The sequence below is a fragment of the Kitasatospora sp. NPDC001119 genome (genome assembly GCF_053598475.1).
Genome location: NZ_JBSFKI010000009.1, coordinates 1 through 56539, shown reverse-complemented (window position 1 = coordinate 56539; position 56539 = coordinate 1). Strand labels below are relative to the sequence as shown.

Here is a 56539-nt window from a genome sequence, read left to right as displayed (position 1 = left end):
GCATGGTGACGGCGGTGGTGGTTCAGCACGCCGTGCTGATGCGCCGTTGGTGGGTGTGACGCCGGTCGGGGCTGCTGGTCGTGGCCCGGCTGCGCTGCCGCGGGGCGGGTTGGGTGGTGTTTCCGCCGGCTCGGTGGCCAGGCTGGCCGGGTTGGTGGGTGACCTGACCGTGGTGGCTGGCCCTGGGGCCGAGCGGTTGGTCGTGGGTCGGACAGTCGGTTCGTCGCTGGCGGCGAGTGAGGTCTGCGCTGGGGCGTGGGTGGTTCTGTGGCTGGGCCGGGCGGGGTGGACCTGGTGCTGCCGGTGGGCACGGTGGCGGCGGCGGGTCGTACGCGGGGCCGCCGTTTTGCGCGACGACCGACCGGCCGGGGGTCCGGCGTCTCCGGGACGGGGCCCGGGGCTGGGCGGCCCGGCTGAGGAGCCGCCAGGAACGCAGGCTCGTCCAGGACAGGCGTGTTGGGGCGGGCTGCCCCGGGCGGAGGTCTGCTGTGGGCACCTCGGCACGCCAGTGGGGAAGAGCTGGGTGTGTGTGGCTGGGGTGAGTTCCGGGGTCTTGGGGGCGGGGTCCTGGGTGGGCGGGTCGAGTGTGGGGCCGTCTGGAACAGGCGTGTTGGGATGGGCTGACCGGGCAGGTGGCCCCTGTGCGGACGGCCCGGGCGTGTGAGGTCTGGGGAAGCGGCCGATGGCGGGGGCCCGGAGTGGGCGCTTCGTGACGGTGACTGCGGTGGGTTCCGGAGTTGACACCACGGGGGGTATGCGGCCACGCGGTAGGGGGCGGTGGCTCGCAGCGGGCTGCTCGGTGGTGGTGGTTCGGAGTGAGCGGCGCGTGGTAGGCGGCGGGGTTCGGGTGGGGATTGCTCCGGTGTGGCCGGTTCGGGGGAGTGGGTGGGACCGGGCGGCCAAAGAAAAAGGCGAGGAGAGTGAATCCCCTTGCCACTTTCAAGCTATACCGTGCCCCCGGGCTTGCGGCAAGGCCCCCGGCATGGCGCAGAATCCCGGCCGTAAGGCCATGACCTGCGGAAACGGGAGTCGTGAAATGCGTGTGTTGATGACGACCTGGGGGTCACGCGGGGATGTCGAGCCGCTGGCGGGGCTGGCGGTGGCGCTGCGGGGGTTCGGTGCGGAGGTGCGGGTGTGCGCGCCGCCGGACGAGGAGTTCGCGGCGGTGCTGGGGCGGGCGGGGGTGCCGCTGGTGCCGCTCGGTCCGTCGGTGCGGTCGGTGGTGGCCGGCCCGAAGCCGCCGACGGCGGAGGACGCGTTCCGGCTCGCCCGTGAGCTGGTCGCCGTGCGGTTCGAGACGCTGACCGCCGCGGCCGAGGGCTGTGACGTGGTGCTGGCGACCGGCCTGATGCCGGCCGGTGCGCGGGACGTCGCCGAGAAGCTCGGCCTGCCCTACGTGTTGGCCTGCTTCCACATCCTCGGACTGCCCTCGCGGCACTCCCGGCCCGGCCGGCGGCCGGGCACGCCGTCCCCGGACGACGAGACCGACTACCGGAAGCTCTGGGAGCAGGACGCCCAGCGGGTGAACGCGCTGTACGGGGAGGCGCTCAACAGCCACCGGGCGGCGATCGGCCTGCCGCCGGTGGAGAACGTCCGCGACCACGTCCTCACCGGACGGCCGTGGCTGGCGGCGGACCCGACGCTGTGTCCGTCGGAGGGCAGGACGGAACTCGACGTGGTGCAGACCGGCGCGTGGATCCTGCCCGACGACCGGCCGCTCCCGGCCGACCTGGAGGCGTTCCTGGCCGCCGGTGAACCGCCCGTGTACGTCGGCTTCGGCAGCATGGCCGCGCACGCCCCGGAGGACATCGCGAGGGTGGCCGTCGAAGCGGGCCGCGCGCACGGACGCCGGGTGCTCCTGGCCCACGGCTGGGCCGGGCTCGCCGCGGTCGACGAGCACGAGGACTGCCACGTCGTCGGTGAGGTGAACCAGCAGGCCCTGTTCCGCCGGGTGGCCGCCGTCGTCCACCACGGTGGTGCGGGCACCACGACGACCGCGGCCATGGCGGGCGTGCCCCAGGTGGTCGTGCCCCGGATCGCCGACCAGCCGTACTGGGCCGGCCGGGTGGCCGAGTTGGGCATCGGCGCGGCCCATCTCGACCGCACGCCGACCGTCGACTCGCTCTCCGCCGCGCTCGCCACGGCTCTGGCGCCCGAGACCCGGGTGCGGGCGGAGGCCGTGGCCGGCGGTATCCGCACCGACGGGGCGACGGTGGCCGCGAAGCTGCTGTTCGAGGCGGTGGGCAAGAAGGTACCGGCCGCGTCCCGGTGAGTGGCGGGGGCGGGGCGTGTGCCGCCTCTTCCGGGTGAACGGCGAAGGGTGCCAGGTGAGTTCGGCTTCGGATCGGTCTCCTTCCGATCGATCAGGGGTGGTTGGCGATCCGGGCGCGGCTGGTTCGGGCGGCGATCCGGCGACCGGCGGCCGGGTGTCGGCCGGGTCGGTTAGGGTGCCCACGGGCGCGCCCGGTCACCGCAGGCCGCGCGCGAGGGGAGGGCGGCATGACCGACGGCACGCACGGGGGAGTGGGGCAGGACGGCGACGGTATCCAGTGGCTCCTGGAGATCGGTCGGCCGAGCACCGGCCGACCGGGCACCAGCCGGTCGTCAATGGGTGGGCCCGGCACGGACGGTGAGGTCGGCGGCGTCGTCTTCGCCCGGGGGATCACGCCCGCGGAGCTCGCCCACCGGATGGGTGCCGACCCGGCCACCGCGACCGAGCCGATCAGTGACACCGAGATCCGGGACCTGGACATCGACGTCTACCGCCCCGGCGACGACGGCGACGGCGTGATCCGGGTCGGCGCGTGCGCCGGCTGGTCGTTCGCGATCGAGTACGGCGACTCCACCGGCGGTGAGCTGCTCACCGAGATAGCGCGCGACGGAGCCGAGGTGGTGCACTTCCGCCCGATGCCGGAGCGGCGGCCGGCCCTGCTGGACTACGCCCGGGACGGTGCCGTGCTGTGCGGCTTCGGCCTCGGCGAGGAGCGCTGGCGCTGGGGCCAGGAGCCGGACCTGCTGGTGCCGGACCTCGTCGCCGCCGGAGTCCTGGAGGCCGACGGCGTGACCTCCTGCGACCCCGGGCGGGAGCCCGACGGGGCCGCCCGCCGCCGCACCCTCGGCGCCGTCGAGCGGCGCTTCGGACTGAGCCTGCCCCGGGACGCCTTCGGTGGGCTGCGCCTGCCGGCGTACGCGGTGCGGGGAACCCCGGGCATGGCGTTGTACTGAGGCGGTGCGCCGGCGAAACAGCAGGAAGAGGAAGAGGAAGAGGAAGAGGAAGAGGAAGCGGAAGAGGAAGGGCAGGAACGGGAGCAGCGGGAACGGGAACAGCGGGGACAGGGACGACAGAGTCAGGGCGGTCACGGGAGGCTCCTTCCCGGGCCCCATCGGCGGGGCTCCGATGGCCGTCATCCTTGCGTGCCGCCGGTCCGTCGCACATGTGCCGATCGGGAGGTTCCTGCTGCGCCGTTCCTGTCTCGACCCTGCCGATCGGCAGGGTCGAGACAGGGCGGCGACAGGGCCCGGGGGCGGAGAGCGACGTGCCCCGCCGCCGCGGAGAGGCCCCGCAGCCGGGCCGAGCCCGTCAGTCCGAGCCCGTCGGCCCGTCAGCCGGAGCCCGTCGGCCCACCGGCCCGGCACCCGTTCGGCCGGTGGCAGTCGGTTCGGCGCACGCCCCCCGTCCGGGGGTCTCCGCAGGGCATCGGCGGCCCCCGGCCCCTAGGGTCTGTGGTGCGTCGGCGAACCGAGTGCCGCGCGCACGCAGGCCCGCCAGGCGTAGGCCGTCCCGCCGTGAGCCCTCCCGCCGTGCGCCGGGGTGTCCGGCAGGCCCGAGACCGCGCGCCGGGGTGCCCGGCCGACCGAGAGGTGGACCCGCCCCATGCACACCGTCGTCCGCGGCGCCGGAGCGCTCGGCCTGACCGTCCTGCTGCTCACCGCGGCCATCGGCTGCCAGGGCGACGGCTCCTCCGCCGCCGAGCCCGCGCCGACCTCCCCGACCTCCCCGACCACCGGGACGGCGGCAGCGACCGGCACCGCCACCGCGGCCGCCACCGGACTGGCCGCCCAACAGCTGGACTGGCACGCCTGCCCCGCCCCCACCGGCGCCCAGGGCGACGGCACCGCGCCCGCCGCCGACTGGCAGTGCGCCACCCTCAAGACCCCGCTGGACCACGGCAAACCGGACGGCACGACGATCGGTCTCGCGCTGATCCGCAGCCGGGCCAAGGACGAGCAGCACCGGATCGGCTCGCTGCTGTTCAACTTCGGCGGCCCCGGTGCCTCCGGCGTGGCCACCCTGCCGGCCCTGGCCGCGACCTACTCCTCCCTCAACTCCCGCTACGACCTGGTGAGTTTCGACCCGCGCGGGGTCGGCGCCAGCGACGGGGTGACGTGCCTGGACGACCGGGCGATGGACGCCGCCACCGCCGCCGACAGCACCCCCGACACCCCCGACGCGGTGAAGGCCCTGGACGACGGCAACGCCCGCTTCGTCGCCGCCTGCGAGCACAACTCCGGCGCGGTGCTGCCGTACGTGGACACCGAGAGCGCCGCGCGCGACATGGACCTGATGCGGCAGGTGCTGGGCGACCCGAAGCTCTCCTACTTCGGCATCAGCTACGGCACCCAGCTCGGCGGCGTCTACGCGCACTTGTTCCCGCAGCAGGTCGGCCGGATGGTGCTGGACTCGGTGGTCGACCCCACCAAGGACCCGCAGCAGGCCGCGCTCGGCCAGGCCCAGGGCTTCCAACTCGCCCTCGACGACTTCATGAAGGCCTGCGCCGCCCAGGTCGGGGCCGCCTGCCCGACCGGCGCGGGCGGCGACGAGGGCACCGCGAAGGTCACCGCCCTGGTGCAGAAGCTGGCGCAGTCGCCGCTGCCGACCACCCAAGGGCGGCAGCTCACCGAGAGCCTGGCGATCACCGGCATCGCGGGCGCCCTGTACAGTCAGGAGACCTGGCCCGTGCTGGCCGCCGGGCTCACCCAGGCGATGGACCAGGGGACCGGCGACACGCTGCTCCAGCTCTCCGACGCGCTGAACGGGCGCGACGCGCAGGGGCACTACAGCAACCTGAACGCCGCGAACCGGGCGATCAGTTGCGTGGACGCCCGGCAGCGCTACTCGGACCAGGACGTGCAGCAGCAGCTGCCGCAGTTCCAGGCCGCCTCCCCGGTGTTCGGGTCCTACACCGCCTGGGGACTGACCGCCTGCACCGGTTGGCCCGTCCCCGGCAAGGCCGCCCATCCGGAGGTGTCCGCGCCGGGGGCCGCCCCGATCCTGGTGGTCGGCACCACCGGCGATCCGGCCACCCCGGTGGAGGGCGCCCGTACGATGGCGCAGCAGCTCGGCGCGGGCGTCGGCGTCACCGTCACGCTGCAGGGCGAGGGGCACGGCGGCTACAACACCGGCAACCCGTGCCTGAAGCAGACCGTGGACGCCTACCTGCTGGACGGGACGGTGCCGGCGGACGGGACGACCTGCGGCTGAGCGGTCGGCGGGGCGTGCGGGGCATGCAGGGTGTGCGGGCCGTGCCGGGCGCGTAGGGCGTGCGGGGACGGACGGCCGGGAGTGAAAGTGGCCCACTGGAATGGCCATCGATTGGCCCTGGAGAGTGGGCCACTCTGTCACTAGTCTTCTCAGCGTGACCAACGACGTGACGAACACCGCGCCCGCCCAGCACCACCTCGACCAGCTCACCGCCCAGCTTCCCGACCGGCACCCCGGCAACGGCCACCGGGTCGGCGACGACACCGTCAGGAACGACACCGTCAAGGTCGACTTCTACTTCGACCCCGTCTGCCCCTTCGCCTGGATAACCTCCCGGTGGATCCTGGAGGTCGAGAAGCAGCGCGAACTCGACCTGAACTTCCGGGTGATGAGCCTGTCCGTCCTCAACGAGGGCCGCACCGACCTGCCCGAGCGCTACCAGCGCCTGATGACCACCGGCTGGGGCCCCGTGCGGGTCTGCATCGCCGCCGCCGAGCAGCACGGCCCGCAGGTGCTGCGCGAGCTGTACACCGAGCTCGGCACCCGGCTGCATGACCAGGACCGGGCCGCCGACGACGCCGTCATCCGGGAGGCGCTGGCGGCGGCGGGCCTGCCGGAGGAGCTGGCCGAGGCGGCGAACAGCACGGAGTACGACGAGGCCCTGCGCAAGAGCCACCACGAGGGCATGGACCCGGTCGGCGAGGAGGTCGGGACGCCGACCATCCACGTGGACGGCGTCGCCTTCTTCGGCCCGGTGCTGAGCGCCATCCCGCGCGGCGAGGACGCCGTACGGGTCTTCGACGGTGTGCGGCTGCTGGCCGGGTACCCGAAGTTCTTCGAGCTCAAGCGGACTCGGACGGACGCGCTCGACTTCTCCTGACCCGCCCCGGCGGAGGCCGCGCCGAGCCCGCACTGAGCCCTCGCCGAGCCCGCATCGGGCGTGCCCGCACGGAGGACTGCCGCGGGCCCGGCCTGCGGCCTGTCAGCCCCGGCGGCGCTGCTTGATCCTGATCGGCCCCGACCGGGGGTGGCCGACCACGGTCAGCACCGGGGCGCCCGGCTCCGCCTGCTCGGCCGCCTTGTTGACGATGTTTCCGGTGTTGGTGCTCGACGGGTCGATCCGTACGCCCCAGCCCCGCGGGACGATCAGCCGGATGTGGCCCATGCCGGTCGATGCCTCGACCGTGATCTCCCGGTGGGGGCACACGGCCTCGGTGAAGTCGACCGTGAGCAGCGAGATCTTGGTCTCCGCGACGATCCGACGGGGCACGGACCAGCGGCCGCTCTGCACCATGTTGTTCATCCGGGGCCGGAGCGTGAGGACCTCCTCCGCCGCGGACGCCTCCCGGGCCTCCAGCCGGCCGCCGAGGTCGGCCACCAGGATGTCGAGTTCGCCGTACGTCCGCGCGGCGTAGGTGCGGTCGAGCCGCTCCTCCAGTTCCCCGAGGTCGATGCGGCCGTCGCCGGCGGCGACCCGCAACTGCTCGGCCACCGCTTCCCGGTCGCTGTCCCCGGCCCGGGGTTCCACGGCGGCCTCGGGCGTCTTGTGCGGCGCTGGCAGTTCCTCGTTGACCATGCGGCTACTCTAGGTCGCGAATCGTCCTGGCGGGCGGCTCGATCGCCAACTCCGTACGGCCCGAGGACCCTTGAGCGCGCCCGGAAGAGCGGTCGGAGGGGCAGCCGACGGGGGACGGCCGAGGACGCGGGCCGAACGGCCGTCGAGGATGCGGCCGCCTCGGCCGGAGCGGCCGGGCAAAGGCTCCGCCGGGTGCGCTGGAAGCGCCCGGCAGGCTTCCGCAAACCGTTCGCGACGGCGCGACCCCACGTACCGGACCGGCCTTCGGCCTGCCCGCGTCCGCCTCCCGTGTCCGACGCCGTGCCCGACGCCCGTATCCGATCCGGCGCCGCGGGCCGTGGCGCCGAGCGGGTCGTTCTCCCCCGAGTGGACCGCTGCCACCCCCTTCAGGCTCCCGTCCGGGCGCGGAGAGTCCGACCATGGAGGGACGGAGGCTGTCCGGCCCCCCGAGAGGCGGTGAGCGTGGATGATCGCACGAATCCGGCTGCGCGTCGCCCGTCACCCCACGACCCCGCCGGGCTCCGGCCCCGACCCCGGCCCGAGGCAGGGCTGGGGCCAACCACGGGGCCCGGGCCAGGGCCCCGGCCCCGGCGGCCCGGCCAAGCCCCCGCCGCCCTCGTGGCGCCGCTGGCTGCTGCCCGTCGCCGTACTGGTGACGCTGCTCCTGCTGGTGCTCTTCTCCAACCCCGGCAAGCCCGGCACCCGCTACGGCTACACCGACTTCGTGAACCGGGTCGACGCCGGCCAGGTGCAGACCGTGGACGTCAGCGACACCGGCGCGGTGAGCGGCACGCTCAAGGACGGCACCCGCTTCAGCAGCCAGATCCCGACCGCCCTGGACACCTCCCAGCTCAGCAGCGCGCTCTCCGACCACCACGTGACCGTCACCGGCAGCCGGAGCAGCGGCGGCGGCTCGATCTGGTCCTCCCTGCTGCTGTTCCTGCCGCTGCTGATCTTCGGCGGGCTCTTCCTCTGGTCCGGCCGGATGGCCGCCCGTTCGCTGGGCGGCGGTCTGAGCGCCATCGGACGGTCCCGGGCCAAGATCATCGAGGCGGAGCGGCCGGACACCGGGTTCGCCGACGTGGCGGGGTACGAGGGGGTGAAGCAGGAGGTCAGCGAGGTGGTCGACTTCCTGCGCAGCCCGGAGCGGTACGCCGCCGCCGGGGCCAAGGGGCCGCGCGGGGTGATCATGGTCGGGCCGCCCGGCACCGGCAAGACCCTGCTCGCCCGGGCGGTCGCCGGCGAGGCCTCGGTGCCCTTCCTCTCGGTGACCGGCTCCGGCTTCGTGGAGATGTTCGTCGGTGTCGGCGCCTCCCGGGTCCGCGACCTCTTCGACGAGGCCCGCAAGCGCGCGCCGTCGATCATCTTCATCGACGAGATCGACGCCGTCGGCGGCCGCCGGGCGGGCGGCACCCGGCTCGGCGGCAACGACGAGCGCGAGCAGACCCTGAACCAGCTGCTCGCCGAGATGGACGGCTTCGACCAGAGCACCGGCATCGTCGTCATCGCCGCCACCAACCGCCCGGACGCCCTCGACCCGGCCCTGCTGCGCCCCGGCCGCTTCGACCGGCAGGTCACCGTCCCGCTGCCCAACCAGGCCGAGCGGGCCGCCATCCTCGCCGTGCACGCCCGCGGCAAGACCCTGGCCCCGGACGTCGACCTCGGGCGGCTCGCCCGCGGCACCCCCGGCTTCTCCGGCGCTGACCTCGCCAACCTGGTCAACGAGGCCGCCATCAACGCCGTGCGCGCCGACCGGGCCACCCTCACCGCCGACGACCTCGACACCGCCCGCGACCGGGTGCTGCTCGGCCGCCGGGAGTCCTCCAACGCGCTGCTGCCCGACGAGCGGCACGCCGTCGCGGTGCACGAGTCCGGACACGCGCTGGTCGCCGCGCTGTGCGAGCACGCCGACCCGGTCGCCAAGGTGACGATCCTCCCGGCCGGCGTCGCCCTGGGCGCCACCGAGCAGCTGCCCGAGGCCGAACGGCACTTGTACAGCGAGGCCTACCTGGTCGACCTGATCACCGTCCAGCTCGGCGGCCGGGCGGCGGAGCTGGTGGTCTTCGGCGAGGGCTCCACCGGCGCCGCGAACGACCTCGCCAACGCCACCTCGGTCGCCACCCGGATGGTCCGCGAGTTCGGCCTCTCCTCGGAACTCGGCCCGGTCGGCTACTCCAGCGGCACCCCGCACTACCTCGGCGACAACCCCGAGGACCTGCTGCGCCGCCCGTACTCCGAGCAGACCCAGCGCGCCGTGGACGAGGCGGTGGCCCGCCTGCTGCGCGGCGCCGAGCGGCGGGCCGTCGCCCTGCTCACCGACCACCGGCACCACCTGGACGAGCTGGCGGCGCTGCTGGTCGCCCAGGAGACGGTGGACGGCCGGGTGGTGCTCGACATCCTGTCGCACCCGGCGCCGGGGCCGGAGCGGCCGGTCTCGCTGCGGAAGCCGGACGGGCCCGAAGGAGCGGCGGAGGCGGGTGCGCAGGCGGCACCGGCGGACACGGACGCGCAGGCGGAACCGGGGGACACGGACGCGCAGGCGGAACCGGGGGAGGCCCCCCGCCCGTGACGGCCGCGTCGTGGGTGGTCGTATCCTCGTGATCGCGTCACGTACCCACCGTCCCGAGGAGTCGGAATGACCGAGCCCCTGCCCGCCGACGTCCAGCGGGAGATCGCCCGTGCCCTCGGGGTCGTCCCCGTGCCGGACCCCGCGAAGGAGGCCGAGCGGCGGGTGGAGTTCCTGGTCGGCCAGGTGCGGGCCACCGGCGCGCGCAGCCTGGTGCTCGGCATCAGCGGCGGCGTCGACTCCACCACCGCCGGGCGCCTGTGCCAGCTCGCCGTCGAGCGGCTGCGGGCCGAGGGGCACCAGGTGACCTTCACCGCCATGCGGCTGCCGTACGGCGTCCAGGCGGACGAGGCGGACGCCCAGCTCGCGCTCGGCTTCATCCGCGCCGACGAGGTGCTGACCGTCGACGTCAAGCCCGCCGCCGACGGCGCGCTCGCCGCCCTGAAGGCGGCCGGCCTGACCTACGGCGACCACGGCCACGAGGACTTCGTCGGCGGCAACGTCAAGGCCCGCCAGCGGATGGTGGTCCAGTACGCGGCGGCGGGCGCCAAGGGCGGGCTGGTCGTCGGCACCGACCACGCGGCCGAGGCCGCGGTCGGCTTCTTCACCAAGTTCGGGGACGGCGCGGCCGACGTGATGCCGCTGTCCGGCCTCACCAAGCGCCAGGTGCGGGCGGTCGCCGAGGCGCTGGGCGCGCCCGCCGAGCTGGTCAAGAAGGTCCCGACCGCAGACCTGGAGGACCTCGCCCCCGGCCGCCCCGACGAGGACGCCCTCGGTGTCAGCTACGACGCCCTGGACGACTTCCTGGAGGGCATGCCGGTCAGCGAGGAGGTCTTCCGCACCGTCCTCGGCCACTACCGCCGCACCGAGCACAAGCGCAACCTGCCGGTCGTCCCGCCGGTGGTCTGACCGGTCCGGACGAGCGCGCCGCCGGCGCCGGGCTCCGGAGCGGTCCGCCGGGGCCGAGGGGGCCGAGGGGGCGAAGGCCCTCGGCGGTCTGATCAGGACGTGGACGACCAGGCCCCCGGTGCCGGCAGGTGACCGGGGAGCCTGCCGAGCAGCGCCCGGCGCGTACGGGCCGAAGCCCGAGGGGGGCGGAGTGACGACGGTGGAGCGGCTCGCGGTGGTGTCCGGGGGCGGGACCGGGATCGGCCGGGCGATCGCGGCGCGGCTGGTCGGGGACGGGCACCGGGTGGTGGTCGTCGGCCGCCGGGCGGCGGTGCTGGAGCAGGCCCGGGAGGAGATCGAGCGGACCGCCGGGCCGGGGCGCGTCGTGCCGGTGGCGGCCGATCTGACCGACCCGGCGGCGGTCGAGGCGGCGGCGGCCCGGATCGCCGGGCTCGGGCCGGTGGACGTGCTGGTGAACAACGCGGGCGCGATCGTCACCCCGCCCGCCGATGACGGTCTGGCCGCGCTGGCCGCCGCCTGGCGGCGGGACCTGGACGGCAATCTGCTCACCGCCGTGCTGCTGACCACCGCGCTCCAGGACGCGCTGCGGCGGCCCGGCGGCCGGCTGGTGGTGATCAGTTCGGCCGCGGCCCAGCGCGGCGGCGCGGGCCCGCACTCGGCGGGCTCGTACGCCGCGGCCAAGGCCGCGCTGCACGGCTGGGCCTTCGGCCTGGCGCGGCAGTTGGGGCCGGACGGGATCACGGTGAACGTGCTCGCGCCCGGGTACGTCGAGTCCACCGAGATCTTCGGGGCGGGCTGGAGCGAGGAGTTCCACGCGCGGAAGGTGGCCGACACCCTGGTCGGCCGGGCGGGCACCCCGGCCGACGTGGCCGAGGCGGTCGCCTACCTGGCCTCGCCGGCCGCCGGGTACCTGACCGGTCAGGTGATCGGGCTCAACGGCGGTGCGGTGCTGGGCCGTTGAGCCCGGCCGGAGGGCCTGCGGCCTACTGCTCCGCGATCCAGTCCGTCACCAGCTCCTCCAGCACCCCCAGCGGCAGGCTGCCGTGCCCGATCAGCCGGTGGTGGAACTCCCGGACGTCGAACCGGGCGCCGAGCGCCGCCTCGGCCCGCTCGCGGTGCCGCACGATCTCCCGGCGGCCGATCAGGTAGGCGGTGGCCTGGCCCGGCCAGGCGATGTAGCGGTCGATCTCGTTGCGGACGTTGGCCTCGGGGGTCGCGGTGTTGGCCCGCATGTAGGCCTTCGCCCGCTCCCGGGACCAGCCGTAGTGGTGCATCCCGGTGTCCACCACCAGCCGGACCGCCCGCATCGCGTCCAGCGAGAGCATCCCGAACCGGGACAGCTCCGAGCCGTACAGCCCCATCTCGTCCGCGAGCCGCTCGGTGTACAGGCCCCAGCCCTCGACGTGGGCGGTCAGCTGGCCGCTCGGGTTCCGCCGGAACCGCGGCAGGTGGTGCAGGGTCTGCGCGACGGCGAGCTGGAGGTGGTGGCCGGGAACGCTCTCGTGGAAGGCGATCGCCTCGTACTCGTAGCTGAACCGGGTCTCCGGGCGCAGCGTGTTGATCCAGTGGGTGCCGGGCAGTCCGCCCGGGCCCGGCGGCTGGTAGTAGGCCAGCGGCGCGGTCTCCGCCTCGATCGGGTCGATCTCCCTGGTCACGCAGTCGGCGATCGGGTACGGGCGGAACCAGTCCGGGGCGGCGCGGCGGGCCCGGTCCAGCGCCCCGTCCGCCAGGGCGACGATCTCGGCCGCGCTGCCGAAGCGCAGCGAGCGGTCCTCGCGCAGCGCGGTCAGCACGGCGGCCGGGTCGGTGATGCCCAGCACCTTGCCGCCCAGCTCGGCGAACTCCTCGCGCAGCGCCGCGACGGCCTCCAGACCGATCCGGTGCACCTCCTCCGGGGTGAGCCCGGGCCGGGTGAAGCGGGCGACGGCGTCCGCGTAGCCCTCGGCGCCGCCCGGCACGTGGCAGACCCCGGCCTTGTCGTCCGGCCGGGCACCCGGGGCCAGCCGCTGGGCCAGCCCGGCCAGGAAGCGGGCCACCGCGGGGCGGACGGCGTCGCGCACGATCGCCAGGGCGCGCTCGGACTCCGGGCGGCCGGCCAGCGGCCGCAGCAGCTTGTCCTCGGCCGGGGCGGTCGCCAGGTGGGTCTCCAGCTGGGCGACGGCGGCGTCGACCCCGCTGCGCAGCGGGTGGCGGCCCTCGGCGGCGGCGTCCAGGGTGCGGCGCAGGACGGCGTCGAAGTAGTCGGGCAGCGCGGCGAGGCGTTCCAGGTAGGCGTCGGCGCCCTCCTGGTCGATCGAGGTCATGGCGAGCGCGGTGAAGGCCTCGTTCTGCGGGGCGACGATGGTCGCCGAGACGCTGAACTCGGCCAGCCCGTGGGTGATCTGGCCGATGCCGTTGGCGAGCAGCCGGGCGAGCACCCGGTGGGTGATCCGGTCCTCGCCGGCCAGCGAGTCCAGCGGGATCGCGGCCAGCCGGGCGGTGAAGCCCAGCAGGGCCTCGCGGTGGCGGTGCGCGGCCGCGCGGGACGGGTCGGGCACCAGGTGGGCGTAGCCCTCGACCCCGCTGAGGGTCGCGTCGAACGGGTTGTGGGTGTTCTCGGCGTCGAAGAACTCCTCCGCGAGTGCGGCGAGTCCGGTGTGCTGAGGCTGTTCGATCACGGTCGCTCCCCCGATGCGGTGTACCGCGGCGCGGCGTACCGCCGTGCCCGGTCCCGCCGATTATTCGGAGCGACCGGCGGCCCGGTCAATACGCGCTGGTGGGACGGGGGTTCCGTCCCCTCCCGCCGGCGCCCGCCACGCACGGACCCACCTGCGAAGCCGCGTACGGACCCACCTGCGAAGCCGCGTACGGACCCACCCGCGGACCCGCGTACGGACCCGCGCACACGACGGTGCCGGCGTCCGTCGGAACGGACGCCGGCACCGTCGTCGCGCGGGGGCCCGGCAACCGGCGCCGGAGCGCCGCCGTGCCGGGCGGGGGAGGACGGGTCAGCTGGCCTTGGCGGCCTTGCCCTCCTTGGCGGCCTGGGCGGCGGCCTCCTTCTCGTGCTTCTCCTTGATCCGGGCGGTCTCCTTGCGGACGTCCACCTGGTTGGCGCGCTCGTGCTGGAGCCAGAGCGGGTTCTCGGCCTTGACCGCCTCGATCTGCTCGGTGGTGAGCGCCTCGGTCACGCCGCCGCGGGCCAGGCCGGAGATGGAGATGCCGAGCTTGGCGGCGACCACCGGGCGCGGGTGCGGGCCGTTCTTGCGCAGGTCCTGGAGCCACTGCGGCGGCTCGGCCTGCAGCGCGCTGAGCTCCTCGCGGGAGACCACGCCCTCCTGGAAGCCGGTCGGCGCCGCGTCGAGGTAGATCCCCAGCTTCTTGGCCGCGGTGGCCGGCTTCATGGTCTGGCTGGTCTTCTGCTTGAGCGATGTCATGGTGACAAGGGTAAGGGAGTGCGCGGGCGCTCCCGGTCACGGTCGGTAGCCTTGCCTTGTGACAGACATGCAGGTGAACCCGTCCTTCCGGCTCGTGTACGTCCCGGGCGTGACCCCCGGCAAATGGGTCCGGGTCTGGAGCGAGCGGCTCCCGGACGTGCCGCTGGACCTCCTCGCGGTCCCGTTCGGCGACGGCGAGCGCACGCTGCGCGAGGGCGGCGCGGACGCCGGGCTGGTCCGGCTGCCGGTCGACAAGGACGTGCTGAGCGCGATCCCGCTCTACAGCGAGACCACCGTCGTGGTCTTCCCCAAGGACCACTGGCTCGCCGCCGCCGAGGAGGTCGCGCTGGACGACCTGGCCGAGGAGGTGGTCTTCCACCCGCTCGACGACACCCTCGGCTTCACCGCCGACACCCTGCCCGGGCGGCCCGCCATCGCGCGTCCGGACAGCACGGAGGACGCGATCGAGCTGGTCGCGGCGAACGTCGGCGTGCTCCTGGTGCCGCAGTCGCTGGCCCGGCTGCACCACCGCCGGGACCTCACCTACCGGCCGGTGGTGGAGGCGCCGCAGTCCCAGGTGGCGCTGGCCTGGCCGCAGGAGCGGACGACGGACCTGGTGGAGGAGTTCATCGGGATCGTCCGCGGCCGTACGGTCAACAGCTCGCGCGGGCGCGGGGCCGGGCAGGCGGCGCCCGAGGCGCAGCCGAAGAAGGCGGCGGCCGGCCGGGGCAAGCCGCAGCCGCAGAAGTCCGGCGGGCAGAAGGGCGGCGCGCAGAAGGCGGGTGGCCAGAAGGCGGGCGGGCAGAAGTCCGGTGGACAGCGCGCGGGGGCGCCGAAGGCCGGGGGCGCCAAGGCCGGCGGGCGGGGCGCGGCGGCCCGGCGCGGCAGGCCCAAGCGGTGACCGTGGCGTAGCGTCTGCCCCGTTCGCTTGCAGTCGAGGCGGGAGGAGCGGGGCAGTGTGGCACGACCTGATGGCCGTCCAGATTCCGATCGTGGAGAAGGTCCTCCGTACGGTCGCCGTCTACGTGCTGATCCTGGTGCTGTTCCGGCTGGCCGGGAAACGCGGGCTGGCGGGGCTGAACACCTTCGACATGGTGGTCGTCTTCCTGCTCTCCAACGTGGTGCAGAACGCCATCATCGGCAACGACAACAGCCTGCTCGGCGGCGCGATCGGGGCGGTCACGCTGGTCGCGGTGAACGCCGGCGTCACCCGCTGGCTCGCCCGCGACCCGAAGGCCGCCCGGCTCCTGGAGGGCAGGCCCACCACCGTGGTGAAGGACGGCAAGCTGGTCGAGGGCGCGCTGCACAGCCTGGCGCTGCGCCCGTCCGAGCTGGAGCACGCCATCCGGATCCAGAACGGCGACAAGGTCGGCGACGTCGCCCGCGCCCGGCTGGAGCCGGACGGGCAGCTGCTGGTGGCCCTCAAGCACGGCGAGCAGAGCGCCACCCGCGCCGACGTCGAGGACCTGCGGCGCCGGCTGGCGGAGATCGAGCGGCTGCTCACCGCGATCGCCGCCGACCGGCGCCCGCCGGGCTGACGCGGGCTCGCGCTCGGGCACGGGTCCAGGCTCAGAGCCGGGCCCGGGCGCGGGTTCAGGCCCGGCTGCCGGCCCAGACCAGGCGCCCGGTCGACGCCGTGATGCGGTAGTCGGCCTCCGCACCGGGCCGGGCGTAGGCCTCGACCCGGCGGCACACCACGAAGGCCGGGTCCCGCTCCGACTCCAGGACCAGGTAGTAGTGCCCCACGCCGGAGAGCTCGCCCGGGCCGCCGTCGGAGAACTCCCGGATGCTCCTGCGCTCCTCGGGGGTGGCGGAACGGATCGTCAGCGTGGGGTAGTGGGTGTGGAGCTTCATCGCCCGCACGGTCTCGAAGACGATGTCGAGGGTCTCGGGCTCCTGCCTGCCCGCCTGGCTGCGCAGCACCAGTTCCTTGTGGCCGATGCCGTAGTGCCAGAGCTGGAAGGAGCGGGGGCTGTGGAAGGGGGTCTTCGCACTCCTGGTCATCCGGGCATGATCACCGGTCGGCCGCCGCCGGGGCAAGGGTTTCGGCGCGCCGGCGGCGGGCGGCGGTGAGGGCCACGGCGGCGGCCAGGGCGAAGCCGAGGGCGGCCGAGAGCAGGTGGCCGACGGTGGTGAAGGGCGGGAGGGGGCCGGGCCATTCGCCGTCGCCGGAGAGCGGCCAGGCGAGGACGAAGGCGGCCCAGGGCAGCCGGGCCCAGCGGGGCAGGGCGAGGACGGCGAGGGCGAGGACGGTCTGGGCGCCGTAGCTGATGCCGTAGTCCGAGGCCTGGCGCACGCTCTCCGGGTACCAGCCGTGCCGCAGGGCGAACACGATCACCGCGGCGGTGAGCAGGGTGGCGCCGATGTGCCCGCCGAGGAGGACGGCGGCGGCGCGCGGGCTGCCGAAGCGGCGCTCGGTCCAGGCGAGGCAGCAGCCGATGCCGAGGCCGAGGGTGATCAGGGTGCCGCCGAAGCCGGTGGAGAGGACCTCGGTGAGGGTGCCGTCGAACAGCAGCGCGCTGCCGAACAGGGCGGTGACCGGGTGGTCGTGGAGGTTGTCGAGGTTGGTGCTGATGTGGTCGCGGAGCGCGTCCGCCCGGTCCTCGGCGAGCAGGTTCCCGACCCAGACGTTCCCGAGCAGGAGCAGGAGGACGTAGCCGAAGGTCAGCGGCGAGCGGCGCGGGTACGTCCGGACGGCGCGGAGCAGCCCGGTCAGGAGCCCCGATGGGGTGGGTGCGTTCATGGTCTGGTGGTGTCCCGGTCGAGCGGTGTGGTCCGCGGCCGGCGCCCGTGCGGCCGGCCCTGCCGGGACAGTACCGAAGCCCGGTGGGGATCCGGTCAGCGGACCCGGCGGGTCAGCGTCGCGGTGAAGGGCCGGGGCACGAGGGAGGAGCCGCGGACGGGGCGGACGGGCCGGCCGGGGGTGGGGGCGATGGTCCAGCGGGCGGCGATGGTGGCGATGGCGAGGACGGCCTCGGTGGTGCCGAAGGCGTCGCCGATGCAGCGGCGGGCGCCGAGGCCGAAGGGCGCGTAGGTGCCGGGGGCGGGGCGGGCGGTGGTGAGCCAGCGGTCGGGGTCGAAGCGGTCGGGGCGGGGGAACAGGTCGGGCCGGCGGTGCAGCAGGTACGGGCTGTACAGCAGGGTGGCGCCGGCCGGGACGCGGTGGCCGCCGAGCTCGGTGTCGGTGGTGGCGGTGCGGCTGAGGATCCACGGCGGCGGGTAGAGCCGCAGGGTCTCGCTGACGATCCGGGCGGTGAGCGGCAGGGAGGGCAGGTCCTCGTGGCGGGCGGGCCGGCCGTCCAGGACGGTGTCGAGCTCGGCGTGCAGGCGGGTCCGGACGGCCGGGTTGGCGGCGAGCAGTGTCCAGGCCCAGGAGAGGGTGGCGGCGGTGGTCTCCATGCCGGCCAGCAGGAAGGTGACCACCTGCTCGTGGACCTCGGTGTCGGACAGGCCCCGGCCGTCCTCGTCCGTGGCGGCGAGCAGCGTGGAGAGCAGGTCCTGCCGGTCGGTGCCGGTGGCGCGGTGTTCGGCGATCAGCCGCCGGGTGATCTCCCGCAGGTCCTGCTGGGCGCGGCGGAAGCGGCGGTTGCCGGGGGTGGGGAGGCGGTCGGCGCCGGGCAGCGGCAGCATCAGCCGCCGGCCGACGCCGCGGGTCACGATGTCCATGCTCCGGTGCACCGGCAGCGAGCCGGCCCGCTCGTGCGCGGCGAACAGGCAGCGGGCGGTGACGGCGGTGGAGAGGCGGTACATCGCGGCGGGGACGTCGATCACGTCGCCGTCGTGCCAGCGGGCGGTGGCGCCGGCGATCTCCTCGATCATCAGCGCGGCGTAGCCGGGCAGCCGGTCGCGGTGGAACGCGGGCTGGAGCATGCGCCGTTGGCGCCGGTGGGCGGCTGCGGGGCAGGTGGCGAGGCCGTTGCCGAAGACCTCCCGGGCCTTGTCGAGGAGGGGCCCGCCCTTGTCGAAGGTGTGGTCGTCGGTGAGCATCCGGCGGACCAGCTCGGGGTGGCAGACCACGTACGCGCGGAGCGGGCCGAGCCGCAGCCGGACGAGGTCGCCGTGGGCGGGCAGGCCGGCGACGAACTCGTGGGGGTGGTGGAGGAGGGCGGGGGCGTGGCCGAGCAGCGGGAGGCCGCCGGGGGCGGTGGCCGCGGTGAACCGGGTGGTCGGGAAGAACGGGGTCGGCACGGGCGTCACCTTGGTTGGGGCGGGAGGACCGGGACGAATCGCGAACGTGATCTTTCCCGGCGGTGTGCGGCGAAACGATCGTGGACCGGCGGACGGGGTGAACGCGGGGGCGCGGGGCGAACGATCGTGCGCCCTCGCTGTCTTGACGGTTCGTCCGCCCGTGAGCGGGCGCCCCGGGCCGCAGGGCGTCGCCGGGTGGGCCTACACTCGGAGCCCAGTGAGATTACCGGTCAGTAGAACCGGGCAGGTACGAGCAGCCGGTGCGATGGTCGGACGGCGGAACGTCCGGCGGGGAGTGGGGGGTTCGGATGACCGACGAGCGGGTCCACGCGTTCGCCGACGACGCCCTGGGCGCCCACGACGCGGTGGCGCTCGCCGCGCTGGTCCGGGCCGGTACGGTCAACCCCCGGGAGCTGGTCGGCGCGGCCGTCGACCGGGCCGCCCGGGTGGACGGCGCGCTGCTGCCCGTCGCCCACGCTTCGTACGACAGGCCGCGGATCAGCCGGGAGGGCATCGGCGGTCCGCTCTGGGGCGTGCCGACCTACCTCAAGGACAACGTGGACCTGCGCGGCCTGCCGACCGGGATGGGCAGCGAGGCCTTCCCCGCCCGCCCGGCCCGCCGCAACGCGCGCTTCACCGACCAGTTCCTCGCCACCGGCCTGGCCGTCCTCGGCAAGACCCGGCTGCCCGAGTTCGGCCTCAACGCCTCCACCGAGTTCGCCACCGCCCAGCCGGTGCGCAACCCGTGGAAGCCCTCGCACTCGGCCGGCGCCTCCTCGGGCGGCGCGGCCGCCCTGGTGGCCTCCGGCGTGGTGCCGATCGCCCACGCCAACGACGGCGGCGGCTCGATCCGCATCCCGGCGGCCTGCTGCGGGCTGGTCGGCCTCAAGCCCACCCGGGGCCGGCTGGTCACCAACGCCCAGAGCGGCAAACTGCCGATCGACCTGGTCACCGACGGCGTGCTGACCCGCTCGGTGCGCGACACCGCCGCCTTCCTCGCCGCCGCCGAGCGGCACCGGAGCAACCCCGCGCTGCCCCCGCTCGGCCTGGTCGAAGGGCCCGGCGAGCGGCGGCTGCGGATCGGCCTGGTGGTGGACTCGCCGACCGCCAGGACCGACGGGCCGACCCGGCGGGTGGTCGAGGAGACCGCCGCCCGGCTGGAGGCGATGGGCCACCTGGTCGAGCCCGCCGCACTGCCCTTCGGCGAGGAGTTCTCCCGCGACTTCGTCAGCTACTGGGGCTACATCGCCTGGGCCGTCGCGGCCACCGGCCGGCTGCTGATCGACCCGGGCTTCCGGGCCGGGAGGCTGGACGGCCTGACCACCGGGCTGCGCCGCCGGTTCCAGGCCGAGTTCCCGCGGACCCCCGGCGTGCTGCGGCGGCTGCGCCGGGCCGAGGGCGTGTACGCGAGGATCTTCCGCACCCACGACGTGATCCTCTCCCCGGTGCTCGCCCACACCACCCCGCCGATCGGGCACCTGAGCCCGAACGTGGACTTCGACGAGCTGATGGACCGGCTGACGCGCTACGTGGCCTTCACCCCGGTCAACAACGTGGCCGGCGGCCCGGGCATCGCCCTGCCGGCGGGCTCCGCGCCCGGCGGGCTGCCGGTCGGGGTGCACCTGTCGGCGGCGCACGGGCAGGAGCGGCTGCTGCTGGAGCTGGCCTTCGCGCTGGAGGCGGACCGGCCCTGGCGGCGGATCCAGGACTGAGCGGGCCGGTCCGGGACTGAGCGGGCCGGTCCGGGGCCCGGTCGGCCGTTCGGCGACGGCTGCGTTCGGAGTGGCGGCGCTCAGGGCCCCGGAGCTCAGGACCCCGGCGTTCCGGGCGGTGACACGTTCCGGGCGGTGACGCTCAGGGCAGCGGCGCCGCCACCGCCCGGGCCGCGCGCACCTCGTGGTGCAGCCGGGCGAGCGCGCAGTCCGGCGACAGCGCGTCCGGCCGCGCCTCCGGCAGCCGCTCGCCGGTGCGCAGCGCCTCGGCCAGGTCGGCCAGCTCCCGGGTGACGGCGGCGACCTCGGCGGTGGTCGGCACCGGCGCGCCGTGCTCGATCCGCACCCGGGTGGCGGTGGTGGTGTCCACGATCCGCTCGACCGCGATCACCACCGGCCACCACGCCCGCGCCCGGGCCCCGACCGGCGGCGGCTCGGTGAGGGCCCGCTGGAACTCGCTGCGCACGGCGGACAGGTCCCGGTAGAGCCGCCGCCGGTAGCGGGCGCGGGCGGCCGGTTCGTCCGGTCCGGGGCCGGTGGCGAAGGCCAGCGAGACGTACGAGGCGGTGTCCTGGACGGCGTCGGCGAGGCGGTCGCCGATCCGGGTGTGCCAGGACTCCGGCCACAGCAGGTAGCCGGCCAGCAGGGAGATCCCGCAGCCGATCAGCGAGTCGTAGAGCCGGGGCAGCACCAGGTGGAAGCCCTGGTGGTTGAGCAGGTCGGAGAGCAGCAGGATGACCGGGGTGATGGCCGCGGTCTGGAAGGCGTACCCCTTGGCGGAGAGCACCGGGATCAGCGTCGCCAGCACCGCCATCACGGGGACGTCCCACCAGCCGTGCGGCACCTCGGCCAGGACCGGGATGGCGATCAGCAGCCCGGCCGCGGTGCCGAACGCGCGCAGCACCGCGCGGGAGAACACCGAGCCGAAGTCGGGCTTCATCACGAAGGTCACGGTCAGCGCCACCCAGTACGAGCGGGGCACCGCGATCACCGAGACCAGCACCTGCGCCAGCCCGATGCACAGCGCCAGCCGCAGCCCGTACCGCCAGGACGCGCCGGACAGCAGCAGCGCCCTGGCCGCCCGCCGGGCCCGCACCGCGAGGCGGGCCGGCCGGCCGAGCCGGTCGTCGGCGGCGTACGGGTCGGGCGAGGCCTCGTACGCCACGGTGGCGGCGTGCTCGATCGCCTCGACCAGGGCGCGGGTGGACGGCCCGGCGGGGCTCGGCAGGGCGAGGGGCGGCGCCGGGCCGGCGCGGTCCCGCTCGACGGCGTCGGCGAGCGCGCGGACGGCGGCCGGGTAGTCGGCCGGCAGCGGGCCGAACTCGGGCGGGCGCAGCTGGGCTGCGGGGGCCGCCTCGACCACCGGGATCAGCGCGTTGAGCTGGGCGAGCAGCCGCGCCAGGGTGGGTGAGCGGCCGTGCCGGCGGGCGCGCCGGGCGAGCAGCAGGTCGTAGGACTGGTTGAGCGACTGGGTGAGCGCGTGGCGGCGGCCGTCGTACTCCGGTGTGCCGGCGGCCTCGAGCAGGTCGGCGGCCGCCCGGTAGGTGCCGGCCACCACCGCCCGCTCGGGGACGCCCAGCCGCAGCGGCCAGGCGAGCAGGGTCAGGGTGAGCACCACCAGGCCGCCGAGCAGCAGCAGGGCGGGCGGCAGCCACCACGGGGAGGGCAGCGGCAGGCCGGCCCCGACCACCGCGTTGAGCAGCAGGAGCAGTCCGGAGACGGAGGCGACCGCGCCGATCGAGGAGATCATGCCGGAGACCAGCGCGACGACGGTCACCGTCACGACGGCTGTCCAGCCGGTGCCGAACACCAGGGTGCCGAACAGCATCCCGAGGGCGCCGAACAGCTGGGGCACGGCGATGTTGAACACCCGCATCCGGTAGGCGTCGGCGGTGTCCCCGATGACTCCGGACAGCGCGCCCATCGACACCAGCGCGCCGTAGCCGGGCCGTCCGGTGGCGGTGCCCACCGCGAGCGGGGCGGCGAGCGCGACGGAGGCGCGGGCCGCCGCCGCCCAGGGGACCGGCGCGGACCGGGGGCGCAGGCCCTCGGTCAGCCACGGGGGAGCCGTCAACGCGCGTGCCATGTGCCCAACGTACGGCGGACCCGGGCGGTTCACCGTTCGCGCTTATGTCAATTCCGGAAACATACCCGCGCTTATGTCAGCCTCCGAAACATAAAGCGAACCCCGAGAGGCGCCGTGAGCTGCGTTGATTTCCCAATCGGTAACCCGCGGGAAAGGGTTGACACCATTAGTTGGTCTAGTCCAACGTATGGGGAGCGCGGTTCGGCAATGGCTGATGCAGGGTGAGCGGCCTTGCCGGACGGACGAGTTGACCCCCTGACGTGGCGCTGTTCCGCGCCCGCGGGCCGAGGGGAGAAGGGCCGTGTGCGGACGGCCTTCCGGCCCGCGCTCGAATTCCCGTTGCGGCCGGTGACCGGCCGCCGACTCGCCGTGCCCGCACCTGGCGTACGAGGAAGCGCTGCGTCGACTACGAACCATGGAGTGACTGCCCATGCCGAGCCCTGCCCCACACTCCGACGGACCCGCGGGGGAGTACCTGTACCGGGCCGCGTCGGAGCGCCCCTACTTCAGCGCCGACACCGAGAGCTACCTCGCCCCGACCGCACTGCGCGAGGTCCGCAAGACGCACCCGCTGCGCGTGCTCTCCGAGGAGGACCACGCCTTCTGGCAGGACTACGGCTACGTGGTGGTGAAGCAGGCGATCCCGGCCGAGGCCGCGCGCCGACTGCTCGACTTCGCCTGGGAGTTCCAGGGCCTGTCGCCGGACCGCCCCGAGGACTGGTACCGCGAGCGCGACTACCGCGACGAACTCGACCGGCACCTGCACATCTACGGCTTCGTCGAGGCCTACCACCACCAGCTCATCTGGGACAGCCGCCAGGCGCAGCGCGTCTACGACGCCTTCGTCGACGTGTGGGACTGCGAGGAGCTCTGGGTCACCCTCGACCGGCTCAACCTCAACCCGCCGAACGTCCGCAACCGCGACCGCGCGCTGATCGAGCCCACCGACCGCGGCTTCGACATCGAGCTGCACTGGGACGTCGACACCACCCGGGGCGTGCTGCCGCAGCGCGTCCAGGGCATCATCGCGCTCAACGACACCGCCCCCGACCACGGCGGCTTCCAGTGCGACCCGGAGCTGTTCCGCCGCTTCAACCAGTGGCAGGCCGCCCAGCCGGCCGACCGCGACCCGATCCGCCCGGACGTCGACCGCGCCGAGTACCCGGTCGTCCGGCCCGAGTTGAAGGCCGGTGACCTGCTGATCTGGAACGGCCTGCTCGCCCACGGCGTGGCGCCCAACACCTCCGCGGGCGGGGTGCGCGCGGTGCAGTACCTGTCGATGATGCCCGCGCTGGAGGAGTCCGAGAAGCTGCGCCGCTCCCGGGTGGAGTCCTGGCGCACGCTCGGCACGCCGGACTGGAACCGCACGCTGGTCGGCGACGCCGACCGGCCCGAGGCGCAGCGCTACGGGACCGCCGAACTCACCGAGCTGGGGGAGAAGCTGCTCGGCCTGCGCTCCTGGAGCGGCAAGCCGTTCGACGAACGCGGGGACACGGGGGAGCGGGAATGCGCGACGTCTGCCTGACCCTGCCCACCAACCGCGCGTGCGCGGACACCATCACCGCGATCGGCGCCGAAGCCGCCCACGCCGTACGGCGGTTCGGCGTCCGGGTGCACCTGCTGGTGCTGGACTCCGCCGACCCCGCGACCCGCGCCCGGCACGCCGCGGCCCTCGCCGCCCTGCCGGCCGTCGAGGGCGTGGTCGTCCACCACCTGGACGAGGACGCCCAACGCGCCTTCCTGCGCGAGGCGGTCGAGCGCTCCGGCGCGGCCGACCCGGACCGGCTGCTGCGCCTGATGCTGCCCGACGCCCTCTCCTACGGCGCCTGCACCAACCGGGCGTTCCTGCTGGCCGCCGCGCTCGGCTGCGCGTCGGTGCACCGCCGCGACTCCGACAGCAGCTACCAACTGCTCGACGGCGAACCGGTGTTCCCGATCGAGCACGAGCTGGCCACGCTCGGCCTGAAGGCCGCCGACGCGGCCGCCGCCGTCACCGAGAACCACCTCGACCCGGCGCACGCGGACAAGCCCGTCGCGCTGGTCGGCGCCTCCTTCGTCGGCGAACTCTCCGTCGACATCGGCGAGATCCGCGAACTCGACCCCGAGGTCTACCACGACGTGGTCGCGCTCTGGGCGCCCACCGGGGCGAGCGAGCACGAGAAGCGCGAACTCGTCGCCGACTCCTTCACCGGCGGCGGCAGCGAGCCGTTCACCGCCGACCGCGCGGTGCTCGACCTGCCCGACATCTGGCACATCGACATGTGCAACATCGGCCTCCACCACGAGGTGTACGAACGGGTCCCGCTGCCGCCCGCCACCGACACCATCGGCAGCGACTACTTCCTGCACCACCTGGTGCGTGACGCGACCCTGCCGGGCGTCACCCACAACCGCCACATCGTCAACTACTACACCCCGGAGCGCCGCACCGGCCCCGGCTTCACCGCCTACCAGCTGCGCTACGCCAAGTTCCTGCTCTCCATGCTCTACCTCTACCCGGTCTACGCCGACATGGAGACCGCCGGCGGCGCCCTGCTGGACGAGCAGCACCGCGTCCGCCCCGAGGCGATCGCCGACTCCGCCCGTCGCAGCGCCGCGACGGACCGCGCGGAGAACCACCGCAGGCTCGCCGAACTCGACCGCTGCTACCGGCGGCTCGGCGGGAAGTACGCCGACTTCGCGGACCGGCTGGCGCCCCTGCGGGCGCGCCTGCTCGACGAGGCGCAGGCGGACATCGAGGACTTCGCAGCGCTGATCGACGCGTGGGGCCCGCTGGTGCGGGCGGCCAAGGCCACCCCCGCCGACCGGTCGCCGCGCTAGCCGGACGGGGAGCTCACCGTGATACGCCAGACCACCAGCAAGACCAGTACGGCCGCCGGCCACGCCAACGCCCGCGTAGCCGGCCACCCGCCCGCCCACCGCGCCCCGTCCGTCTCCGTGCTGCACACCGAACCACCCCGCGCCGACGAACACGACCGCGGCGCGCTGCGCGCCGCACTCGCCGACGGCACCGACGACCGGATCATCTACGACCTCGACGGCATCGGCCGCCAGTACGCCGCGCTCCGCGCCGAACTGCCCGGCGTGGCCGTCCGGTTCGCCATGAAGGCCTGCCCGGTGGACGAGGTGATGGAGCACCTCGCCGCGCTCGGCTCCGGCTTCGACGCGGCGAGCCCGCAGGAGATCGCCCAGGCGCTGCGCACCGGCGTGCCGCCCGAGCTGATCCACTACGGCAACACCATCAAGTCGGACCGCAACATCGCCGAGGCCTACCGGCTGGGCGTGCGGGACTTCGCCACCGACAGCCTGGAGGACGTCGCGGCGATCGCCGAACACGCCCCCGGCGCAAGGGTGTTCTGCCGGATCGCGACCACCGGCGAGGGCGCCCTGTGGGGCCTGAGCCACAAGTTCGGCTGCTCGCCCGAGGACGCCGTGCGGGTGCTCGACGCCGCCCGGACCGCCGGGCTGGTGCCGTCCGGCCTGTCGGTCCACGTCGGCTCCCAGCAGATGACCGCCGAGGCCTGGACCGCCGCCGTGGACGCGCTGGCCGCCGTGCTGGAGGCGCTCAACTGGCGCGGGATCACCCCGACCCGGATCAACCTCGGCGGCGGCCTGCCCGCCCTCGGCGTCCTCGACCGGGGCGGGCGCCCGCTCGACCCGCCGCTGGACAAGATGTTCGTGGTGATCCGCGAGGGCATGGAACGGCTGCGCGCCGTCAACGCCGGGCCGCTGGAGTTCCTGCTGGAGCCCGGGCGCCACCTGGTCGCCGACCACGGCGCGATCCGCGCCCACGTCTCCCGGCTCACCTCCCGCCACCGCCTCGACGGCACCCGGGAGGACTGGCTCTACCTCAGCTGCGGCAAGTTCAACGGCCTGTACGAGATGGACCAGCTCCAGTACCGGCTGGAGTTCCCCGCCCACCCGGGCGGCCAGTTCGTCAACGCCGTGGTGGCCGGCCCGACCTGCGACAGCGACGACGCGTACGCCCAGGACGGCGGCCGGGTGCGCGTCCCGCGCGCGGTCCGCTCCGGCGACCCGGTCTGGATCCACTCCTGCGGCGCGTACGCCACGGCCTACGCCACCCGCGGGTTCAACGGCTTCGCGCCGCTGCCGTACACCTGCATCGGTGGCGGCGACGGCCGGGACCACCACGGAGGCACCGCATGACCGACGCCCTCGTCGACGCTCCGACCGACCTGCGCATCCGGCTGCTCCGGGAGGAGGACTGGGACGCCGTGGTCGCGCTGGAGGAGCGCGCCTACGCCGCCAGCGGCCTGTCCGAGGGGCGCGAGGCGCTCCGGTCCCGGCACCGCGCCTCGCCGGACACCTGCTTCGTGCTGGAGCACCCGGACGGCCAGGGCGGCGTGGGCGGCGTGGGCGGGTACCTGCTCGCCCTGCCGTACCCGCTGTTCCGCTGCCCGGACCTCGCCCGCAGCGAGGACGGACACGGCGCGGGCGCGGGCGAGCGGCCGACCAACATGCACGCGCACGACCTGGTCGTCGCCGAGGAGCTGCGCGGTCGGGGCCTGTCCCTGCGGATGCTGCGGCACCTGGAGGAGACCGCCCGGACGGCCGGCTACCGGAGCGTCTCGCTGGTCGCCGTCCGCGGCTCGCACGTGCTGTGGACCACGCTGGGCTACCGCGCCCGGCCCGAGATCGACCTGCCCGAGAGCTACGGCACCCGGGCGGTCTACATGGCGATGCCGCTGGACCCCGTCCCGTCCCGGCCGCTGCCGCACCCCACCGACCCGACCCCCGGGCCGCACTCCAGAGCCGAAGTGGGCTGATACCGATGTCCCCCGTTCGCGACGACTTCCGCCGGTCCCAAGTGGCCATCGGCGCACTGTTCTTCGTCCTCGGATTCCAGTACGCGACCTGGGTCTCCCGGGTGCCCGCGCTCAAGGCCAGGCTCGACCTGGGCGAGGCCCAGATCGGCCTGCTGCTGATGACCTGCGGGGTCGGCGCGGCGGTGTCCTTCCCCCTGGTCGCGGTGCTGATGCGGCGGCTCGGCTCCCGCCTGCTCTCGGTGCTGTCCGCGCTCGCCCTCGGCGTCGTCCTGCTCGCGCTGTCGGTGGTGCCGAACTATCCGGTGACGCTGCTGGTGCTGTTCTTCGACGGCGTCGCGGTCGGCGCCCTGAACGTCGCGATGAACGCGCAGGGCGCCGCGCTGGAGGCCCGCTTCGAGCGGACCACGATGTCCCGGCTGCACGCCACCTTCAGCGCCGGCTCGCTGCTCGCCGCCCTGCTGGCCTCGGGCGTCACCTCCGTCACCGGCACCCTGGCGGCGCACTTCGGCGTGGCCGCCGCGCTGCTCGCGGTGCTGGTCGTGGCCGCCCGGCCGGGGCTGCTGACGGACGGCCCGGCCGCGGCCGCCGAGCCGGAGGAGCGGAAGGAGCGCCGCGGCTTCGTGCTGCCGACCGTCGTGACCCTCTGGATGGGCCTGGCGATGGTGTTCGGCACCGTCACCGAGGGCGCCATGAACGACTGGTCGGCGCTCTACCTCAAGGACTACGTGCAGGCCGGCGCCGGGCTCGCCCCGATGGGCATCGCGGTGGTCTCGGTGATGATGGTCTGCGCCCGGATCTTCGCGGACGGCTGGCGCACCCGCTTCGGCGACGGCCGGATCGTGCGCACCGGCAGCCTGCTGGCCGGCCTCGGACTGGCCCTCGCCCTGGCGGTCGGCGGCGTCGTCCCGACCCTGCTCGGGTTCGCCTGCGTCGGCCTCGGCGTGGCGGCGGTGACCCCGTGCGTCTACGTCGCCGCCGCCCGGCAGGGCCCCGACGCGCTCTCCCTGGTCGCCGCCATGGGCACCACCGGCCTGCTGGCCGGCCCCGCCGTGATCGGCTTCATCGCCGGCGCCACCAGCCTGCTCTGGGGCATGGCCGCCGTCGCCGCCTCGGCGGCCGTCGTCTCGCTCTGCGCCACCCGGATCCGCTGGCCCGACCAGGACGCCCCCGCCGCCCCCGCCGAACCCCGGCTCGCCGCCGACGCGACCTGACCCCACGCCCGGACCCTCGCCCGGCACCTCGCGCACCCCCGTCGCGAGGTGCCGGGCTGGTTTGTCGCGCAGGGCGGCCGGCCGGGCGGGCCCGTCGCGGAGGCCGGTGTGCCGGGCGTCCGTCAGTCCCCGGCCGGGACGTCCGCTCCGCCGGTGGCGATGTGGTGGGCGAGCCTGGCGCGCAGCGCCGTGAGGCGGGCGATCTCGGCGTCCAGCGCGGCCAGCCGGGCGTGGACGACGGGGGCGAAGGTGTCGGGACCGGGGGAGCCGGAGCAGCGCACCGGCGGGTCCTGGTCGAGCAGGTCGAGGCGGTGGGCGCGGCTGGCCAGGTCGTCCACCGTCAGCCCGGTGGCGAGGAGTTGGCGGATCACCCGGACCCGGGCGACCTCGGCGTGGCCGTACTCGCGCTGGCCGGAGGCGGAGCGGGCGGGCGGCCGGAGGAGGCCGCGCTGTTCGTAGAAGCGCAGCGCCCTGGGTGTGGTGCCCGCCGCCGCTGCCGCGTCCCCGATCCGCATGCCCGCTCCCTGGTCGTCAGAGTTCCACGACGGTCGTCCCGAAGGTGTCCCCGGTGAACAGTCCGGTCAACGCTCCGACGGCCCGGTCGATGCCCGCCACCGGCGTCCGGGGCAGGACGATCTCCCCGGCGCGCAGCCAGCCGGCCAGGCGCTCCCGCCACTCGGCCTCCAGGTCCGGGTGGTCGAGCACGGTGAAGCCGCGCAGGCTCAGGCCGAGGGTGGCGACCCGGAAGGCGTCGATCACGGCGGGTGCGTCGCCGCCCCGGCGTTCCGGTGCGAGCTGGCCGTCCAACGCGCCGACCAGGGCGAACCGGGCGCCGTGCCGGGCCGCGTCCACGGCGGCGGTCAGCTGCTCGCCGCCGACCAGGTCCAGCACGACGTCGACGCCCTCCGGCGCCGCCGCGGCCAGTTGCTCGGCGAAGGGCCGCCCGCCGGGCACCAGCGCCGCGTCGTAGCCGAGTTCGGCGGTCAGCCGCTCCGCCTTGGCGGGCGAGCGGGTGGTGCCGATCACCCGGGCGGCGCCGAGCAGCCGGGCGACCTGCCCGGCCACCGTGCCGACCGCGCCGGCCGCGCCGGTCACCAGCACCACGTCGCCCGGGCGCACCCCGGCGGAGCGGGTCAGCCCGCCGTAGCCGGCCGAGGCGGCGGAGACCAGGGCGAGCGGGTCCGGGAAGTCCGACGGGACGGGGGTGAGATGCGCGGCCTCGGCGAGCGCGTGGCTCCGCCAGCCGTTCAGGTGGGTGACCAGGTCGCCGGGGCGCAGCGGCCCGTCCTCCGGCGCGGCCAGCACCTCGCCGAGGGCGGGCCCGAACAGCGCGTCCCCGGGGGCGATGTGCGGCATCGGCAGGCCGGAGCCCGCGCCGCCGATCAGCGTGCGCAGCCCGGGGAAGACCAGGAAGGCCCGGTTGCGGACGAGCACCTCCCCGGGGCCGGGCGCCGCCAGGGGCTCCTCGGCCACGGTGAAGTCCCCGGGGGCGGGCAGTCCGGCCGGTGCGGCGGTCAGCCGGACGACGCGGGCGGTGGTGGGCAGGGCCATGGCGGCACTCCTCTGAGCGGGCGGGGGAGGCGGCGGCGGTCGGTGCCGCCGCGGGACGCCCGGACGCTAACCCCTGACCCTTGCGTCAGGGGCAAGCCGCCTGGCCACGGAGGTGTCTGACGGGGCGTGGGGGACGCGGGTCTTCTAGAGTCACGCGTGGTACGGACGTACGACTGTGATACCCCCGTACGTCCGTACCGCCGGACGACCCCGAGCCGCACCGAGAGGAACGAGCAGCATGACCGAGCAGGCCCCCGAGCCCTTCGAGCCCGTCGACGAGGACTGGCGGACGGCGCTGGCGATCGTCGCCCACCCCGACGACATGGAGTACGGCGGGGCCGCGGCCGTCGCCCGCTGGACCTCGCAGGGCAAGAAGGTCGTCTACGTGATGGTGACCAGCGGCGAGGCGGGCATCGACACGCTGGACCCGGCCGAGTGCGGTCCGCTGCGCGAGGCGGAGCAGATCGCCTCGGCGCGGGTGGTCGGCGTCGACACCGTGGAGTTCCTCGGCCACCCGGACGGCGTGGTGGAGTACGGGCTGCCGCTGCGCCGGGACATCGCCCGGGTGGTGCGCCGGCACCAGCCGGACATCGTGATCACCAGCAACTTCCGGGACACCTACGGCGGGGTGTTCCTCAACCAGGCCGACCACGTCGCGGTCGGCCGGGCCACCCTGGACGGGGTCCGGGACGCCGGGAACCGCTGGGTGTTCCGCGAGCTGCTGGACGAGGGCCACGAGCCGTGGAACGGCGTGCGGCAGATCTGGGCGGTGGCCTCGCCGGAGGCGAAGCACGCGGTGGACACCACCGGGACCTTCGACCTCGGCGTCGCCTCGCTGGAGGAGCACAAGGCGTACCTGGCCGGGCTGGGCGGGGCGATGGCGGAGCCGCGGGAGTTCCTGGAGGGCTTCGGCCGGGGTGCGGGCAGCCGGCTGGGGACGCGCTTCGCGGTGCCGTTCGAGGTGTTCCCGCTGCGTTGACCTCCGGCTACCCGGAGCCGGAGCCGGAGCCGGAGCCGGCGTCGGGGTCGGAGCCGGAGTCGGCGTCCGTGCCCGCGCGGCGCCGGCGCCGGTAGCGCAGCACCTGCCGGAGCAGGAGGGCGGCGACCAGCACGCCCAACCCGACCGCGAACCAGACCTGGTAGCGCAGCGCCGTGTGGTACACGGCGCCGATGTTGGCGCCGGCGAGGTAGCCGAAGGTGCCCCAGACCGCCGTCCACAGCACCGCGCCGAGCAGGTTGAACGCCAGGAACCGGCGCCGGGGCATCTCCGTGGTCCCGGCGATGATCCCGTTGTACTGGCGCAGCCCGTCCACGAAGCGGGCGACCGCGACCACCTTGCCGCCGTGCCGGGCGAAGAAGCCGTCCGCGCGCTCCATCCGGGCCGGGGTGAGCAGCACGTAGCGGCCCCAGCGGTGGACGAAGGCGCGTCCGCCGGTGCGGCCGATCAGGTAGCCGAGGCCGTTGCCGAGCGCGGCGGCGCCGGTCGCGATCAGCAGGACGGCGGCGAGGTCGAGGTGCCCGGTGCCGGCGTACACCGAGGCCAGTACCAGGACGGTCTGCCCGGGCACCGGGACGCCGCAGTTGTCCAGCAGGACGAGCACCGCCACCGCGAGGTACCCGTAGTGGTCCAGCAGTGGCGCGAGTCCGGCGAGTGCCCCGGGCAGCGGGGTCGTGGGGGCGGGCACCGCTCCTCACCACCTCGCGCGGGGCGGGGTGGCGGGGGAGTGGGTCAGCGTTCCGCCTGGCGCTGTTCGATGTTGCAGTCGGGGCCGGGGTAGATCAGGCCCTCGTGGCCGTCCTCGAAGCGGACCACGTACGGCGGTTCGCCGTCGGTGCCGCGCACCTCGACGATCTCGCCCTTCTGGTCCACCATGCCCACCGACCTGCTGTGGATGTGGAGCCGGTCACCTACCGCCGCGTGCATGGTCTGCTCCCTCGGGTCGTGTGCCGGGCCGCCTCCGCGGACGGTTCCCGCTATCCACTGTGCTGCGGGGGCGGCGGGCGCGCAACGCCTCGGGCGGGCGGGGCCCGCGGGGCCGGGCCTCAGCGGGCGGACGGCTGTTGCGCGAGGTAGCCGCGGACCAGTCGCTTGCACTCGGCGATCAGCGCCGGATCGCCGTCCGGGGACTCCCGGAAGGCCAGTTTGAGCACCGCGTCGGCGGCCTCCAGGGCCACCCGCAGGGTCAGCATGACGGCCGTCGGGTCGCCCGCCCGGAACAGTTCGCCGCCGAGCGCCTGGAGCCGCAGGGCGACGGCGGTGTTGTTGTCCACGCCCGCGTCCAGCAGGTACCGGTCGTCCCGGACGCCGGTGGGGACGGCCGGTCCGGCCAGGCCGAAGTCCAGCTGGCCGAAGCCCGGCACGGCGCGCTTCATCGCCACGAACTCCTCCACCGCGAGATCGGTGAAGACGGCGGGGCCGACCGGCGCGGCGGCGGCCAGCCGGGCGTCCAGGCGCTGGAGGTAGTGGTCGAGGTTGCGGGTGGCGAGCGCCGCCAGCAGGTCCTCCTTGCCGGCGAAGAACTGGTACAGGGTGCCGATCGGCACCTGGGCGCGCTGGGCGACCTCCTTGGTGGTGAGCGCGGTCGCCCCGACCTCGTCCAGCAGCCCGGCGCAGGCGTCCAGGATGCGGCCGTACCGCTCCAGGCTGCGCTGCTGGACCGGGCGGCGCCGGACCGGTCCGGGGGCGGGGTGGCTCCTGTCGCTCATGACCTCACTGTGCCGCATCCGCTGTTGCGGCGGCGAATCACCGGGGCGCGAACGGACCGGAGTTCCCCGTGGGACGGGAGACGACTGGTGGCCGGAGCTGAACGGCACGGTGGCGGGAAGGTGTCCACGGGTTGGCATTGGTCTTGTCGTGGACGCGAAGACAGGTTCATACTCCTGAGGCGGACTACCTTGCGTGATCAACGCATGCCTCTTCGTGGTGATCACGATTCAGCTGTGGCGGCCGAGGCGCCTGTGACGGACGCTCCGCCGCCACCCGAGGTCTGGATGACGCCGTGTGCCCCCACTGCCCGCGCCACGTCCCGTGGCGCCGATTCCCTGTGTGTTCCCCGCCGAACGGAAGGAGGGGATCGGTTCGGTGACGCCGTCCTCCGGAGGGCGTGAGGCCCTCGACACCGAGCACCGCCGCCAGTTCCTGGAGTCCGGGTACCTGGTCCTGCCCGGCCTGCTGCCGGAAGCGCTGCGCGAACGGCTCGCGCCCGAGGTGGACCGGTGGGTCGACGAAGGCCTGCGGGCCCGGTCGATCGCCGCGTGCGCCGACCCCTTACGGCACGGACCGCCCCCGCTGCTGGAACTGGAACTGCCCGCCCACGGCGAACTCCTCACCCACCCGCCCCTGTTGCGCACCCTGACCCGCCTGCTCGGGCCGGACTTCGTCTTCCACCACCTGCACAGCGACCGCCAGGACCCGGGGATCCCGGGCAAGGCCTGGCACCACGACTGCGAGCCCAACGACCGCTCCGACCCGTCGCTGCTGATGGTCCACGCGCTGCACTACCTCGGCGGACTGGACGAGAAGGTCGGCAGCCTGGCCGTGCTGCCCGGCTCGCACCTGCGCACCGTCGGCAAGTCCGCCTACGCCCACCACGGCACCGGCGAACTGCCCGGCGAGGTGGTCATCGACCGGCTGCCGCCCGGCTCCACCGTGCTGCTCAACTCGGCGCTGTTCCACACCCGCCGGCCGGCACCCGAAGGGCCGGGCCGCCCCCGGTACTTCGTCGACGCCTCCTACTGCCAGGTGGGAGCGCGCTGGCGCCCGGTGAAGCCGTACTGGCGGCAGATGCTCGCCCGGGCCCGCGAACTGGACCTGGCCGACGGCCAGTGGCCCGAGCTGTTCGCGGAGCGGCACTTCACCGAGTACACCGGCAGCGAACACGCCCGCACCGAGTACACCGGAACCGTCTGAGGAGCACTGCCGTGGAGATCGTCACAGCCGTCGCCTACCCCGAGGTCCACGACGCCTACCTGCGGGACCACCCGGTGGATCGGGCCCACGAGGCGAACAGCAACATGTACGGCGAGGAGAACCTCGACCGTGCCGACCGCATCCCCGGCGGCTGGTGGCGGATCCGGCTCTCCCGGACGGACGTCCTGGGCATCGTGCTGCCCTGGCACCTGAGCGAGGGCGGGGAGCTCGAACTGGTGCCGCGCTCCGGGCTGACGGTGGGCGAGGCGGCCGAGCGGATCCGCGCGGGCGGAGCGGCCTGGACCGCCGCCAACCCGGTCTGCGCGGCGAAGCTGCGGCTGCTGAGGTGGGCCCCGCTCACGCCCGTCTTCCTCAGCACCGCCCCGGTCGACCACTCCGACTACGGGGACCTCGTGCTCCGGTCGGGGCTGATCCACCTCGACGGCCTGCACCGCATGCTGGCCTGGGAGTTGGCCGGACGGCTGCCCGAGCGGGAGCTGCTGGACGGCTACCTGGTGGGCGACCCGGGGGTGGCCGCCGGCCCCGCCCGGGCGGGCCGGACGGGGGACGAGTCGGCGTGACCTCCGCGACGCAGCACCTCCGGTCCGCGTCCTGCGGCCACCCGGCCGACCCCGCCCACCGGGCCCGCTCGCTGCCCGAACTGCTCGCCCACCACGCCCGGGCGCACCCCGACCGGCCCGCCCTGGGCGACGGCGTCCGCACCTTCGACTACCGCACGGTCGACACCGCGGCCGACCGGATCGCCGCCCGGCTGGCCGCCGCCGGCACCCGCCGGGGCGACCGGGTCGCCCTGCTCGGGCCCCGGGACGCCCGGATGCTGGTGCTGCTGTACGGCGTGCTGCGCGCCGGCGCGGCGGCCGTGCTCGCCGATCCGGACTGGTCGGCGGCCGACCTGGCCCGGCGGCTGGCCTCCGTCCGGGTGGCCCGGGTGCTCGCCACCGAGGGCGGCCTCGGCGGGGAGGTGGTGGACGTCGAGGCGCTGCCGGAGCTGCCCCCGGTGGCCACCGAGGTACGGGGCGAGGACCTCGCGTACCTCTCCTTCACCTCCGGGTCGAGCGGCGAGCCCAAGGCGGTGGCCGTCACCCACGCCAACGCCGTGCACTACGCCCGGGCCCTGGCCGGGCGGCTCGACCTCACCGAGGCCGACGCGCCCCGCGCCGCCCACGTCACCACCCTGGCCGCCGACCTCGGCCACACCGCCTGGCTGCTCGCCCTGGCCACCGGCGGCTCGGTGCACCTCGTGCCGGACCGCGAGGTACGCGACCCGGAAGCCTTCTGGACCTCGCTGCGGCGGGCCCGGGTGGACGTGCTGAAGACCACCCCCTCGCACCTGACCGCCCTGCTGGAGGGCCGCCCGGCCGACTCCCCGTCGCTGCACACCGTGCTGCTCGGCGGCGAGGCGCTGCCCCGCCCGCTCGCCGCGGCCCTGCTCGACGGCGGCACCACCGCGCGGCTGGCCAACCACTACGGACCGACCGAGACCACCGTCGGCGCCACCTGCCTGCTCGTCACCTCCGCCCGCCAACTGCCCGCCGAGGAGCCGACCGTACCGATCGGCACCGCGATCGGCGAGGTGCTGCTGACCGTGGTGGACGGCGACGGCCGGGCGGTGCCGGACGGCTCGGTGGGCGAACTGCTCATCGGCGGCCGGGGCGTGGCCGCCGGGTACTTCGGCCGGCCGGACGAGACCGCGCGCGGCTTCGTCCGGCGCGACGGCCGGCTCGTCTACCGCACGGGCGACCTGTGCCGGCGGCGGCCGGACGGCAGCCTGGTCTTCCTGGGCCGGGTGGACCGCCAGGTCAAGGTCCGCGGCTACCGGGTGGACCTCGCCGAGGTCGAGCGGGCGATGGACGGCCACCCGGGCGTCGCCCGCTCGGCGGCGCTGCTGCGGGAGACCGCGCTCGGCAACCAACTCATCGGTGTCGTCCGGCTGTTGGACGGCACGGACGGGACGGTGGGCCTGGACGGGGCTGGGATCCTGGACGGGCTGCGGGCGCACCTGCGGGACCGGCTGCCCGGCTACTCCGTGCCGCAGCCGATCCTGGTGCTGCCGCGGTTCCCGGTCGGACCGAACGGCAAGCTCGACCGGCAGCGGCTGGCCGAGCTGGCGGCCGAACTGGTCGAGGCCCGGGCCGAGTCGGGCGGAACCGATTCGGACGGAACCGGGTCGGACGGAACCGAACCGGACGACACCGGGGTGAACGGCGCCGCGGGGAGCGGACCGGTCGGGGAGATCGCCCGGTTCTGGGCGGGCGCCCTGGGCCTGCCCGCCGTCGGGCCGCGCGCCGACGTGCTCGGCCTCGGCGGGGACTCCATCCTCGCCATGCGCACCATCGCCCTCCTGCGGCGCTCCGGCCTGCGGGTCGCCTACGAGGACTTCTACCGGTACCCGACGGCGGAGGGCCTGGCGGCGGTCGCCGTCCCGGTCGCGCCGTCCGTCCCGGCCCCGCGCGGCTCCACGAGCGGTCGCCGACTCGCCCCGGCCCAGCGGTGGTTGTACCGGCAGCGGACGGTGCGGGACCTGCGGCACTGGAACCAGTCGGTGCTGCTGCGCTGTCGCACCGCCGTCGACCCGGAGGCGTTGTCGGCGGCCGTCGCGGCCGTCCTGGAACGGCACCCGGCGCTGCGCCGGCCGGTCACCCCGGACGGCTGCGGCGAGGTCCGGGCGGTGGCCGAGCTCGACCCGGTCTCCTTCTCCCGGATCCCGCGCGCGGCCGGGGAGATCGCCGATACCGTCGCCGGGGTCTGCACCGAACTCCACCGCAGCCTCGACCCGTCGGCCGGCCGGCTGCTGCGCGCCCACCTGTTCACCGGCCCGCCCGGCACCGACGACCGGCTCGCGCTGATCGCGCACCACCTGGTGGTCGACGGGCTGTCCTGGCGGATCCTGCTGGACGACCTGGCGCACGCGTACCGGGCGGTGCTCGACCGGAAGCCGGTCGACCTGCCGCCGACGGCGGACTTCTACGCCTGGGCGGCGGTCTCGTCCTCCGACGCGGCGGAACCCGTCGCCGGGGAACCCGTCGTCGGGGACGCCACCGTCGGGGAGGTCGGGGAAGCCGAGGAGGCCGGGGAGGTCGAGGAGCCCGCCGCGCTCAGCTGGGCGCTCGACCCGGACGCCACCGCCCGGCTGATCGCCCGGCACGGTGCCGGGGCCGGGCTGGAGGCCGTACTGCTGGCCGCCTTCGCCGAGGCCGTCACCGGTGACGGCGGCCGCCCCCGGCTCGCGGTGGAGGTCGAGACCCACGGCCGGGACGCGGTCGGCGACCCGGGCGAATTCCTGGACACCGTCGGCTGGTTCACCGCCGTCAAGCACGTCGAGCTGGACGCCGGGGCCACCCCGGACACCGTGGCCCGGCGGCTGCGCGAGGCCCCCGTCCGGCCGATGGACGGGCCCGGCGGACGGCCCGCCGTCGGCTTCAACTTCCTCGGCACCTTCCGGCTGCCCGAGGAGCCCGCGCTGGACTGGACCGTCGCCGCCGAACAGGCCGGCACGGCCCGCTGTACGGGCGGCGACCCGCTGTACGAACTGCGGCTCACCGCACGGGTGGTGGAGCAACGGCTGGTCGCCGACCTGGTGTACGGCCGGCCCGGCCTGTCGCACCCCGCCGCCGAGCGGATCACCGGGCGGTTCGCCCGCGCCGTGGCGGCCGAGGCGCAGGCCGAGGTCGTCGGCCAGGCCGACGCGCGGGCCGACGCCGAGGCGCCGGAGGCCGCACCGCCCGTCCGGGCACCGCTGTCCACCTCCGGCCAACTGCTGCACCCCGGTGTCGCCCCGACGGCCCGGGCGACGGTGCGCGAACCCGCCCGGGTGCTGCTCACCGGCGCCACCGGCTACCTCGGGCGGCACCTGCTGGAGGCCTTCCTGGCACGCGGCGCCGAGGTCACCTGCCTGGTGCGGGCCGCCGACGACGCCGAGGCGCTGAAGCGGCTCGGCACCGGCGCGGCGGGCGCGGTCCGGCCCGCCCGGGCGCTCGCCGGGGACATCGACCGGGACGGCCTCGGCCTCTCCCCGGCCGCACTGGAACACGCCCGGGGCGCCCACCTGGTGGTGCACGCGGCGGCGGACGTCCGCCTGGTGGCCTCGCCCGACGAGCTGGAGCGCACCAACCACACGGCGGTGCGCCGACTGCTCGACTGGGTCGGGGAGCACGCCCCGGACGCCCGGGTCCACCACGTCTCCACGCTGGCCGTCTCCGGCGGCGTCGACGGCCCGCCGCGCCGCTTCAGCGAGGCGGACCTGGAGATCGGCCAGCACTTCCGCACCCCGTACGAGCGGACCAAGTACCGGGCCGAACAGGCCGTCCGGGCCTGGGCCGCCCGCGGGCACGCCGCCTACCTGCACCGCAGCGGCCACATCGCGGCGCACAGCCGGACCGGCGCGTTCCAGGCCAACGCCGGCGACAACCGGATCTACCAGCTGCTCCGCGGCTACCTGCTGGCCGGCGCCGCGCCGAGCCGGCCGGGCACCGCCTTCGCGTTCTCGTACGTGGACACGGTGGCCGCCGGGATCGCCGCGATCGCCCTCGACCCGTACGCCGCGCCCGGCGCGTACCACGTGGAGACGCCGCACGCCGTCCCGCACGACGAGCTGGTGCGGTGGCTGGCCGGGCACGGCTACGCCGTACGGCTCACCGACGAGGCGGCCTTCGCGGCCGCCCTCGCCCGGGCCGAGCGCCGCCACCCGACGGCCGCCCGGGTGGCCGCCGCCTGGGCGGCGCAGGAGGAGCGCCGCGTCCTGGTGGACAGCTCGTACACCACCGCGGTGCTCGACCGCCTGGGCGTGCGGTTCGCCGCGCCGACCCCGCGGTGGTGGTCGGCCGCGCTCACCTGGGCCGCCGAGGCCGGCTACCTGCCGCCCGCCGGCCCGACCCCGCCCACCCGTGACGACATCCGTGACGACGTCAGCGACGGCGCCGATCACGACACCCGTGACGACGTCCGCGACGGCGCCGGTCACGACCCCCGAGACGACATCCGTGAAGGCAGGACCAACCCGTGAAGGCAGGCCCCGTGTCCCAGCTCTCCCCGGCGCTCAAGCAGGCCACCCCGGTCGTCGCCGTACGCGGCGAAGGACTCCACCTCTACGACGCCGACGGCCGCCGCCACCTCGACTTCACCTCCGGCGTGGGGGTGACTAGCACCGGCCACTGTCACCCGAAGGTGGTCGAGGCCGTCCGGGAACAGGCCGGCCGGCTCATCCACGGGCAGTACACCACCGTGCTGCACGACCAGCTCCTCACGCTCACCGAGCGGCTCGGCGAGGTCCTGCCGTCCGGCCTGGACTCGCTGTTCTACGCCACCGCCGGCACCGAGGCGGTGGAGGCCGCGCTGCGGCTCGCCCGGCACGCCACCGGGCGGCAGAACGTGATCGTCTTCGAGGGCGCGTTCCACGGCCGCACCATGGGCGCGGCCTCGCTCACCACGGCCGGCACCCGGTTCCGGGCCGGCATCGGCCCGCTGATGCCCGGGGTCGCGGTGGCGCCCTTCCCGGCCGCGTTCCGGCTCGGGCTGTCCGAGGACGAGGCGGTGGCGCACGCCCTGCGCGGACTGGACGAGGTGCTCGCCACCGTCTCCGCGCCCGCCGAGACGGCCGCGATGTTCGTCGAGCCGGTGCTCGGCGAGGGCGGCTACGTCCCGGCCCCGCCCGGCTTCCTGGCCGGGCTGCGCGAGCGGGCCGACCGGCACGGGATCCTGCTGGTGGTGGACGAGGTGCAGACCGGCTTCGGCCGCACCGGCCGGTTCTGGGCCCACCAGTACGAAGAAGGGGTGCGCCCCGACGTCCTGATCACCGCCAAGGGCCTGGCCAGCGGCTTCCCGCTGTCCGCGATCGCCGCGCCCGCCGAGCTGATGGGCCGTGCCTGGCCCGGCTCGCAGGGCGGCACCTACGGGGGCAACCCGGTGGCCTGCGCCGCCGCGCTGGCGACCCTGGACGTTCTGCGCGAGGAGCGGCTGGTCGAGAACGCGGCCGAGCAGGGCGCCCGGCTGCTGGCCGGGCTGCGGGCGGTCGCCGCCGAGGCGCCCGGGATCGCCGACGTCCGCGGGCTCGGGCTGATGGCCGCCAGCGAGTTCTGCCGCCCGGACGGCACCCCGGACCCGGAGGCGGCCCGGCGCGCCCAGCAGGCCGCGGCCGAGCACGGCCTGCTGCTGTTGCTGTGCGGGATCCACCTCAACACGGTCCGGATGATCCCCGCGCTGGTGGTCACGGCCGAACAGATCGACGAGGGCCTGGAACTGTGGGCGAAGGCCGTCGCGGCCGGCGGCCGGTAGGGAGGAGAGGACATGGACGCGGTGACCGAAATCGGCTGGAGCAGCCTGGAGTTGGACGCCCGGCGGGAGCTCTGGTCGCTCCCGCTGGAGGAACGGGAGCGGCGGCTGCTCTGGGCCGACGCGCGGGCCGGGCAGTGGGGCGCGGGTGAGCAGGTGCGGACCAGGCTGCGGGAGTTCGTCCGGAACGCCGCCGACTCGGTGGGCATCACCCATGTGAGCGGCCTGGTGGACGCGACCCGCCCGGAGCAGGAGATCACCGAGGTGCTCTCCTTCCTGCTGGGGGACTTTGGCCGGATCGTCCCGCAGAACGGGCGCGGCGACCTCACCTCGGTGCTGCACGACCAGGACGGCGACGGAAACACCGAGCTGGGCTTCCACTGCGACACCTGCGACCTGCTGGTCCTGCTCTGCCTGCGGCCCGCCTTCGACGGCGGCGGGCTGACCAAGCTGGCGAGCGCCCGGCACGTGCACGACCTGATCGAGCGGGAGCGGCCGGACGCGCTGGCCACGCTCCGCGAGGAGTGGACCTTCGAGCGCAGCGGCCGGGCCGGCCCGCAGGTGGTGGTCACCCCGATCCTGTACGACCGCAAGGACGGGACGATCGGGTGCTACTACCAGACCCGCACCGTCCGCTCCTCTCCCGACCGCGGTGGACCGGAGTTGACGGACCGTCAGTGGGAGGCGCTCGGCGTGCTGGACGAGGTGCTCTACCGGCCGGAGATCGCCTTCGGGCTGCCGATGGCCGCCGGTGACCTGCTGATCATCCGCAACAGCCGTGTGCTGCACGGGCGTTCGCCGTTCATCGACGAGCCCGGGCCGTACGCCCGGCGGATGCTGCGGGTCTGGGTGAACGAGGGGGAGGAGTGGACGCCGTGACCGCTGGAGCCGAGAGCACGGGAGCCGTGACCGCCGGAGCCGGCACCGGAGGCGCGCCCGCACCGCACGGGCGGGTGGCGATCGTCACCGGCGGGGGCAGCGGCCTCGGCCGGGCCTCGGCACTGGCCCTGCTGGCGGCCGGCTGGACCGTGGCCGTCGCCGGTCGGCGCAAGGACGCGCTGGAGGAGACCGCCGCCCTGGCCGGGCCCGGAGCCGCCCGGGTGCTGCCCGTCCCGACGGACATCCGCAGCCCGGAGGAGGTCGCCCGGCTCTTCGACACCGTCCTCGACCGCTACGGCCGGGTGGACCTGCTGTTCAACAACGCGGGCGCCGCCGCCCCGCGCCGGCCGATCACCGAGACCCCGTTCGAGGACTGGAACCGGGTGCTGGACACCATCGTCACCGGCGGCTTCCTCTGCGCCCGCGAGGCCTTCCGGGTGATGAGCACCCAGACCCCGCAGGGCGGGCGGATCATCAACAACGGCGCGCCCTCGGCCTACGTGCCGCGCCCCAACTCCATCGCGTACACCGCCGCCAAGCACGCCGTGCTCGGCCTCACCAAGGTGCTCGCCCTGGACGGCCGGGCGTACGGCATCTCCTGCGGGCAGATCGACGTCGGCAACGTCACCCCGGTGGACGGCGGCCCGCAGCCGGCCGCGATGCAGGCCGACCGGACCATGGCCGTCGAGGCGACCATCCCGGTGGACCGCTTCACCGAGGCCCTGGTGCTGATGGCCTCGCAGCCGCCGGACACCACCATCCAGTCCCTGGTCGTGCTGCCGACCACCATGCCGTTCGTCGGAAGGGGCTGAGCCGTGCTGGTCAGCGCACGCTCCTTCGCGGAGTACCGGGCGATGTTCGCGCTCACCGAACGCGACCTGGCGCAGCGCGTCCTGGACTGCCCGGCCGGCGCCGCGAGCTTCGTGGCGGAGGCCGGGCGGCGCGGCATCGACGCCGTCGCCGTCGACCGCCAGTACGCCGAGCACCGCGAGGAGCTGGGCCTGCTGGTGGAGCGGGAGACCGGGTTCAAGCGCGAGCGGCTGGTGAAGGAGACGGCCGACCACGTGTGGTCCTGGTACACCGACGCGGACGACATGATCCGCCAGTGGACCGCCAACGCCCGGGACTTCCGCGCCGACATCGCCGCCCGCCCGGACCGCTACGTGGCCGGCTCGCTGCCCGAACTCCCCTTCGCCGACGACTCCTTCGACCTGGTGCTCAGCTCGCACCTGCTGTTCTCGTACGGCAACCGACTGGACGGGGACTTCCACCGGGCGGCCCTGCTGGAGCTCGCCCGGGTGGCACGGCACGAGGTGCGGGTGTTCCCGCTGATGGTGTACGACACGCGGGAGCGCTACCCCGGGCTGGAGCCGCTGCGCGAGGAACTGGCGGACCTCGGCGTCCCCAGCCGGGTGGAGCGGGTGGCCTACGAGTTCCGGCCGGGGGAGAACGAGATGCTGGTGCTCGCCACGGCGGGCTACCGGACGCCGGCCCGGACCGCGGCGGGTGCCGCGGTGGCCGAGGACCCGGTGCGGTGGCGGCACCGGGAGGCCGGGGACTGACCGCTGCCGGTCGCCCGCTCGCGCCCCGGGCCGGAGCCGTACGAGCTCAGGCCCGGGGCGGGCCCGGGTGGGTCGGTCCGCGGGTCGGTCGGTGGGTCGGTCGGCGGCCCGGTCGGCGGCCCGCGGAAATCCGTACCGGTTCGTTGTCGTCCGTTTCCGGTGGGTGCCGCGTCCTGGTGGTATGAACCACTGTCCAGTCCGACCCGAACCCGACCTGCGCCCCGGCCCCCAGGAAGCCGCGCCGGACCGAGGGACCCAGCCTCCGCGCCGGGCCGATCCGGTGGTGCCGGTGCCGGTGCCGGTGCCGGTGCCGGTCGCGGTGGCGGCGGTGGCGTCCGCGCTCCTGCTCCGGGGCCTGCTGCTGCAGTACGAGTCGTCGGACTGGTACTACTTCCTCGGCCCCTGGTACCGGTACATCGCGGCGCACGGCGGATTCCAGGCCCTCGGCGACACCGGCTTCTCGGACTACAACGTCCCCTACCTGTACCTGATGGCCGCGCTCGGCCGGCTGCCGGTGCCCGCGCTGACGGCGGTCAAGTGCCTGTCGGTCCTCTTCGACCTGGCGCTGGCCTACTACACCCACCGCATCGTCGCGCTGCGGTGGCCGCACCGGCCCTGGCGGCCCTTCGCGGCGGCGGTGACCGTGCTGTTCCTGCCCACGGTCGTGACCAACAGCGGGTGGTGGGCCCAGGCCGACGCGATCTTCACCGCCTTCCTGCTCGGCGGCGTCCACCACCTCCTGCGCGGCCGGCCCTGGTGGACCTGCGCCTTCTTCGGGATCGCCCTGGCCTTCAAGCTCCAGGCGGTCTTCCTCTTCCCCCTGCTGCTCGTCGTGGTCCTGGCCCGGCGGATGCCGTGGCGGTGCCTGCTGGCCGTCCCGGCCGCCTACCTGGCGCTCGACGTCCCCGCCGTGCTGCTCGGCGCCGACCCCTGGCAGCTGCTGACGGTGTACGCCCGGCAGACCGGGACCTACCGGGACCTCACGCTCAACGCGCCGTCGGTCTACCAGTTCGTCTCGGTGCCGTCGGGTGAGGACGATCCGGTGCGCCGGGCGGGCGTGCTGGTCGCGGGCGCGTTGGTGCTGGCGCTGATCGCCCTGGCGGTCCGGGCCCTGCGAAGCACCGGAGGTGCGGCCGGAGAGTCCCTTGCCGGCAGGTCCACGGCCGGGGGCGGACGGGCGGGGCTCACCGGGACGGGGATCCTGCTGCTGGCCACGGTCTTCGCGATCGCGGTGCCGTTCCTGCTGCCGTCCATGCACGAGCGCTACTTCTACGTCGCGGACGTCCTCAGCGTGATCGTCGCCTTCCACCTGCCCCGGCAGCTCTGGTACCTGCCGGTGCTGGTCCAGCTCGCGTCCCTCGGCAGCTACCTCAAGTTCATCGCACCCGGCGTGGCGCCGTACCTGTCGATGCCGGCCCACGGCGCGCTGATGCTGCTGGCGCTGGTCGCCGTACTCCGGGCCGCCGCCCGGGAGTTCGGCCTGCTCCGGGTCTGACCGGAGCCGGGGTGGGCCCGGCGGCGCTGCCGCACCCACCCTGACTCCCTTGCGGGTGCGGTCAGTTGACGAAGACCGCCGGGCTTCCCGACTGGCTGGTGTCCGCGACCGGCCCGTACGTCGCGGAGAAGTAGCCGTCGGCCGGGCAGAGCGTCGAACCGCCGCTCTTGGCGAAGTGCTCGGTGCGGAAGGCCAGGCTGTGCGCGGTGTTGTCGGCGCTGCCGGTGAACGCGCCGCTCAGCTGGTAGGAGCAGGTGATGGTGCCGAACCAGGTGTCCAGCACGGCGGTGGCCTGGATCGGCCCGGCGGACCCGCCGGTCAGGGTGACCGGCAGGCCGGGCGCGTCGGAGACGGTGACGCCGTACGGCAGGTTGCCGACCGTCAGGCTGCGCACCGAGGTGACCCCGGTGACGTTGGCGGTGCACGAGCCGAAGGTCAGCCCGGTCAGCGACGCGGTCGCGCTGCCCGGCGCCGCCGGGTTGCCCAGCACCGAGGCCGAGAGCTGCGAGGTGGCGCAGGTGACACCGGTGGTGCTGGTCGCGGTCGAGTAGAAGGTGGCCTTGGTGCCCGGGGCGAGCGGTGCGGCGAGCGCGTCGCCGACGGCGACGGCGGTGCCGCCCGCGCTCCCGGCGGTGAGGACCGGGCCGGCGGCGAGGGACTCGGGTGACGCGAAGGCGGGTACGGCGGCCAGCGCGAGCGCGGCGGTCGCGCAGACGGCGGCGGCGGTGGCGGGGAGGCGGCGGCTGAAGCGCATGGGAAAATCTCTTCCTCGGTGAGGGGCGAGAAGACGTCCTCTCGCGCGCTCCCGAGCGGTGGGGACCGGGGAGCGCGCGGCGTTTCCGGGTCCACAGGGTCCAGCCGTGACCGCATGCCGTCAAGGCGATCGGACGAACTTGCTGACATTTCGTCAACAAGACCGTCCGCGCCGACGACGCCACGGCGCCGCGACGCCACGGCGCCCTGGGCTTGCGGCGCGGGTCTTCCCTCCACCCGCCGGGAACCGCCACTGTGGTGGACGCGGATCCCTCGGACGGGGTGGGTGGAGTGGGCGACCAGCACGAGACGCACAACAGGATCAGCCAGAGCACCATCCACGGCAACGTGTTCATGGGCGGCGTTCTCACGCTGATGGGCGGCCGCAGACCGCGCCTGCGGCTGCTGATCGCCGTGCTGTGCGTGCTGGCCCTGCTGGGCGCCGGCACGACGTACTGGGCGCTGACCGCGACGGAGGGCGGCAGGGGGCCGGAACTCGGCGCCCACTACGACCCCGAGCACGCCGACGCCGACTCGACCACGGTCGTCCCCCGGGTCGTCAAACCGACCGACCCGCCGGCCGTCACCGGCTGCGAAGCCGCCCGGACGTGGGCGCACGCGCAGGGCGGTACGGACGTGGGCGCGTCGCCGCTGTCGGTCTCGATGGTCGGCAACGGCCACACCGTGGCGATCGAACAGGTGCGGGCGACGATCGTGGGCGAGCCCCGCGACCCGCTGCCCGGCACGGTCGTGGACTGCGCCGGACAGGGGGAGGGCAAGAAGATCGACATGGGTGTCGACCTGGACTCCCCGAATCCGGTCGCGCTGATCGGGGCCGCCGGACCGGTGTCGTTCGCCCCCTACTTCACCGACAAGTACCTCTACCTGGAGGACCGGAAGCCCGAGATCGTCAGCCTCACCGTGCTCGCGACCCGGCACAGCTACGACTACGTGCTCACGGTCGAGGGCACCGTCGACGGCAAGCGCCGCACCTGGACGCTGAAGGACGGCGACCGCCCGTTCCACGTCTCCGGGGTGCGCAGGGAGTCCGGCACCGAGCTGTCGACCCACGGCAGGGGCTGGGAGACGAGCTACGGCACCGGCTCCGGCGAGCGCATCCGGTGCAACCCCTGCTACGACCAGGACCAGCAGGAGATCCCGGGCACCACGGTCGCCGTCGCTCCGGCCGGCTACAGCTTCCCCTCCAAACCGGGATACCAGCCCGGGGATCCGATCGCCCCGCCGAAGGACCGGCCGACCGCGCAGACGCCGCCGCTGACGGTGGACGGGCACGACGCGGAGTCCGTCGCGATCGCCTGGGCCGTCACCTCGGGCACCTTCGACACCTCCCGCGGCGACACCGGGCCGGCGGCCGTCCTGAGCCGGTCGCGCCGGTACCTGACGTCCGAACTGGCCGCCGCCGGCGGCGGGTTGACCGCCTGCGAGGAGAACGGGTCGGCCTGGCCCGCCGACCTGACCGCACGCCGGGGCTGGTCGCTGGTCAGATGGGTGGTCGCGGGGCCCGCGGCGGGCCGCTTCGATCCGCGCGACCTCACCGGCGAGGTGGTCGAGCTGGAGGTCTCCGCCTACTGCACCTACGCCGCCGAGGAGGGCTGGTTCCGAACGCCCAGGCAGTCGTACACCCCGCGACTGACGCTCCGACGCGGGCCCGACGGCGGCTACCTGATCTCCGACATCGGCAAGGTGACCTACGACATCCCGGCGCTCACCGACCCGGCCCCGCAGCCCTGAACGGCCCGACCCGAGCGCCGCGCCCCGAGGGCCTGTCTTCGAACTCGCGTCTGCGAGAATCCCGGCATGGCTGAGCACGAGAGCGACCACGGCTACCTCCTGGACAACCGCCAGTCGGAGGCGGGCACCCGCTTCGGCGCCCTCGCCGAACTCTTCGACCCGGTGACCTTCCGGCACGTCGACGCCCTCGGGATCGGCCCCGGCATGCGCTGCTGGGAGGTCGGCGCGGGCGGCCCCTCGGTGCCGCTCGGGCTCGCCGAACGCGTCGGCCCGACCGGCGCGGTGGTCGCCACCGACATCGACGTCTCCTGGACCGCCCCCGCCGCCGGCGGCGTGATCGAGGTGCTGCGCCACGACGTGGCCGCCGACCCGCCGCCGCCCGGCGGCTTCGACCTGGTGCACGCCCGGCTGGTCCTGGTGCACGTCGCCGACCGCGCCGAGGCCCTGCGCAGGATGGTGCGGGCGCTGCGCCCCGGCGGCCGGCTGCTCCTGGAGGACGCCGACCCGGCCCTGCAACCGCTGCTCTGCCCCGACGAGTCCGGCCCCGACGAGCGCCTCGCCAACCGGCTGCGGACCGGCTTCCGCACCCTGATGGCGGGCCGCGGCGCCGACCTCGCGTACGGGCGGACGCTGCCCAGGGCGCTGCGCGAGGCGGGCCTGGTCGACGTCCAGGCCGACGCGTACTTCCCGATCACCTCGCCGGCCTGCGCGGTCCTGGAGGACGCGACCGTCCGGCAGATCCGCGGACTGCTGGTACGGGAAGGCCTCGCGACGGACGAGGAGATCGACCGCCACCTGGCCAACGTCGCCACCGGCCGGCTCGACCTGGCCACCGCCCCGATGATCTCCGCCTGGGCGCGCCGCCCGTGACGTCCCCCGGGCCGCCGCCCGCAGGCCTGGACGGGGCCGGGGTCGGCGTGCTGCTCGCCGAGGTGCGGGCCTCCGCCGGGCGGGTCCTCGCCACCGTCGGCACGCTGACCGACCGGCAGGCCCGCGAGCCCTCGACGCTGCCCGGCTGGAGCCGCGCCCACGTCCTCACCCACCTCGCCCGCAGCGCCGACGCGTACCGGTGGCTGCTGACCGTGGCCCGCACCGGCACCGAGCCGGGTCCGCGCGCCGGGTCCGCCGCGCCGGACCGCGCCCCGCGTGAGGGCGCCGGGCGCGGTGCGGCGGAGCCGGCCGCCGACCTGCGGGACAGCCTGGACGGGATGTTCGCGGCGGCCGCCGCGATGCCCGCCGAACGGTGGTCCACGCCGGTCACCGCCCTCGCCGGCTGGCGGCACCCGGCGTGGTTCACCCTGCACCGGGCGTGGCGGGAGCTCGAAACCCACCACGTCGACCTGGACCTCGGCCGCTCGACCGCCGACTGGCCCACCGGGTACGTCGCCTGGGCGCTCGACGGGACGGCGGCCGCCCTGGCCGCGCGCGGATTCCCCGTCGCCCGGCTGACGGCCACCGACCTCGGCCGCGACTGGGCCCTGGCGCCGTCCGGCCCCACCGTCAGCGGCCCCGGCCACGCCCTGCTCGCCTGGCTGTCGGGGCGCGGGTCGGTGGAGCGCCTGCGGGCGGAGGGCCTGCGGGCGGACGGGCCGCTGCCCGGGCCGCCGGGGTGGCCGCTGCCGCCGGTGCCCGGCTGGGGCTGAGACGGCGGGTCCGGCGTCCGGTCGCCGGAATGCGGCAACATCTGCTCCTGTAGCGGCGGTTCGGCCTCGTTCACCTCCGCGTCGGCGGGGTTTCCCGAGGGGCGGGTCCACTGGAACGGCGGCTCCGGCGGGTTCCGGCGGCGCGATGCCGCCGTCCGCCGTCCGCCACCCGCAGGGGAGGTGGCGGGCGGCGGCCGCCCGGCGCAGACTCAGCAGGCATGACGCCCTCCCTCCCGACCACGGACCGAACCCCGACCACGGACCGAACCCCGACCATGGACCGACGCCCGCACCTGCTCGTCGTGAGCGGCCCGCCCGGGGCGGGCAAGACCACGCTGGCGCACGCCCTGGCCGACGCGCTCGGCCGCCCAGCGGTCTGCCGGGACGAGATCAAGGAGCGGATGGCCGCTGCCCGGCCGGCCCCGGCCAAGGACCTGGGCCTGGATTTGGGCCCGGACCAGAACCTGAACCAGCGGACGCTGACCGAGTTCTTCCGCACCGTCGACGGACTCCTGCGCGCGGGAACGGACCTGGTGGCGGAAGCGGCCTTCCAGGACCGGCTGTGGCGGCCCGGTCTGCTGCCGCTCGTCGGCCGCGCCGAGCTGCGCATCGTACGCTGCACCGTCGACCCCGGGACCGCCCGCGAGCGCATCGCCCGCAGGGCCGCCGAGGAACCCGGTCGCGCCGTCCACGCGGACGGTGAGCTGCTGCGCCGCATCGCGCGCGGCGAGCGGCCGATCGAGTCCTGGGTGCCGATCGCGCTCGACGCCCCCTGCCTGGCCGTGGACACCACCCGGGGCTGGAACCCGCCGCTGGAGCGGATCACGGCCTTCGCCGCCGGTGCCGCCGATGCCGCCGAGGAGCCGTCCGGGTGGGTGGGGAACCACGTGCCGCGGGGTCGGAAGAGCTGACAGGACCGCGCGGTGCCGCGATCACGTCCCGAGCGTCCGGGACCTGTGCCGGCCCCTCCTGCGGCGCCACGCCCTAACCTCGACGGTATGGACGCGTTCGAACACCCGGGCGGGCAGGCCGTCGTTCCCCCGGGCGAGGAGCTGGAAGGCCTGGTACGGCTGCTGGACCGGCGCGGCGCGGTGGTGCTCAGCGGGGCCGGGCTGTCCACCGAGTCCGGCATCCCCGACTACCGCGGCGCCACCGGCCGCCGCCGCAGCGGCACCCCGATGACGTACCAGGAGTTCACCGGCAGCGCGGAGGCCCGGCGCCGCTACTGGGCCCGCAGCCACACCGGCTGGCCCGCGATCGCCGGGGCCCGGCCCAACGCCGGGCACCACGCGGTGGAACGGCTGCGCCGGGCCGGGCACGTCGCGGCGGTCATCACCCAGAACGTGGACGGCCTCCACCACGCGGCCGGCACCCGGGAGGCCGTCGAGCTGCACGGCGGACTCCGCCGGGTGGTCTGCCTCGACTGCCGCCGCACCAGCACCCGGGCCGAGCTGGACCGGCGGCTGGAGGAGCTCAACCCGGGCTTCCGGCCGACCCGGGCGGAGCTGCGGCCCGACGGCGACGCGCGGCTGCCGCAGTCCGCGGTGGACGGCTTCCGGGTCGCCGCCTGCACGGCGTGCGGCGGCGTGCTCAAGCCCGACGTGGTCTTCTTCGGCGAGAACGTCCCGCCGCCCCGGGTCGAGCACTGCTACGAACTGGTCGACGCGGCGGGCTCGTTGGTGGTCCTCGGGTCCTCCCTGGCGGTCCTGTCCGGGCTGCGCTTCGTCCGCCGCGCCGCCCGGGCCCGGCTGCCGGTCGCGATCGTCAACCAGGGGCCGACACGCGGGGACGAACTCGCCGGGCTCCGCCTCGACCTGCCGCTGGGGGCGGCCATGACGGAGGTCGCCCGGCTGCTCGACGCCGCCTGACCGGGCCGGCCGGCGTTCCGGCCGGCCCGGTCGGTGCCCCGATCGGCCCGGTCAGCCGGCGGGCAGGGCCGGTCGGCCTGGCCGGGGCCGCCGTGGCTCTTGCGGGTTCCTGAAAGGGACGGAAAGCGGGGTGCCTCCCTCGCCTTCTCTTGTCGTCGGGCGGGCCCGCCCGACGACATTGATCGGTCACCGGACCCGCACGGCGGGTCGGCTCGCCGCGCACAGGAAGTCGGCCCGGCCGACTTCCTACGCAGCGGTAGCGGCGCTGCATGGTGGGGTGAGGCGCTATTCGGCTGTCGACCATCACCGTCCCCGAGATCCCGCAGGCCGTGCGGGACTTGACCGCCGTCGGCATCCGTTCGGTGGAGGTGTTCGCCAACAGTCCGCGCCGCGACGAGCGGGCCGCCGGTGCCGTCGCGTCGGACAGCCTGATGGTGCGGGCCATCCGCGCCGTCGAGGACACCGAGCCCGGCATGGCCGTGATGACCCGGGGTACCACCCGGGCCGTGCGGCAGGCGCTGGACGTGGCGACCATGCCGCACCTGATCTTCGACTCCGCCCTCTACGAGGGCTACCGCACCACCATGCGGGCCGTCCCCGCCCCCGCCGCCCGCCGCCCGTTCCGGATCAGCCCTCGCAGTCCGGAGACCGCCGTCGACACCGGACTCGCCTTCCTCGACGAGGGGGCGGACATGCTGCTGCTGGAGCCGGGGATGCTGTCGGTGGACGTGCTCGCCAGCCTCAGGGTCAGGACGGCAGCCCCGCTGATGCCGTTCTCCGTCTCCGGCGAGTACACCCGCCTCGCCTCGCCCCGCCCGACCCGGCCACCGGACGGCGGGACTTCCACCCGCTCGCGGAACTGTTCACCATGCTCAAACGGGCCGGAGCGGACCGGATCGTCACCTACGCGGCAGTGGGCCGGACCTCCGCCAGGATGCCCTCCGCGCCCTGGTCCAGCAGGAGGCCGGCCACCAGTACTCCCAGCTTCTCCGGCTCGCTCACCGGGCCGGAGAGCCGCGCCTCCACCTGCCGCCCGCCGTCCACGGAGGTGACCTGCCCGTGCAGGGTCAGCACGTCGCCGTCGGCCTTGCCGAACGCGCCGACCGGCACCGTGCATCCGCCGTGGAGCTCCGCCAGCATCGCCCGCTCGGCCCGCACCTCCGCGTCGGTTACCGGGTCACCGGAACCGGCCAGGACCTCGCGGGCCCACTCGTCGTCCTCCCGGATCTGGATGCCCAGCGCGCCCTGCCCGGGAGACGGCGGAAACAGCCCGACCGGCAGGATCTCGCTGATCTCCTCGCCGCGGCCGAGCCGCTTGATCCCGGCGGCCGCCAGGACGACAGCGTCCAGCTGCTGTGTCCTGAGCTTGCCGAGCCTGGTCGGGACGTTCCCCCGGATCTCCACCGGCACCAGGTCCGGACGGACGTGCAGCAGCTGGGCGATCCGGCGCGACGCCGACGTCCCGATCCTGCCCCCGTACGGAAGGTCCGCCAGCGTCGAGCCGCACAGCGCGTCGTGCACGTCCGCGCGGGTGGGCGGGGGCAGGAGGATCAGGCCGGGCGGGTTCGCGGTCGGCAGGTCCTTGAGCGAGTGCACGATCACGTCGACCTCACCGGACACCAGCGCGTTCACCTGGTTCACCGAGAACGCCGAGCCGCCGCCGCGCTCCGAGACGTCCCTCAGGGCCGACCTGCGGTCCTGGTCACCGGCCTCCGTGATCACTCGCCGACGGAACACCACGTCGGGGAAGCGCTCCCGCAGCGGCGCCAGGAACTCCCTGACCTGAGCCCGCGCCAGGTGACTGGCCCGCGACCCCACCACCAGTGTGCTCATAAGCCAACTCCCAGCAGCTGAAGAGGTGTTGACCGCATGCTACTCGCATCGAACACACCCGGTTTCCGACGTTATGTCGGAAACCGGTCGAGAATCCACGGGGGACGTACACCCCCCCCCGGTTCTCCACGCCCCGGTACGGAGCATCACCGACATCGCGATCGCGGACAGCCGTGGCTGACAGTCTCCTCCAGAGCGTGTGCTTCGCTCTGGCAGGATGCGCCGGTGATCAACTACAGCACCGATCTCTCCGATCTCACGGAGCAGGATCTTTCCGGGTTCTTCGTAGGCTGGCCCGCACCGCCGACGGCCGCGCAGCACCTTGCCGTACTCAAGGGCAGTTACCGGGTCGTGGTTGCTCTGGATGCCGGGACGGGGCGCGTCGTGGGCTTCGTCAACATGATCAGCGACGGGGTCCTCACGGGCTTCATCCCGTGGCTGGAGGTCTTGCCCGAATACCAGGGGAAAGGCATCGGCGGGCAGCTGGTCCGGCGGGTCCTCGCCGAGGCGGAACATCTGTACTCCGTGGACCTGACCTGCGACGAGCCGCTGCGCGCGTATTACGAGAAGCTCGGAATGCTGCCGCTGAGAGGCATGGCCGTCCGACGGTGGCAGGTACTGGCCCCGGAGCACCGAGCTCCGGCGGAGTCCTGAAAGCCGCGGTTGACTACGGCCCCGCCGACTTCCTACGCAGGTGTGGTGGTGCCGTTGCCGCTTCGGAAAGGCCGAAGCGGCAACAGGCTCAGCTGTGCGTTCGGCGGCCCCGGCCAGGGCTGGCCGGGGCCGCCCAGGGCCTTTGTGGAAGGGGTGGGCGGGCAGGCACCGGATCTGTTTGGGCGGGCCCGTGTGCTTGCGCGCGGGCCCGCCCTGAAAGATCCTCAATTCTGGCTCTACCCAAGGTTCCGTGCACGGGCGAGGTGCCGCAGTTCTGCGGTCCGCCGGTTGAACTCAGCCGAGGGCGTTCACCAGTTGTTCCGCCCTGGCGGCCGCCTCGTCAGCACCGGTGGTCTCGAGTTCCACTGAGAACGGCTCGCCGTGCGATGTCTGGGTGTAGACGAGATAGCGCCCTTCGGGGACGAGCGCGATGCCGATGGCGAGGACGTCTCCGCTACCGAGCCACCATTGGGGCCCTGTACTGAACCGGAGCGTTGCATGACTCGTGAACGGGTAGTAGCGGCTCAGCGAGGTGCTTCTCGCGGCGAGGACCAGGTCCCGCAGGATGGGCGGGATCCACGACCCGCCGGAAGTCCGGCCGAAGTCGTCCTGTTCCGCTGCTGCTCGGGCCTGGAAGTCCCACGCCTCACTCAGAGGGTCTGTCACGCCTGAGATTCTGCCGTGGTTGCCCGTCCCCGGAAAGGTGCCGCTTCGGCCTGGCCGAAGCGGCCATGGAGGGTGGGGCGAACTGAAGGCTGAGGGCGGTGGTTCTGGCGGCCCCGCCGGCCGTTCCCCTCCTTCCCCGGGCCGGATCCGTCGGCGGTGTGAGAATGCCGGGACGGGGAAGGCGAGCCAGGGGAGGGCGAGCATGCTGACCGAGTCGGTGTACCGGACCGAGGACGTGGAACCGCGGGACCGCTTCGAGTACTGGCAGCAGCAACTCGTCCGGCTGATCGCGCCGTTCGACGTCCGCACCGAGCACAGGGCCGACTTCCGGTCCGAGGTGCACATCCTGCCGCTCGGCGACGTGGCGCTCTGGACGATGGAGCACCCGCCGCTCGCCGCGAGGCGGTCACCACGCCTGATCCGCTCGTCCACCGACCCCGAGCTGTACCTGTTCTCGCTCCCGTTCGGCGACTCCGCCACCGCGGTCCGCTCCGACGGCCTCGGCGCCTACCGCCCGCACGACGTGGTCCTGCAGGACAGCGCCCGGCCCCTCCTCCTCCAGGCGAGCACCGACGATCCGCGCCAGCGGGTCCGCGGGGGCTGGCTGACCGTGCCCCGGCAGGCGCTGCCGCTGTCGCCGGACCGGATCGGCGCGCTCACGGCCCGCCGGATGCCCGGGGGCACGGGCGTGGGCGCCCTGCTCGTCCAACTGCTCGCCGGCATCGCCGCCGACCCCGGCGCCTACCGGGCCGGCGACGCACCCCGGCTGGGCACCGTCGCCCTCGACCTGGTGTCGGCGCTGCTCGCCCACCACCTCGACGCCGAGGACGCCGTACCGCCGGAGAGCCGGCGCCGGGCGCTGGTCCAGCGGATCCGGGCCTTCATCCGCGCCCACCTGCACGAACCGGACCTCGACCCCGGCGCCGTCGCCGCCGCGCACCACATCTCGGTCAGCTACCTGCACCGCCTCTTCGAGGGCGAAGAGGAGACCGTCGCCGCCTGGATCCGCCACCAGCGCCTCGAACGGGCCCGCCGCGACCTCGCCGACCCGGCCCTGGCCGCCACCCCCGTCCACGTCATCGCGGCCCGCTGCGGGTTCCCCCGCGCCGCCGACTTCAGCCGCGCCTTCCGCGGCGCGTACGGGCTGCCGCCCCGCGACTTCCGGCACGGCGCCGCCGCGACGGCCGCGGGTGGACGCTGAGCGAAGCGGACGTGGACCGGCTGCTAACGACAACACCCCTGGGGTCTCGGCAAGCTGATGCTGTGTCCACCGCGGGGGATCAGGTGGTGGACGCGAACACACCGACACCCTCGAAGGGGGACCATCCATGTCCAGCAACGGACTCCGCAGGAACCCGCGCTCCGCCGCCGTCATCGGCCTCGCCGCCCTGGCGCTCGGGCTCACCGTCCTCGGCGGCGGTCAGGCCGTCGCCGCGCCGCAGGACGACCCGCGCACGATCGGGACGCCCGTCACCATGTCGGAGTCCGCGATCACGGCGGCCAGCCTGCCGTGCATCACCAGCCCCGGGGTCAAGACCTGCTTCGACAAGGCCGGCGACAAGGTGCTCGTGCTCGACACCGCAAAGGACGGCTTCTCCGCCGTCGGCCGGTGGAGCACCGACTACGGCCGCACCGGCGCGTGCCGCAACGCCCTCGGCGTCGGCCACTGGGCGGAGTGCAACTACGACATGCGCGAGACGGGGCACATCCAGCTGAACAACGCCCTCTACGACGGCGACACCGGGCTGTTGGTGCTGACCGACACGTACTCGGGCTGGCTGTCGATCGGCTGACCTGCCGACGACCCGGCCCGCTCCCCGCCCGTACGACGGGCGGGGAGCGGCCCGTACGCCTACGCGTGGTCGGCCAGCACCTCGGCGATGACGTGGCGGGCGATGGCGGTCATCCTCGGGTCGCTGTCCCGGTAGTAGGCCACTTCCGACAGGGCGACGGACAGGGCCCAGCCGCGGGCGCGGGCCCAGGTGGCGTCGTCGGGGGCCGCGGCCTCGCGGAACGTCGCACGGGCGGCGGCGGGCAGGACGTACCAGGCGGGGATCAGGTCGACGGCCGGTTCGCCGAGGCCCGCGCAGCCGAAGTCGATGACGGCGCTCAGCCGGCCGTCCGGGGACACCAGCAGGTTGCCGGGCTGGAGGTCCCCGTGGAGCCAGACCGGCGGGCCGTCGGGAGCCGGGGCGGCCAGGGCCCGCTCCCAGGCGGCGGTCGCGGCGGGGGCGTCGACGAGGTCCGCCACGGCCGCGATCGCCTTCCTCGTCCCGGCGTCCCGGTCCGCCAGCGACTCGCTGCGGTAGGCGGCGGGGGCGCCGGCCGGGTCGATCCCGCGCATCGCGGTCACGAAGTCCGCCAAGTCCCGCGCCAGCACCCCGGGTTCGGCGATCCGGCCGGGCACCGGTGTGGTGCCGTCGAGCCAGCGCAGCACCGACCAGGGCCAGGGGCAGCCGTCGACCGGTCCGCCCACGGCCAGCGGGACCGGTACCGGGACCGGCAGCCGCGGGGCCAGCCGCCGCAGCCAGACGTCCTCCTTGGCGATCTCCTCGACCACCCCGGGGATCCGCGGGACGCGCACCACCAGCTCCGCCCCGAGCCGGTACATCGCGTTGCTGGTCCCGGCCGGTTCCACCGGCTCGACCGGCAGGCCGGCCCACTGCGGGAAGTGCTCTGCGACCATCCGGCGCACCAGCGCCTCGTCGATGTCCAGTTCGTCGGCGTGCAACTTGTGGGAGGTGGCCATAGCGACCGACCCTGCCAGCCACGGGCCGCGCCCGGCAACCGATTTGCCGCCGGACCGACGGCCGCCCGGAGGGCGGCGGCTAGCCCTGGCGGACCGCGCCCGCCGCGATCAGGGCGGGCAGCTCGCGCATGTCGTCGAAGACCACGGTGCCCGGCCCGGCCAGCCGCTCCGCGGCGGTGACGCCGCCCGCGTAGCCGAGTGCGCGCATCCCGGCGGCGCGGGCGGCCTCGACGCCGGGGCGGCTGTCCTCAACCACCACGCAGGCGGCCGGGTCGACACCCATCGAGCGGGCGGCGTGCAGGAAGAGGTCCGGTGCGGGCTTGCCGCGTTCGACCTCGGTGGCGCTGAAGATCCGCCCGGCGAAGTGGTCGTGGAGGCCGGTCCGGCCCAGGGTGTGGCGCATCTTCTCGTGGGTGCCGCTGGAGGCCACACAGGTGCGCAGGGTGATCGCGGCCAGCGCCTCCGGCAGGCCGTCCACGAGGGTCAGTCCGGCGTCCACCGCCTCGGCGTGCAGTTCGACGAAGCGCTTGCTCCACACCGTCGCCGTCTCGCCGCCGAGCCGTTCGGTGACCGTGGCCCGGTTGGCCGCCTCGGACCGTCCGACGAAGAGCTCGATCGCCTCCGCCTCGGTCAGCGGCCAGCCGTACTCCTCGCCGAGCCGCACCAGCACCCGGACGGCGATCACCTCGCTGTCCACCAGGACGCCGTCGCAGTCGAAAATCACCAGCTCAATCGGCTTGATCATCCCACCAGCATAGGCCGGTGCCCGTACCCGGGGGCCGGTGGCCGTCGAACTGGCCACCGGCGCCCGGGCGTTGGCGTCAGCCGGTCTGGATGGAGGTGTCGTCGATCACGAAGCTGGTCTGGAGCGAGGCGTCCTCGGTCCCGGCGAACTTCACGGTGACGGACTGGCCCGCGTAGGCCGACAGGTCGAAGGTGCGCTGCTGGTAGCCGGCCGCGGCGTCCACGTTGGAGTAGGTCTTCAGCGCGGTGCCGTTCACCG

The 56539-nt window shown here is 74.8% G+C and carries 49 protein-coding genes and 2 pseudogenes; 33 read left to right on the top strand and 18 right to left on the bottom strand.

Annotated features, from left to right (window positions below; genetic code table 11):
* The first annotated feature begins 1036 nt into the window (after nt 1-1036).
* The 4 genes from ACWDD9_RS13430 to ACWDD9_RS13415 all read left to right on the top strand — a co-directional run bounded on the left by ACWDD9_RS13430 (nt 1037) and on the right by ACWDD9_RS13415 (nt 6362).
* Complete coding sequence (locus tag ACWDD9_RS13430; RefSeq protein WP_380738507.1) at nt 1037-2272, top strand: glycosyltransferase; 1236 nt, start codon at nt 1037-1039, stop codon at nt 2270-2272.
* Nucleotides 2273-2499: 227 nt separating this feature from the next.
* Nucleotides 2500-3225, top strand: a complete 726-nt coding sequence (locus ACWDD9_RS13425; protein ID WP_375875288.1) for a DUF6461 domain-containing protein — start codon at nt 2500-2502, stop codon at nt 3223-3225.
* A gap of 649 nt (nt 3226-3874) precedes the next feature.
* Entirely contained in the window at nt 3875-5482 is a 1608-nt protein-coding gene (locus ACWDD9_RS13420) for an alpha/beta hydrolase (protein ID WP_449811674.1), read from the top strand.
* Nucleotides 5483-5636: 154 nt separating this feature from the next.
* Nucleotides 5637-6362: a mycothiol-dependent nitroreductase Rv2466c family protein gene (locus ACWDD9_RS13415; protein WP_449811673.1), complete on the top strand. Its 726-nt coding sequence runs from the start codon at nt 5637-5639 to the stop codon at nt 6360-6362.
* A gap of 102 nt (nt 6363-6464) precedes the next feature.
* Here the strand turns inward: ACWDD9_RS13415 and ACWDD9_RS13410 are convergent, their stop codons facing one another.
* Nucleotides 6465-7058, bottom strand: a complete 594-nt coding sequence (locus ACWDD9_RS13410) for a DUF1707 SHOCT-like domain-containing protein (RefSeq protein ID WP_449811672.1) — start codon at nt 7056-7058, stop codon at nt 6465-6467.
* Nucleotides 7059-7524: 466 nt separating this feature from the next.
* Here ACWDD9_RS13410 and ftsH point away from each other — a divergent pair, with 466 nt between their 5' ends.
* The 3 genes from ftsH to ACWDD9_RS13395 all read left to right on the top strand — a co-directional run bounded on the left by ftsH (nt 7525) and on the right by ACWDD9_RS13395 (nt 11494).
* A complete protein-coding gene (gene ftsH / locus ACWDD9_RS13405) occupies nt 7525-9627 on the top strand; it encodes an ATP-dependent zinc metalloprotease FtsH (RefSeq protein WP_449811671.1) in 2103 nt (700 codons plus the stop codon).
* Nucleotides 9628-9693: 66 nt separating this feature from the next.
* Nucleotides 9694-10533 carry an ammonia-dependent NAD(+) synthetase gene (gene nadE / locus ACWDD9_RS13400; protein ID WP_449811670.1) on the top strand — a complete coding sequence of 280 codons (840 nt, stop codon included), beginning with the start codon at nt 9694-9696 and terminating at the stop codon, nt 10531-10533.
* A 190-nt stretch (nt 10534-10723) separates the two neighbouring features.
* Nucleotides 10724-11494, top strand: coding sequence for an SDR family NAD(P)-dependent oxidoreductase (locus tag ACWDD9_RS13395; protein WP_380780416.1), 771 nt, complete (start codon nt 10724-10726; stop codon nt 11492-11494).
* Nucleotides 11495-11516: 22 nt separating this feature from the next.
* Here ACWDD9_RS13395 and ACWDD9_RS13390 read toward each other — a convergent pair whose 3' ends face one another.
* Both ACWDD9_RS13390 and ACWDD9_RS13385 read right to left on the bottom strand, forming a co-directional pair.
* Nucleotides 11517-13190, bottom strand: a complete 1674-nt coding sequence (locus tag ACWDD9_RS13390) for a DUF885 domain-containing protein (RefSeq protein WP_416874474.1) — start codon at nt 13188-13190, stop codon at nt 11517-11519.
* A gap of 330 nt (nt 13191-13520) precedes the next feature.
* Nucleotides 13521-13949: a DUF5997 family protein gene (locus ACWDD9_RS13385; RefSeq protein WP_049657333.1), complete on the bottom strand. Its 429-nt coding sequence runs from the start codon at nt 13947-13949 to the stop codon at nt 13521-13523.
* 67 nt (nt 13950-14016) lie between these two features.
* Between ACWDD9_RS13385 and ACWDD9_RS13380 the strand changes: the two genes are divergently transcribed.
* Together ACWDD9_RS13380 and ACWDD9_RS13375 are read left to right on the top strand one after the other, a co-directional pair.
* Nucleotides 14017-14850: a LysR family substrate-binding domain-containing protein gene (locus ACWDD9_RS13380; RefSeq protein ID WP_181970875.1), complete on the top strand. Its 834-nt coding sequence runs from the start codon at nt 14017-14019 to the stop codon at nt 14848-14850.
* 55 nt (nt 14851-14905) lie between these two features.
* A complete protein-coding gene (locus ACWDD9_RS13375; protein WP_049657336.1) occupies nt 14906-15487 on the top strand; it encodes a DUF421 domain-containing protein in 582 nt (193 codons plus the stop codon).
* 55 nt (nt 15488-15542) lie between these two features.
* Here the strand turns inward: ACWDD9_RS13375 and ACWDD9_RS13370 are convergent, their stop codons facing one another.
* From ACWDD9_RS13370 to ACWDD9_RS13360, 3 genes are all read right to left on the bottom strand, one after another.
* Nucleotides 15543-15953 carry a hypothetical protein gene (locus ACWDD9_RS13370; protein WP_416874473.1) on the bottom strand — a complete coding sequence of 137 codons (411 nt, stop codon included), beginning with the start codon at nt 15951-15953 and terminating at the stop codon, nt 15543-15545.
* A 10-nt stretch (nt 15954-15963) separates the two neighbouring features.
* Nucleotides 15964-16692 (bottom strand): rhomboid-like protein, encoded by a 729-nt coding sequence (locus ACWDD9_RS13365; protein WP_449811669.1) that lies wholly within the window; start codon nt 16690-16692, stop codon nt 15964-15966.
* A 95-nt stretch (nt 16693-16787) separates the two neighbouring features.
* Nucleotides 16788-18137 carry a cytochrome P450 gene (locus ACWDD9_RS13360; protein ID WP_449811668.1) on the bottom strand — a complete coding sequence of 450 codons (1350 nt, stop codon included), beginning with the start codon at nt 18135-18137 and terminating at the stop codon, nt 16788-16790.
* A gap of 308 nt (nt 18138-18445) precedes the next feature.
* Between ACWDD9_RS13360 and ACWDD9_RS13355 the strand changes: the two genes are divergently transcribed.
* Nucleotides 18446-19849 (top strand): amidase, encoded by a 1404-nt coding sequence (locus ACWDD9_RS13355; RefSeq protein ID WP_049657344.1) that lies wholly within the window; start codon nt 18446-18448, stop codon nt 19847-19849.
* 142 nt (nt 19850-19991) lie between these two features.
* Here the strand turns inward: ACWDD9_RS13355 and ACWDD9_RS13350 are convergent, their stop codons facing one another.
* On the bottom strand, nt 19992-21935 hold the full coding sequence (locus ACWDD9_RS13350; protein ID WP_074004571.1) for an FUSC family protein: 1944 nt from the start codon (nt 21933-21935) through the stop codon (nt 19992-19994).
* Nucleotides 21936-22365: 430 nt separating this feature from the next.
* Here ACWDD9_RS13350 and ACWDD9_RS13345 point away from each other — a divergent pair, with 430 nt between their 5' ends.
* From ACWDD9_RS13345 to ACWDD9_RS13325, 5 genes are all read left to right on the top strand, one after another.
* Entirely contained in the window at nt 22366-23460 is a 1095-nt protein-coding gene (locus ACWDD9_RS13345; RefSeq protein WP_375875298.1) for a phytanoyl-CoA dioxygenase family protein, read from the top strand.
* On the top strand, nt 23442-24755 hold the full coding sequence (locus ACWDD9_RS13340; RefSeq protein WP_449811667.1) for a DUF6271 family protein: 1314 nt from the start codon (nt 23442-23444) through the stop codon (nt 24753-24755). Before ACWDD9_RS13345 ends, ACWDD9_RS13340 begins: the two co-directional genes overlap by 19 nt.
* A 120-nt stretch (nt 24756-24875) precedes the next feature.
* Nucleotides 24876-26102, top strand: coding sequence for a type III PLP-dependent enzyme (locus ACWDD9_RS13335; RefSeq protein ID WP_375875365.1), 1227 nt, complete (start codon nt 24876-24878; stop codon nt 26100-26102).
* Nucleotides 26099-26722, top strand: a complete 624-nt coding sequence (locus tag ACWDD9_RS13330) for a GNAT family N-acetyltransferase (RefSeq protein WP_449811666.1) — start codon at nt 26099-26101, stop codon at nt 26720-26722. Before ACWDD9_RS13335 ends, ACWDD9_RS13330 begins: the two co-directional genes overlap by 4 nt.
* Before the next feature lie 5 nt (nt 26723-26727).
* Nucleotides 26728-27933: an MFS transporter gene (locus tag ACWDD9_RS13325; RefSeq protein ID WP_117492192.1), complete on the top strand. Its 1206-nt coding sequence runs from the start codon at nt 26728-26730 to the stop codon at nt 27931-27933.
* A 122-nt stretch (nt 27934-28055) separates the two neighbouring features.
* Here the strand turns inward: ACWDD9_RS13325 and ACWDD9_RS13320 are convergent, their stop codons facing one another.
* Together ACWDD9_RS13320 and ACWDD9_RS13315 are read right to left on the bottom strand one after the other, a co-directional pair.
* The gene (locus ACWDD9_RS13320; protein ID WP_117492190.1) at nt 28056-28448 is read right to left on the bottom strand and encodes a MerR family transcriptional regulator; all 393 of its coding nucleotides are present in this window, start codon (nt 28446-28448) and stop codon (nt 28056-28058) included.
* Nucleotides 28449-28464: 16 nt separating this feature from the next.
* Nucleotides 28465-29484 (bottom strand): MDR family NADP-dependent oxidoreductase, encoded by a 1020-nt coding sequence (locus ACWDD9_RS13315; RefSeq protein WP_416874466.1) that lies wholly within the window; start codon nt 29482-29484, stop codon nt 28465-28467.
* Between the two features lie 238 nt (nt 29485-29722).
* On the opposite strand from ACWDD9_RS13315, the gene ACWDD9_RS13310 reads away from it, so the two are divergent.
* Nucleotides 29723-30463, top strand: a complete 741-nt coding sequence (locus ACWDD9_RS13310; RefSeq protein ID WP_449811665.1) for a PIG-L deacetylase family protein — start codon at nt 29723-29725, stop codon at nt 30461-30463.
* A gap of 7 nt (nt 30464-30470) precedes the next feature.
* Here ACWDD9_RS13310 and ACWDD9_RS13305 read toward each other — a convergent pair whose 3' ends face one another.
* The 3 genes from ACWDD9_RS13305 to ACWDD9_RS13295 form a co-directional block, all read right to left on the bottom strand.
* On the bottom strand, nt 30471-31169 hold the full coding sequence (locus tag ACWDD9_RS13305) for a DedA family protein (protein ID WP_449811664.1): 699 nt from the start codon (nt 31167-31169) through the stop codon (nt 30471-30473).
* A gap of 44 nt (nt 31170-31213) precedes the next feature.
* Complete coding sequence (locus ACWDD9_RS13300) at nt 31214-31408, bottom strand: DUF1918 domain-containing protein (protein ID WP_049659048.1); 195 nt, start codon at nt 31406-31408, stop codon at nt 31214-31216.
* Between the two features lie 119 nt (nt 31409-31527).
* Nucleotides 31528-32190 (bottom strand): TetR/AcrR family transcriptional regulator, encoded by a 663-nt coding sequence (locus ACWDD9_RS13295; protein ID WP_074004580.1) that lies wholly within the window; start codon nt 32188-32190, stop codon nt 31528-31530.
* A gap of 376 nt (nt 32191-32566) precedes the next feature.
* On the opposite strand from ACWDD9_RS13295, the gene ACWDD9_RS13290 reads away from it, so the two are divergent.
* The 8 genes from ACWDD9_RS13290 to ACWDD9_RS13255 all read left to right on the top strand — a co-directional run bounded on the left by ACWDD9_RS13290 (nt 32567) and on the right by ACWDD9_RS13255 (nt 43618).
* Nucleotides 32567-33394: a phytanoyl-CoA dioxygenase family protein gene (locus tag ACWDD9_RS13290; protein WP_375875305.1), complete on the top strand. Its 828-nt coding sequence runs from the start codon at nt 32567-32569 to the stop codon at nt 33392-33394.
* Between the two features lie 11 nt (nt 33395-33405).
* Entirely contained in the window at nt 33406-33975 is a 570-nt protein-coding gene (locus ACWDD9_RS13285; protein WP_049659046.1) for a DUF6309 family protein, read from the top strand.
* Nucleotides 33972-38417, top strand: a complete 4446-nt coding sequence (locus ACWDD9_RS13280) for an amino acid adenylation domain-containing protein (protein ID WP_449811663.1) — start codon at nt 33972-33974, stop codon at nt 38415-38417. The genes ACWDD9_RS13285 and ACWDD9_RS13280 overlap by 4 nt, the downstream gene beginning before the upstream one ends.
* An 11-nt stretch (nt 38418-38428) precedes the next feature.
* On the top strand, nt 38429-39685 hold the full coding sequence (locus ACWDD9_RS13275; protein ID WP_074004675.1) for an aspartate aminotransferase family protein: 1257 nt from the start codon (nt 38429-38431) through the stop codon (nt 39683-39685).
* Nucleotides 39686-39697: 12 nt separating this feature from the next.
* Nucleotides 39698-40561, top strand: coding sequence for a TauD/TfdA family dioxygenase (locus tag ACWDD9_RS13270; RefSeq protein WP_049659062.1), 864 nt, complete (start codon nt 39698-39700; stop codon nt 40559-40561).
* Nucleotides 40558-41373, top strand: a complete 816-nt coding sequence (locus ACWDD9_RS13265; protein ID WP_375875307.1) for an SDR family oxidoreductase — start codon at nt 40558-40560, stop codon at nt 41371-41373. The genes ACWDD9_RS13270 and ACWDD9_RS13265 overlap by 4 nt, the downstream gene beginning before the upstream one ends.
* Nucleotides 41374-41376: 3 nt before the next feature.
* Nucleotides 41377-42123, top strand: a complete 747-nt coding sequence (locus ACWDD9_RS13260; protein ID WP_049659063.1) for a class I SAM-dependent methyltransferase — start codon at nt 41377-41379, stop codon at nt 42121-42123.
* Between the two features lie 289 nt (nt 42124-42412).
* Nucleotides 42413-43618 carry a glycosyltransferase 87 family protein gene (locus ACWDD9_RS13255; protein WP_449811662.1) on the top strand — a complete coding sequence of 402 codons (1206 nt, stop codon included), beginning with the start codon at nt 42413-42415 and terminating at the stop codon, nt 43616-43618.
* Nucleotides 43619-43679: 61 nt separating this feature from the next.
* Here ACWDD9_RS13255 and ACWDD9_RS13250 read toward each other — a convergent pair whose 3' ends face one another.
* The gene (locus ACWDD9_RS13250) at nt 43680-44372 is read right to left on the bottom strand and encodes a Tat pathway signal sequence domain protein (RefSeq protein WP_449811661.1); all 693 of its coding nucleotides are present in this window, start codon (nt 44370-44372) and stop codon (nt 43680-43682) included.
* A gap of 290 nt (nt 44373-44662) precedes the next feature.
* Between ACWDD9_RS13250 and ACWDD9_RS13245 the strand changes: the two genes are divergently transcribed.
* The 6 genes and pseudogenes from ACWDD9_RS13245 to ACWDD9_RS13220 all read left to right on the top strand — a co-directional run.
* Complete coding sequence (locus ACWDD9_RS13245; protein WP_449811660.1) at nt 44663-46123, top strand: hypothetical protein; 1461 nt, start codon at nt 44663-44665, stop codon at nt 46121-46123.
* Between the two features lie 66 nt (nt 46124-46189).
* Nucleotides 46190-46993 carry a methyltransferase domain-containing protein gene (locus tag ACWDD9_RS13240; RefSeq protein ID WP_449811659.1) on the top strand — a complete coding sequence of 268 codons (804 nt, stop codon included), beginning with the start codon at nt 46190-46192 and terminating at the stop codon, nt 46991-46993.
* Nucleotides 46990-47766, top strand: a complete 777-nt coding sequence (locus ACWDD9_RS13235; RefSeq protein ID WP_449811658.1) for a maleylpyruvate isomerase family mycothiol-dependent enzyme — start codon at nt 46990-46992, stop codon at nt 47764-47766. Before ACWDD9_RS13240 ends, ACWDD9_RS13235 begins: the two co-directional genes overlap by 4 nt.
* 275 nt (nt 47767-48041) lie before the next feature.
* Nucleotides 48042-48677: an AAA family ATPase gene (locus ACWDD9_RS13230; protein ID WP_449811657.1), complete on the top strand. Its 636-nt coding sequence runs from the start codon at nt 48042-48044 to the stop codon at nt 48675-48677.
* Between the two features lie 87 nt (nt 48678-48764).
* Entirely contained in the window at nt 48765-49634 is an 870-nt protein-coding gene (locus ACWDD9_RS13225; protein WP_449811656.1) for an NAD-dependent protein deacetylase, read from the top strand.
* A gap of 431 nt (nt 49635-50065) precedes the next feature.
* Nucleotides 50066-50377, top strand: a pseudogene (locus ACWDD9_RS13220) (hypothetical protein); the annotation flags it as partial.
* A gap of 160 nt (nt 50378-50537) precedes the next feature.
* Here ACWDD9_RS13220 and hemC read toward each other — a convergent pair.
* Nucleotides 50538-51467 (bottom strand): hydroxymethylbilane synthase, encoded by a 930-nt coding sequence (gene hemC, locus ACWDD9_RS13215; protein ID WP_449811655.1) that lies wholly within the window; start codon nt 51465-51467, stop codon nt 50538-50540.
* A 225-nt stretch (nt 51468-51692) separates the two neighbouring features.
* Here hemC and ACWDD9_RS13210 point away from each other — a divergent pair, with 225 nt between their 5' ends.
* Nucleotides 51693-52121 carry a GNAT family N-acetyltransferase gene (locus ACWDD9_RS13210; RefSeq protein WP_449811654.1) on the top strand — a complete coding sequence of 143 codons (429 nt, stop codon included), beginning with the start codon at nt 51693-51695 and terminating at the stop codon, nt 52119-52121.
* A 294-nt stretch (nt 52122-52415) separates the two neighbouring features.
* Here ACWDD9_RS13210 and ACWDD9_RS13205 read toward each other — a convergent pair whose 3' ends face one another.
* The gene (locus ACWDD9_RS13205) at nt 52416-52787 is read right to left on the bottom strand and encodes a hypothetical protein (protein ID WP_049650833.1); all 372 of its coding nucleotides are present in this window, start codon (nt 52785-52787) and stop codon (nt 52416-52418) included.
* 202 nt (nt 52788-52989) lie between these two features.
* Here ACWDD9_RS13205 and ACWDD9_RS13200 point away from each other — a divergent pair, with 202 nt between their 5' ends.
* Nucleotides 52990-53988 (top strand): helix-turn-helix domain-containing protein, encoded by a 999-nt coding sequence (locus ACWDD9_RS13200; RefSeq protein ID WP_449811653.1) that lies wholly within the window; start codon nt 52990-52992, stop codon nt 53986-53988.
* A 127-nt stretch (nt 53989-54115) separates the two neighbouring features.
* Nucleotides 54116-54580 carry a hypothetical protein gene (locus ACWDD9_RS13195; protein ID WP_117487330.1) on the top strand — a complete coding sequence of 155 codons (465 nt, stop codon included), beginning with the start codon at nt 54116-54118 and terminating at the stop codon, nt 54578-54580.
* A 59-nt stretch (nt 54581-54639) separates the two neighbouring features.
* Here the strand turns inward: ACWDD9_RS13195 and ACWDD9_RS13190 are convergent, their stop codons facing one another.
* From ACWDD9_RS13190 to ACWDD9_RS13180, 3 genes and pseudogenes are all read right to left on the bottom strand, one after another.
* A complete protein-coding gene (locus ACWDD9_RS13190; RefSeq protein ID WP_449811652.1) occupies nt 54640-55536 on the bottom strand; it encodes an aminoglycoside phosphotransferase family protein in 897 nt (298 codons plus the stop codon).
* Nucleotides 55537-55615: 79 nt separating this feature from the next.
* Nucleotides 55616-56281, bottom strand: a complete 666-nt coding sequence (locus ACWDD9_RS13185) for an HAD family hydrolase (protein ID WP_449811651.1) — start codon at nt 56279-56281, stop codon at nt 55616-55618.
* 76 nt (nt 56282-56357) lie between these two features.
* Nucleotides 56358-56539 (bottom strand): annotated as a pseudogene (locus ACWDD9_RS13180) (putative Ig domain-containing protein); the annotation flags it as partial.

What these genes read in the sequence shown, in the direction of transcription:
- ACWDD9_RS13225 (WP_449811656.1), top strand. Translation starts at nt 48,765, where the DNA reads ATGGACGCGTTCGAACACCCGGGCGGGCAGGCCGTCGTTCCCCCGGGC.
- ACWDD9_RS13190 (WP_449811652.1), bottom strand. Translation starts at nt 55,536, where the DNA reads ATGGCCACCTCCCACAAGTTGCACGCCGACGAACTGGACATCGACGAG.
- ACWDD9_RS13410 (WP_449811672.1), bottom strand. Translation starts at nt 7,058, where the DNA reads ATGGTCAACGAGGAACTGCCAGCGCCGCACAAGACGCCCGAGGCCGCC.
- ACWDD9_RS13230 (WP_449811657.1), top strand. Translation starts at nt 48,042, where the DNA reads ATGGACCGACGCCCGCACCTGCTCGTCGTGAGCGGCCCGCCCGGGGCG.
- ACWDD9_RS13420 (WP_449811674.1), top strand. Translation starts at nt 3,875, where the DNA reads ATGCACACCGTCGTCCGCGGCGCCGGAGCGCTCGGCCTGACCGTCCTG.
- ACWDD9_RS13355 (WP_049657344.1), top strand. Translation starts at nt 18,446, where the DNA reads ATGACCGACGAGCGGGTCCACGCGTTCGCCGACGACGCCCTGGGCGCC.
- ACWDD9_RS13315 (WP_416874466.1), bottom strand. Translation starts at nt 29,484, where the DNA reads ATGGCCCTGCCCACCACCGCCCGCGTCGTCCGGCTGACCGCCGCACCG.
- ACWDD9_RS13270 (WP_049659062.1), top strand. Translation starts at nt 39,698, where the DNA reads ATGGACGCGGTGACCGAAATCGGCTGGAGCAGCCTGGAGTTGGACGCC.
- ACWDD9_RS13300 (WP_049659048.1), bottom strand. Translation starts at nt 31,408, where the DNA reads ATGCACGCGGCGGTAGGTGACCGGCTCCACATCCACAGCAGGTCGGTG.
- ACWDD9_RS13185 (WP_449811651.1), bottom strand. Translation starts at nt 56,281, where the DNA reads ATGATCAAGCCGATTGAGCTGGTGATTTTCGACTGCGACGGCGTCCTG.
- ACWDD9_RS13250 (WP_449811661.1), bottom strand. Translation starts at nt 44,372, where the DNA reads ATGCGCTTCAGCCGCCGCCTCCCCGCCACCGCCGCCGCCGTCTGCGCG.
- ACWDD9_RS13310 (WP_449811665.1), top strand. Translation starts at nt 29,723, where the DNA reads ATGACCGAGCAGGCCCCCGAGCCCTTCGAGCCCGTCGACGAGGACTGG.
- ACWDD9_RS13330 (WP_449811666.1), top strand. Translation starts at nt 26,099, where the DNA reads ATGACCGACGCCCTCGTCGACGCTCCGACCGACCTGCGCATCCGGCTG.
- ACWDD9_RS13380 (WP_181970875.1), top strand. Translation starts at nt 14,017, where the DNA reads ATGCAGGTGAACCCGTCCTTCCGGCTCGTGTACGTCCCGGGCGTGACC.
- ACWDD9_RS13240 (WP_449811659.1), top strand. Translation starts at nt 46,190, where the DNA reads ATGGCTGAGCACGAGAGCGACCACGGCTACCTCCTGGACAACCGCCAG.
- nadE (WP_449811670.1), top strand. Translation starts at nt 9,694, where the DNA reads ATGACCGAGCCCCTGCCCGCCGACGTCCAGCGGGAGATCGCCCGTGCC.
- ACWDD9_RS13195 (WP_117487330.1), top strand. Translation starts at nt 54,116, where the DNA reads ATGTCCAGCAACGGACTCCGCAGGAACCCGCGCTCCGCCGCCGTCATC.
- ACWDD9_RS13340 (WP_449811667.1), top strand. Translation starts at nt 23,442, where the DNA reads ATGCGCGACGTCTGCCTGACCCTGCCCACCAACCGCGCGTGCGCGGAC.
- ACWDD9_RS13370 (WP_416874473.1), bottom strand. Translation starts at nt 15,953, where the DNA reads ATGACCAGGAGTGCGAAGACCCCCTTCCACAGCCCCCGCTCCTTCCAG.
- ftsH (WP_449811671.1), top strand. Translation starts at nt 7,525, where the DNA reads ATGATCGCACGAATCCGGCTGCGCGTCGCCCGTCACCCCACGACCCCG.
- ACWDD9_RS13345 (WP_375875298.1), top strand. Translation starts at nt 22,366, where the DNA reads ATGCCGAGCCCTGCCCCACACTCCGACGGACCCGCGGGGGAGTACCTG.
- ACWDD9_RS13295 (WP_074004580.1), bottom strand. Translation starts at nt 32,190, where the DNA reads ATGAGCGACAGGAGCCACCCCGCCCCCGGACCGGTCCGGCGCCGCCCG.
- ACWDD9_RS13385 (WP_049657333.1), bottom strand. Translation starts at nt 13,949, where the DNA reads ATGACATCGCTCAAGCAGAAGACCAGCCAGACCATGAAGCCGGCCACC.
- ACWDD9_RS13365 (WP_449811669.1), bottom strand. Translation starts at nt 16,692, where the DNA reads ATGAACGCACCCACCCCATCGGGGCTCCTGACCGGGCTGCTCCGCGCC.
- hemC (WP_449811655.1), bottom strand. Translation starts at nt 51,467, where the DNA reads ATGAGCACACTGGTGGTGGGGTCGCGGGCCAGTCACCTGGCGCGGGCT.
- ACWDD9_RS13430 (WP_380738507.1), top strand. Translation starts at nt 1,037, where the DNA reads ATGCGTGTGTTGATGACGACCTGGGGGTCACGCGGGGATGTCGAGCCG.
- ACWDD9_RS13350 (WP_074004571.1), bottom strand. Translation starts at nt 21,935, where the DNA reads ATGGCACGCGCGTTGACGGCTCCCCCGTGGCTGACCGAGGGCCTGCGC.
- ACWDD9_RS13200 (WP_449811653.1), top strand. Translation starts at nt 52,990, where the DNA reads ATGCTGACCGAGTCGGTGTACCGGACCGAGGACGTGGAACCGCGGGAC.
- ACWDD9_RS13425 (WP_375875288.1), top strand. Translation starts at nt 2,500, where the DNA reads ATGACCGACGGCACGCACGGGGGAGTGGGGCAGGACGGCGACGGTATC.
- ACWDD9_RS13320 (WP_117492190.1), bottom strand. Translation starts at nt 28,448, where the DNA reads ATGCGGATCGGGGACGCGGCAGCGGCGGCGGGCACCACACCCAGGGCG.
- ACWDD9_RS13325 (WP_117492192.1), top strand. Translation starts at nt 26,728, where the DNA reads ATGTCCCCCGTTCGCGACGACTTCCGCCGGTCCCAAGTGGCCATCGGC.